Annotated in this window: 31 protein-coding genes, 2 rRNA genes and 1 pseudogene (2 of these 34 running past the window's edge); 8 read left to right on the forward strand and 26 right to left on the reverse strand. The window is 73.0% G+C overall.

Features of this window, described 5'->3' with window-relative positions; translation table 11 throughout:
* Positions 1 to 192 carry the 3' portion of an ArsR/SmtB family transcription factor gene (locus tag DDQ41_RS05190; protein WP_109293413.1) on the forward strand. It extends 111 nt beyond the left edge of the window, so the window shows 192 of its 303 coding nt (coding positions 112–303); its start codon lies off the left edge, out of view; it ends in the stop codon at positions 190 to 192.
* The gene (locus tag DDQ41_RS05195; RefSeq protein ID WP_109293414.1) at positions 189 to 581 is read left to right on the forward strand and encodes a VOC family protein; all 393 of its coding nucleotides are present in this window, start codon (positions 189 to 191) and stop codon (positions 579 to 581) included. The genes DDQ41_RS05190 and DDQ41_RS05195 overlap by 4 nt, the downstream gene beginning before the upstream one ends.
* 59 nt (positions 582 to 640) lie before the next feature.
* On the opposite strand, the gene DDQ41_RS05200 is transcribed toward DDQ41_RS05195, so the two are convergent.
* Positions 641 to 1,594, reverse strand: coding sequence for a PhzF family phenazine biosynthesis protein (locus DDQ41_RS05200; protein WP_262508361.1), 954 nt, complete (start codon positions 1,592 to 1,594; stop codon positions 641 to 643).
* Positions 1,595 to 1,688: 94 nt separating this feature from the next.
* Between DDQ41_RS05200 and DDQ41_RS05205 the strand changes: the two genes are divergently transcribed.
* On the forward strand, positions 1,689 to 2,597 hold the full coding sequence (locus tag DDQ41_RS05205; protein WP_109297549.1) for a LysR family transcriptional regulator: 909 nt from the start codon (positions 1,689 to 1,691) through the stop codon (positions 2,595 to 2,597).
* Between the two features lie 591 nt (positions 2,598 to 3,188).
* Here the strand turns inward: DDQ41_RS05205 and DDQ41_RS05215 are convergent.
* From DDQ41_RS05215 to DDQ41_RS05270, 12 genes and pseudogenes are all read right to left on the reverse strand, one after another.
* The gene (locus tag DDQ41_RS05215; protein ID WP_109293415.1) at positions 3,189 to 4,229 is read right to left on the reverse strand and encodes an ADP-ribosylglycohydrolase family protein; all 1,041 of its coding nucleotides are present in this window, start codon (positions 4,227 to 4,229) and stop codon (positions 3,189 to 3,191) included.
* Positions 4,226 to 4,954, reverse strand: a complete 729-nt coding sequence (locus tag DDQ41_RS05220; protein ID WP_109293416.1) for an NUDIX hydrolase — start codon at positions 4,952 to 4,954, stop codon at positions 4,226 to 4,228. The genes DDQ41_RS05215 and DDQ41_RS05220 overlap by 4 nt, the downstream gene beginning before the upstream one ends.
* Before the next feature lie 554 nt (positions 4,955 to 5,508).
* Positions 5,509 to 5,976, reverse strand: a pseudogene (locus DDQ41_RS05225) (nicotinamide mononucleotide transporter); the annotation flags it as partial.
* Between the two features lie 316 nt (positions 5,977 to 6,292).
* A complete protein-coding gene (locus DDQ41_RS05230) occupies positions 6,293 to 7,375 on the reverse strand; it encodes a pseudouridine synthase (protein WP_109293417.1) in 1,083 nt (360 codons plus the stop codon).
* The gene (gene scpB, locus DDQ41_RS05235; RefSeq protein WP_394342175.1) at positions 7,375 to 8,010 is read right to left on the reverse strand and encodes an SMC-Scp complex subunit ScpB; all 636 of its coding nucleotides are present in this window, start codon (positions 8,008 to 8,010) and stop codon (positions 7,375 to 7,377) included. The genes DDQ41_RS05230 and scpB overlap by 1 nt, the downstream gene beginning before the upstream one ends.
* A 254-nt stretch (positions 8,011 to 8,264) precedes the next feature.
* Positions 8,265 to 9,593, reverse strand: a complete 1,329-nt coding sequence (locus tag DDQ41_RS05240; protein ID WP_394342176.1) for a segregation and condensation protein A — start codon at positions 9,591 to 9,593, stop codon at positions 8,265 to 8,267.
* Positions 9,594 to 9,949: 356 nt separating this feature from the next.
* On the reverse strand, positions 9,950 to 10,540 hold the full coding sequence (locus DDQ41_RS05245; RefSeq protein WP_245991323.1) for a hypothetical protein: 591 nt from the start codon (positions 10,538 to 10,540) through the stop codon (positions 9,950 to 9,952).
* Positions 10,525 to 11,688: a ParA family protein gene (locus DDQ41_RS05250; protein WP_109293421.1), complete on the reverse strand. Its 1,164-nt coding sequence runs from the start codon at positions 11,686 to 11,688 to the stop codon at positions 10,525 to 10,527. Before DDQ41_RS05250 ends, DDQ41_RS05245 begins: the two co-directional genes overlap by 16 nt.
* Positions 11,689 to 12,075: 387 nt before the next feature.
* A complete protein-coding gene (gene ald / locus DDQ41_RS05255; RefSeq protein ID WP_109297550.1) occupies positions 12,076 to 13,191 on the reverse strand; it encodes an alanine dehydrogenase in 1,116 nt (371 codons plus the stop codon).
* A gap of 161 nt (positions 13,192 to 13,352) precedes the next feature.
* Positions 13,353 to 15,491 carry a tetratricopeptide repeat protein gene (locus DDQ41_RS05260; RefSeq protein WP_109293422.1) on the reverse strand — a complete coding sequence of 713 codons (2,139 nt, stop codon included), beginning with the start codon at positions 15,489 to 15,491 and terminating at the stop codon, positions 13,353 to 13,355.
* Positions 15,492 to 15,841: 350 nt separating this feature from the next.
* Positions 15,842 to 16,468 (reverse strand): NUDIX domain-containing protein, encoded by a 627-nt coding sequence (locus DDQ41_RS05265; RefSeq protein WP_109293423.1) that lies wholly within the window; start codon positions 16,466 to 16,468, stop codon positions 15,842 to 15,844.
* A gap of 77 nt (positions 16,469 to 16,545) precedes the next feature.
* On the reverse strand, positions 16,546 to 18,231 hold the full coding sequence (locus DDQ41_RS05270; protein WP_109293424.1) for a CTP synthase: 1,686 nt from the start codon (positions 18,229 to 18,231) through the stop codon (positions 16,546 to 16,548).
* 482 nt (positions 18,232 to 18,713) lie between these two features.
* Here DDQ41_RS05270 and DDQ41_RS05275 point away from each other — a divergent pair, with 482 nt between their 5' ends.
* The 3 genes from DDQ41_RS05275 to DDQ41_RS05285 all read left to right on the forward strand — a co-directional run bounded on the left by DDQ41_RS05275 (position 18,714) and on the right by DDQ41_RS05285 (position 23,731).
* Positions 18,714 to 20,516, forward strand: coding sequence for a glycoside hydrolase family 15 protein (locus DDQ41_RS05275; protein WP_109293425.1), 1,803 nt, complete (start codon positions 18,714 to 18,716; stop codon positions 20,514 to 20,516).
* A 154-nt stretch (positions 20,517 to 20,670) separates the two neighbouring features.
* Positions 20,671 to 22,053, forward strand: a complete 1,383-nt coding sequence (locus DDQ41_RS05280; protein ID WP_109293426.1) for an FAD-binding oxidoreductase — start codon at positions 20,671 to 20,673, stop codon at positions 22,051 to 22,053.
* A gap of 40 nt (positions 22,054 to 22,093) precedes the next feature.
* Entirely contained in the window at positions 22,094 to 23,731 is a 1,638-nt protein-coding gene (locus tag DDQ41_RS05285) for a PucR family transcriptional regulator (protein WP_109293427.1), read from the forward strand.
* Between the two features lie 301 nt (positions 23,732 to 24,032).
* Here DDQ41_RS05285 and DDQ41_RS05290 read toward each other — a convergent pair whose 3' ends face one another.
* The 5 genes from DDQ41_RS05290 to DDQ41_RS32980 form a co-directional block, all read right to left on the reverse strand.
* On the reverse strand, positions 24,033 to 25,121 hold the full coding sequence (locus DDQ41_RS05290; RefSeq protein WP_167450239.1) for a glycosyltransferase family 4 protein: 1,089 nt from the start codon (positions 25,119 to 25,121) through the stop codon (positions 24,033 to 24,035).
* Between the two features lie 599 nt (positions 25,122 to 25,720).
* Positions 25,721 to 27,439, reverse strand: a complete 1,719-nt coding sequence (gene recN, locus DDQ41_RS05295; protein WP_109293428.1) for a DNA repair protein RecN — start codon at positions 27,437 to 27,439, stop codon at positions 25,721 to 25,723.
* Between the two features lie 465 nt (positions 27,440 to 27,904).
* On the reverse strand, positions 27,905 to 28,846 hold the full coding sequence (locus DDQ41_RS05300; RefSeq protein WP_109293429.1) for an NAD kinase: 942 nt from the start codon (positions 28,844 to 28,846) through the stop codon (positions 27,905 to 27,907).
* A complete protein-coding gene (locus DDQ41_RS05305) occupies positions 28,843 to 29,658 on the reverse strand; it encodes a TlyA family RNA methyltransferase (protein WP_109293430.1) in 816 nt (271 codons plus the stop codon). The genes DDQ41_RS05300 and DDQ41_RS05305 overlap by 4 nt, the downstream gene beginning before the upstream one ends.
* A 7-nt stretch (positions 29,659 to 29,665) precedes the next feature.
* The gene (locus DDQ41_RS32980; protein WP_109293431.1) at positions 29,666 to 30,145 is read right to left on the reverse strand and encodes a hypothetical protein; all 480 of its coding nucleotides are present in this window, start codon (positions 30,143 to 30,145) and stop codon (positions 29,666 to 29,668) included.
* A 42-nt stretch (positions 30,146 to 30,187) separates the two neighbouring features.
* Between DDQ41_RS32980 and DDQ41_RS05315 the strand changes: the two genes are divergently transcribed.
* On the forward strand, positions 30,188 to 30,535 hold the full coding sequence (locus tag DDQ41_RS05315) for an SCP2 sterol-binding domain-containing protein (protein WP_109293432.1): 348 nt from the start codon (positions 30,188 to 30,190) through the stop codon (positions 30,533 to 30,535).
* A gap of 330 nt (positions 30,536 to 30,865) precedes the next feature.
* Here the strand turns inward: DDQ41_RS05315 and DDQ41_RS05320 are convergent, their stop codons facing one another.
* The 4 genes from DDQ41_RS05320 to DDQ41_RS05335 all read right to left on the reverse strand — a co-directional run bounded on the left by DDQ41_RS05320 (position 30,866) and on the right by DDQ41_RS05335 (position 35,160).
* Positions 30,866 to 31,720 carry an ABC transporter ATP-binding protein gene (locus DDQ41_RS05320; RefSeq protein WP_109293433.1) on the reverse strand — a complete coding sequence of 285 codons (855 nt, stop codon included), beginning with the start codon at positions 31,718 to 31,720 and terminating at the stop codon, positions 30,866 to 30,868.
* A 68-nt stretch (positions 31,721 to 31,788) separates the two neighbouring features.
* Entirely contained in the window at positions 31,789 to 32,826 is a 1,038-nt protein-coding gene (locus DDQ41_RS05325; RefSeq protein WP_109293434.1) for a FecCD family ABC transporter permease, read from the reverse strand.
* Positions 32,823 to 33,884: a FecCD family ABC transporter permease gene (locus DDQ41_RS05330; protein ID WP_109293435.1), complete on the reverse strand. Its 1,062-nt coding sequence runs from the start codon at positions 33,882 to 33,884 to the stop codon at positions 32,823 to 32,825. Before DDQ41_RS05330 ends, DDQ41_RS05325 begins: the two co-directional genes overlap by 4 nt.
* A gap of 241 nt (positions 33,885 to 34,125) precedes the next feature.
* Positions 34,126 to 35,160: an HAD-IIA family hydrolase gene (locus DDQ41_RS05335; RefSeq protein ID WP_109293436.1), complete on the reverse strand. Its 1,035-nt coding sequence runs from the start codon at positions 35,158 to 35,160 to the stop codon at positions 34,126 to 34,128.
* A 123-nt stretch (positions 35,161 to 35,283) separates the two neighbouring features.
* Between DDQ41_RS05335 and DDQ41_RS05340 the strand changes: the two genes are divergently transcribed.
* The gene (locus tag DDQ41_RS05340; RefSeq protein ID WP_245991325.1) at positions 35,284 to 36,564 is read left to right on the forward strand and encodes a DUF1015 domain-containing protein; all 1,281 of its coding nucleotides are present in this window, start codon (positions 35,284 to 35,286) and stop codon (positions 36,562 to 36,564) included.
* 141 nt (positions 36,565 to 36,705) lie between these two features.
* Here the strand turns inward: DDQ41_RS05340 and DDQ41_RS05345 are convergent, their stop codons facing one another.
* The 4 genes from DDQ41_RS05345 to DDQ41_RS05360 form a co-directional block, all read right to left on the reverse strand.
* Positions 36,706 to 37,518 (reverse strand): tetratricopeptide repeat protein, encoded by an 813-nt coding sequence (locus tag DDQ41_RS05345; protein WP_109293438.1) that lies wholly within the window; start codon positions 37,516 to 37,518, stop codon positions 36,706 to 36,708.
* Positions 37,503 to 38,633, reverse strand: a complete 1,131-nt coding sequence (locus DDQ41_RS32255) for a hypothetical protein (RefSeq protein WP_162602617.1) — start codon at positions 38,631 to 38,633, stop codon at positions 37,503 to 37,505. The genes DDQ41_RS05345 and DDQ41_RS32255 overlap by 16 nt, the downstream gene beginning before the upstream one ends.
* Positions 38,634 to 38,869: 236 nt before the next feature.
* Positions 38,870 to 38,986 (reverse strand): 5S ribosomal RNA (rrf, locus tag DDQ41_RS05355).
* Positions 38,987 to 39,090: 104 nt separating this feature from the next.
* Positions 39,091 to 40,824 (reverse strand): 23S ribosomal RNA (locus DDQ41_RS05360); it runs 1,386 nt beyond the window's last position.

The raw sequence follows: 40,824 nt of genomic DNA on the forward strand, positions 1-40,824 counted from the left end.
ACACGGCACGGGCTCGGCATCTCGCGCCAGGCGGTCTCCCAGCACCTGACCGTGCTGGAGGCCGCCGGTCTGGTGGAGACCAGGCGGGAGGGCCGCTGCAAGTTCCACGACCTCAACACGGCTCCGTTGCGGCGGATCACCGAGCGATGGCCCACACCCCCCGTACCGAACCCGGAGGACGGCACCCGATGAAGATCCGTCTGACCAGCGTCCTCGTCGACGACCAGGCCGCGGCGCTGCACTTCTACACCGAGGTCCTCGGCTTCCTGAAGAAGCACGACGTCCCCCTCGGCGAGCAGGACCGGTGGCTGACGGTCGTCTCTCCCGAAGAGCCCGGCGGCACCGAACTCCTCCTGGAGCCCGCCCGCCACCCCGCCGCCAGGACCTACCGCGACGCACTCGCCGAGGACGGCATCCCGCTCGCCCAGTTCGCCGTCGACGACGTGGCGGCGGAGTACGAGCGCCTGAGCGCCCTCGGCGTCCGGTTCACCCAGAAGCCCCTGGAGACGGGCCCGGTCACCACCGCCGTCCTCGACGACACCTGCGGCAACCTCATCCAGATCGCCTCGCGGCCGCGGTAGGCGGCCGGCCGCGAACGGCGCCCTCCCGGACCGTCCGCCGCTCCACCGCGCCGGTTCCCTCAGGCCCCCCGACCACCGGTGCCGGTGCCGGTGCCCACGTCCGCATCCACGTCCACGTCCACGTCCAGGTCCACGTCCGCATCCGCATCCGCATCGGCGATCGCCACCGCCTGCCCGCTCACCCGCACACGCGGTTCGGCGGTGGAGGCTTCCACCCGAAGCACGCTGGGCCGGCCGAGGTCCTCCCCCTGGCGGATGGTGAAGGCGCCGGACGGCGGGAGGGCCCCGAGGGCGCGCAGATAGCCGCCGAGAGCCGCGGCCGCGGCACCGGTGGCCGGATCCTCGACGACACCGCCGACCGGAAAGGGGTCGCGGGCGTGGAAGAGCTCTCCGGCCTCACGCCAGACCAGCTGGAGCGTGGTCCAGCCGTGACGGTGCATCACCTCGGACAGGGCATCGAAGTCGTAGTCGAGGGCCGCGAGACGCTCGCGGGTGGCCGCGGCGAGGACCAGGTGCTCGTTTCCGCCGAAGGCGACGTGCGGGGGAAGTGCGGGGTCGAGGTCTTCCGGGGACCAGTGCAGGGCCGTGAGGGAGGCGTGCAGTTCCTGGTCGCTCGCCGGCCGCGAGCGGGTGGGGACGCTGGTGAGCGTCGCCGTCACGGAGCCGTCCGGCTCCGCCGATGTGTCCAGGGCGATCTCACCCACCGGCGTGTCGAAGGCGAGCGGGCCGGTGCCGATCCGCTCGGCCAGCGCCACCGCGGTGGCGACGGTCGCGTGGCCGCAGAAGGCGACCTCGGCCAGCGGGCTGAAGTAGCGCAGCCCGAACCGGCGCGCCGCAGGGTCGGCGGCCGTGACGAACGCCGTCTCCGAGTAACCGACCTCGGCTGCGGTGGCGCGCATGGCGGCATCGTCCAGTGCGGCCGCGTCGAGCACGACGCCGGCCGGGTTGCCACCGGCGGGGTCGGTGGTGAAGGCGGTGTAGCGAAGGGTCTCGGGGTGTGTCCTCGGGCTCATGCCCTTACCGTCACACCGTGCAGCCATTTCTACAAACGATGGAAAACGATCGAAGCCATCGATTTGTTCGATGGCGACGGCTATCGTCGGCAGCATGGACACACGACTGCTGCGCACCTTCGCCACGGTCGCCCGGACCGGGAACCTGACGGCCGCCGCGGAGCGCCTGCACCTCGTCCAGTCCACCGTCACCGCCCAGGTGAAGGCACTGGAGAAGGACCTCGACCTGCGCCTGTTCGACCGGCTGCCGCGCGGGGTGGTGCTGACCGGTGCCGGACGCGAGGTGCTGGCACAGGCCGAGGCCGTGCTGGAGGCGGAGTCCCGGTTGCGGACGGTTGCCGCCTCGGCCGGTGGCGCGGGCGACCGGGTGACCGGACGCGTGGTGCGCTCGGCCGGCGAGACGCTGGTGTCCGCGCGGCTGCCGGGGGTCATCACCGCGCTCCGGCGCAGCCACCCCGGGATCGAGGTGGACCTGCACACGATGGGCACCGCGACCGCCGTGGCCGCGCTCCGCGCCGGCGAGCTGGACCTCGCCCTGCTCCTGGAGGACGAGGCGGACTTCCGCGACATCGAGTGCACGCCGCTGGCCCACGAGCCGCTCGTGCTCGTCTGCTCCCCCGAGCACCCCGTCGCCCGCGGCGCCACCGACTCGCCCGCCCGCTGGGCAGAGCTGGCCCGCCAGGACTACTTCCTGTACGAGCAGGGCTGCTCGTACAGCGACCACTTCATCGGCCGGCTGCTCACCGCCGCCGAAGGCACGCAGCCCCGGATCACACGCTTCGGCAGCCTGGAGGCCGCCAGGTCCTGCGTCGCCGCGGGCCTCGGCCTCAGTCTGCTGGCCCGCGCCAATGTCGCGGACGCGCTCGAGACGGGCCGCCTGACGCAGGTGCCCGGGCCGCGGTTCCCCGACGTCACCGTCCAGCTGGCCCGCCACCAGCGGCGCTGGCTCTCCCCCGCGGCGGCCGCGCTCACCAGGGAGCTACCGCACCACTTCCCGCGCTGAACGCGGCCGCCCCGCGGACCGGGGAACGGGAGCGAGGACGTTCCCGTTCCCGTGCAGCCGCAGACACCCGCCCTCGGGCCGCACGGTGAGCCCGAACGCCCCGGCCGCCGGCGAGCCGAGGTCGGCGTAGTCGCGGTGCGCCCGCTCGATCTCCGCCCACAACGCGCGGGCCGGCGGACGCGGTGCGGCGGGCCCCGCCGGCACGGTCCGCGCCGCAGTCCGGCGGACGGGGTGTCTCAGCGGCCGCGCCGCTCGCCCTTGCGGACGACGTGGAGGCAGACGACCGCGCCGGCGGCCGACGGGGAGTGGATGTCACGCTTCACGAACGGACGGGGACGGTCCGCCGTTGCTGAGGCCGTAGTCAGGTCTCAGCATTCTCAGCATTCTCAACATTCCGGGTATTCGGGGTATTCGGGGTATTCCGGCCCGGAAGGTCCGTCACATCACCAGAGCGTGAGGGCTCCGGCTTGAGTACGGTCCCTCGTTCCCTGCTGCCGCCGGTGCGGCAGGACCACGCCGCCTGCCTGTGGCCTTACGCTGCTCCGCGGCCACGGGGGCGAGTTCGGCGAGGTGAAGGGCCGGTGTCATGGCTCAAGCATCCCAAAGGGCACCCAGGGTCAGCAGTTCGCTGCGGTACTCGATGCGCTCCTCCCACTCCTTGGGCCAGGCCCGGGCCCCGAGGTGGGCCCCGGCGAAGGCGCCCGCCAGGCAGGCGATCGAGTCGGAGTCCCCCCGGGTGCAGGCGGCGCGGCGCAGGGCGGTCAGCGGCTCCTCGGGGAACAGCAGGAAGCAGTGGAGCGCGGTGGCGAGGGCCTCCTCCGCGATCCAGCCGTCACCGGTGGCGAGGCAGGGGTCGGTCTCCGGGTCGGCGTCGCGCAGGGCGTCCGCCAGGCGTTCCAGCGCCGCGAGGCAGTCGTCCCAGCCGCGCTCGATGAAGTCCTCCGGCGTGCCGTCGTGGGCGTAGGTCCAGAGGTCGCCGAGCCAGCCGTGGTGGTAGCGGGAGCGGTTCTCGTACGCGTACGACCGCAGCCGCCCGACCAGTCCGGCCGGTTCCGTGCCGCGCGCCAGCAGGTACACGGCCCGTGCCGTGAGGTCGGAGGCGGCCAGCCCGGCCGGGTGGCCGTGGGTCAGCGCGGCCTGGAGCTGGGAGGCTCCGGCTCGCTGCCCGTCGCTGAGGCGGGGGACCAGCCCGACGGGCGCGGCGCGCATGTTCGCCCCGCAGCCCTTGGACGCGATCTGGCTGGCCTCCTGCCACGGCATGTCGCTGTCGAGTTTGCGGCAGGCGGCCAGGCAGGTGCGGCCGGGGGCGCGGTTGTTGTCGGGCGAGTGGTACCAGTCCACGAACTCCTCGCGCAGCGGTCGGACCAGCCGCAGCGGGGCGAGCAGTCCCCGGTCCGTGGCCGTGCGGATGGCGCGGGCCAGCGCGAGCGTCATCTGGGTGTCGTCGGTGACGAGGGCGGGCCTCGGCAGGTCCATCTCCCGCCAGGGGCCGTACGAGGCGAGGATCGACGGCACGTCCTTGAACTCGGTCGGGAGGCCGAGCGCGTCGCCGAGCGCCAGCCCGACGAGTGTGCCGGTGGCTGCCTGCTTGGTGGCGGTCCTCGCCGCCGCCAGGCCGGTCATGTCCTTCATGTCGGATGCCGTCCTTCCGGTCGCAGTAGCGGAGGGTGCAGGGCGTTCGCCGGCCCCGCGCGGTAGAGCGCGGCCGGCTTCCCCCGGCCGCCGGTCAGGCGCGCGCGTCCTTCGACGGCTTCCACGAAGCCCGGGGTGGTGAGGACCTTGCGCCGGAAGTTGGGGCGGTCGAGTTCGACGCCCCAGACGGTCTCGTACACCTGCCGCAGCTCGCCGAGGGTGAACTCGGCGGGGCAGAAGGCGGTGGCGAGTCCGGTGTACTCGAGTTTGGCGCCGACGCGTTCTCGGGCGTCGGCGAGGATGTGCTCGTGGTCGAAGGCGAGGAGTGCCCGGCTGCCGTGGGCCTCCCAGCGGGCGTGGGCGGCGTCGCCCCCGCCGCGCGGTTCGGGCAGGTCGGGCAGGAGGGCGGTGTAGGCGACCGACACGACCCGCATCCGGGGGTCGCGGCCGGGGTCGCTGTAGGTGCGCAGTTGCTCCAGGTGGAGGCCGGCGACGGTGGCCTCCGACAGGCCGGTCTCCTCGGCGAGTTCACGGCGGGCTGCCTGCTCGGCGGACTCCCGCGGGAGGATGAAGCCGCCGGGCAGCGCCCAGGCGCCCTTGTACGGTTCGGTCCCGCGTTCGATCAGCAGGACGTGCAGCCGGCCGGCGCGGATCGTGAAGACGGCGAGGTCCACGGTGACGGCGAAGGGCGGGAACGCCCTCGGGTCGTATCCCTCGACGCTCACCGGGACTCCCGCGCGGGTGCGTCCCCGCACCGGGCGGGGAGGGGGTCGACGAAGTGCCGTCCCACGGCGGGTGGTTCGTCCCCGGCGGTGAGGGCGGTGGCCTGCCGCTGGTGGTGCGGTCCGCCGGCGGTGACGAACCGCCGGCCGCCGCGGCTGGGTTCCCCGGCGAACCGGGCCGCCGTCCTGGGGCAGGGATGCCCGCCGTCGCGCAGGCCGTCGCCCTCGAAGGGCACTCCCTCGCGGCCGGTGAGCGGCCAGAGGCCGTCCCGGCCGGCCGCGGCGATCCGGGCGGGCTCCTCGCGCCGGCCGCCCCGGTAGCGCTCGCCGCCCGGGCAGCGCAAGGAGCCCGGGCAGCGCTCGTGCCGGACGGTGGTGGTGAAGGCGTCGGTGTCGCAGACCGGGACCGGGGAGCCGGTCCGGGCGGCGGCGTTCCCCGGTTCGGCCCGGCGGCGGGCGATCAGCGGGAGGTCGTCGCCGACGAAGCGGACGCCGGACCGGACCGCGCCCGGCTGTTCGGCCCGCAGGGGTGCGGGTTTCGGCCCGCCGTACTCCGTGCCGTACTCGGGTACGGCCGCGGTGCGCGAGGTCGGCGTGTCCCGGGACGGGACGTCCGAGTCGGTGGCCCGGTCCGGGAGCAGCGTCGGCCCCGCTGTCCCCACCACCCCCGCCGCGAGCAGCCACGTGCCCTCGGTGCGCGTGGTGCGGCGCACCGGGGGGACGCCGGAGCCTGGTCCACCCCCGTGGGTCCAGGTCCACCAGCCGTACCCGGCGAGGGTGGTGAGGACGACCTGCGGCCCCGCGTCGGCGTACGGGCCGGCCTGGGTGAGGAGCAGGACGAAGAGGACGCCGCCGGCGATACCGACGGGCCGGTCGGCGGTGTGCCGCCGGGCCGCGATCCGGACGCACCGGGCCCCGGCGCCCGAGTCGAGCACCTCGGTCCGGCCGGCCGGCGTGCCGGGCGGAGTGCCGGGCGGCGTGGACAGCGGCTGCCGCAACGGCGCGAGTACGTCCGCGAGGTTCACATCCACCCCCCCTTTAGAGTCACTATGACTATAAAGGCGCGAGGGGCGGTGCGGCAAGCACGAGGACGGAAGAACGACGACGGAAGAACGACGACGAAGAACGGTGACGAAGAACGGCGGAAGAGCAGGAGCGCGGCGGAAGGCGCGGACATCCGGTGCCCGGGGCAGTGGACGGGGCGCCCGGAGGATCAGGGCAGAGGGCACGCCGACCGGCGACCGGGGCGGAGGACGGGAGCCCGGCCGGCCCGGCGCTCACCGCCCGCGGGAGAGCGCCGGCAGGCGTTCGGACCGCTCCCCCGCCGCAGCACGGCAGGCGTCAGAGCCCGACTTCCTTCATCAGCATGCCGACCTCGGTGTTGCTCAGCCGGCGCAGCCAGCCGGACTTCTGGTCGCCGAGCGCGATCGGCCCGAACGCCGTCCGCACGAGCCTGTCGACCGGAAAACCCGCCTCGGCCAGCATGCGCCGGACGATGTGCTTGCGGCCCTCGTGCAGTACGACCTCGACAAGGTAGTTCTTGCCGGTCTGCTCCACGACCCGGAAGTGGTCGGCGCGGGCGTACCCGTCCTCCAGCTGGATGCCCTCCCTCAGGCGCTTGCCGACCTCGCGCGGGAGGGGGCCCTGGATCGCGGCGAGGTAGGTCTTCTGCACCCCGTACCTGGGGTGGGTCAGCCGGTGCGCCAGCTCGCCATGATTGGTGAGCAGGATGATGCCCTCGGTCTCGGTGTCGAGCCGGCCGACATGGAACAGCCGGGTCTCGCGGTTGGTGACGTAGTCCCCGAGGCACTGGCGGCCGTCCGGGTCCTCCATCGTGGAGACGACTCCGGCCGGCTTGTTGAGCGCGAAGAACTGGTACGACTGCGTGGCGACCGTCAGGCCGTCCACCTTGATCACGTCCTTGGCCGGGTCGACGCGCAGGCCCTGCTCGGTCACGATCTCGCCGTTGACCTCGACGCGTGCCTGGTCGACCAGTTCCTCGCAGGCCCGCCGTGAGCCGTAGCCGGCGCGTGCGAGGACCTTCTGCAACCGCTCGCCCTCCTGCTCGGCACCCGGAACCGCCCTGGGCGTACCCGTGCGGGGCTTGTTCGCGTGGCGCTCGCGGTTGCGCTCCTCGGCACGGGCCTCGTACTCGCGGGAGCGGGCGGGAGCGGTACGCCCGCCGCCGCGCTGCGGGGACTGCTTCGGGCCTCCCTTGGCCCCGCCCCGGGCGGTCGCGCCGCGGCCCTTCTTCGGGCCGTCGGGCGCCGAGCCCCCCGCGTCGTAGCGGCGCTCCTCGGGACGGGGCTTGCCCGCGCGCTTCTGCCTGTCGTCGCGCTGCCCCCCGCTCCTCGACCGGGCGGCGCCCCCACCGGCACCCCGGTAGTCGCCGCGTCCGCTGCTGTTCCTGCCGCTGCTTCGCATCAAAGTTCCGTCGTCGTCGTGTCGTCTGCGTCTGTATCCGGTACATCCGGCGCGTCCAGCACACCCGGTGCATCCGGTGCATCCGGTGCGTCTGGTCCATCCGGTACGTCCGGATCGAACGACGGAACACCCTCCTGGGTCTCTGCCTCGATCGCCTCCGCCTCGGGGAGGAACGGCGCGAGTTCGGGGAGTTCGTCCAGACCGCGCAGGCCCATCCGCTCCAGGAAGTAGTTCGTCGTCCCGTACAGGATCGCACCTGTCTCGGGTTCCGTGCCCACCTCCTCGACCAGACCGCGCTGGAGCAGGGTGCGCATCACGCCGTCGCAGTTCACTCCGCGCACGGCCGAGACCCGGGAGCGGCTGACGGGCTGGCGGTACGCGACCACGGCGAGCGTCTCCAGGGCGGCCTGGGTGAGCCGGGCCTGCTGGCCGTCGAGGACGAACCGCTCCACGGCGGCGGCGTGCTCGGGACGCGTGTAGTAGCGCCAGCCTCCGGCGACGAGCCGCAGCTCGAAGCCGCGGCCCTGGACCGTGTACTCGTCCGCGAGCCGGCGCAGGGCGTCGGCGACGGCACGGCGGGGCTGCTCGAGGACCTTGGCGAGGTGCTCCTCGGTGACCGGTTCGTCGACAACCATCAGAACCGCCTCGAGCGCGGGCTCGAGGGCGGGCTCGAGCGCGGACCGCGCCCCGGCGGCGTCCCCGGCCCCGGAAGCCCCGGCCCCGGGCTCGTGCGGTACCCCGGAGGCGTCCTCCGGCACGGAGCCGTCCCCGGCACCGGGCGCGGCTGCGGTACGGGTCCCGGGCGCGGCGGCCTGACCGGGCGCGTCCTGAGCACCGGCCACCGCTGCGGTACGGGTCCCGGGCACCGCGGCCTCCGCGAGGTCGTCGCTCACGCCTTGTCCTCCATGCTCTCGGGAATCCGGTCGAACTCGTCGGTGACGTGTGCCTCGGCCTCACCGCCGGTCCAGGTGACCACGAGTTCCCCCAGGGCGTCCTCCTGGTCCAGGAGCACCGCCTTCTCACGATAGAGCTCCAGCAGGGCCAGGAACCGGGCGACCACGGTGAGGGTGTCCGCCACGCCGTGGGTCAGTTCCCGGAAGCTCGCCCTGCCGCGCTCGCGCAGCATGGCCACGACGACCTCGGCCTGCTCTCGCACGCTCACCAGCGGCGCATGGATGTGGTCGACGTACACCTGCGGCTTGGGCTTGGGCTGCATCGCCTTGACCGCGAGCCTCGCGAAGCCCTCCGCGCCGATGCCGATGACGACGTCGGGAAGCAGTTCGGCGTGGTGGTCCTCCAGGCCGACGGTGCGGGGGTGGCGCCGGGCCTCCTCGTCGAGCCTGCCGCTGAAGACCTCCGCGACCTGCTTGTACGCGCGGTACTGGAGCAGCCGGGCGAACAGCAGGTCCCGCGCCTCCAGCAGCGCGAGGTCCGCCTCGTCCTCCACCTCGGCGGCCGGCAGCAGCCGGGCGGCCTTCAGGTCCAGCAGGGTCGCCGCGACGACGAGGAACCCGGTGGTCTGGTCGAGGTCCCAGTCGGGCCCCATGGCGCGGATATGGGCCATGAACTCGTCGGTGACCTCGGACAGCGCCACCTCGGTGACATCGAGCTTGTGCTTCGAGATGAGCTGCAGCAGCAGGTCGAACGGCCCCTCGAAGTTCGCCAGCCGAACCGTGAACCGCCCCTCGCCGGCCGGCTCCGCGGCCTCCGCCGCCGACGCCTCCGCCGCGGGGGCCGCTCGGGGAACCGGCCCCGGGGCCTGTGCCTCGCCGCCGGGAGCGGCCGCGGGCCGCCGGACTCCGCTCAACGGGGCCGCCGCGGGGGGTCCGGCCACCGAGGGCGCGGGGGCGTCGCTACCGGAGGCCCCCCACCCGGGCGGCCCGGATGCCTCCGCCGTGCCCTCGGGCGCTCCCGCGGTACCCCCGGTCCCTGCCTGGGTGTCCTGGGCTACCGGCCTCGCCGCGCTGTCCTGCGGTACCAGCCCTGCCCGGGAGTCCTGCGGTACCGGCCCCGGAACGGCGTCTTCCCCGGACGCCGCCGGCGCGTCCGCGGGCCGCGCGACCTGGCCGGGGAACGGACCCCGCGCGGCAACCGGATCGGGAACCGGTGCCGGAGCGACGCCCGGGTCAGGGTCCGCAGCCGGAACCGGAACGGCGACCGGACCAGGGACCGCAGCCGGGACCGGGACCGGTGCCACCTCCCCGGTGAGGGGTGCCACCTCCCCGGTGGGGGCGGCAGCGGGGCCGTCGGTCTCCGGGGCGGACTGCCGCTCCCGGCCGTGCCCCGCGGCCGGCCGGCTGCCGGCAGCCGTCTCCGCACGGGCGTCGCCCTGGCCGGGGGAGCCGCCGGGTGCCCCGGCCGCGGCGTCCCGCGGCACCGGCTCGGGAGCGGCGTCCTCGCCGGACGCCGGGGGAGCCTCGCGGGCGGCTGCCGGAGCCGCCGGCGGCTCGGGTGCCACCCCCGGGCCGCGGCCCAGGGTGCGGCGGGGCGGGCGGGCCGGAGGGCGGGTGGCGTGGTCGTTCGGCGGCATCGTGGTCCAGGGAGCGGAAGGAGCGTCGCGCGCAGGCTATCCGGTCAGCGGCCGCGCAGACGGCGCACCAGGATGCTCGCGTCGCCCCGGGACTCCAGGTCGGCGAGGACGACCGCCACCGCCTCGCGGACGATGCGCCCGCGGTCCACGGCCAGTCCGTGCTCGCCGCGCAGCACCAGCCGCGCATGCTCGAGGTCCATCAGTTCCTCGGCCGAGACATAGACCGTGATCTTCTCGTCGTGCCGTTCCCGGCCGCTGGGCCTGCGGCCCGACGCGCGTCCCCGGCGGCGCGGGGCGGCGGCCTCCTGCGGTCTGCGGCTCTTCGGCGCGGCCTGCGCAGCGGGGGTCGGCTGGTCGCCGTCGGCGCCTCGGCTCCGCGGCACGGACGCCTCCGTGTCGCCGGCCGGGGAGTGCTCCTCGGAGGCCGCCGGGGCTCCTGGTCCGGAGGCCGCGGGCGGGCTCTGCGGCGCGGCCTGAGGCGAGTCCGCCGGGTCGCTCTCACCGGCGGGGGCCGGAACCCGCGCCTCGACGTTCACCCCCGCCGGACCCCGCCTCGGGGACGAGGACTGCAACCCCGTGCCGCCGGTGGTACGGAACAGTTCGTCGGCTCCGGGCAGACTCACTCGGCGTGACACCGGGCGAGCACCTCCCTGGCGAGCTGGCGGTAGGCGGCGGCACCGACGGAGTTGGACGCGTACGTCGTGATGGGCTCGCCGGCGACCGTCGTCTCCGGGAAGCGCACCGTGCGGCCGATGACGGTGTGGTAGACGTGGTCGTCGAACGCCTCGACCACGCGCGCCAGCACCTCGCGGCTGTGCACCGTGCGCGAGTCGTACATCGTGGCGAGGATCCCGTCGAGCTCCAGGTCCGGGTTGAGCCGCTCCTGGACCTTCTCGATGGTCTCGGTGAGCAGGGCGACGCCGCGCAGTGCGAAGAACTCGCACTCCAGCGGGACGATGACCTTGTGGGCCGCCGTCAGGGCGTTCACCGTCAGCAGGCCGAGCGACGGCTGGCAGTCGATCACGATGTAGTCGTAGTCCGGCAGCAGCGGCTTCAGGGCGCGCTGCAGCGTCGACTCGCGCGCGACCTCGCTCACGAGCTGGACCTCGGCCGCCGAGAGGTCGATGTTGCTCGGCAGCAGGTCCATGTTGGGCACGGCGGTCTTCAGCAGGACCTCGTCCGCGGACATGCCCCGCTCCATGAGCAGGTTGTAGACGGTGAGGTCGAGTTCCATCGGGTTCACGCCGAGGCCGACCGACAGGGCCCCCTGCGGGTCGAAGTCGACGAGCAGCACCCGGCGGCCGTACTCGGCGAGCGCGGCGCCCAGATTGATGGTCGACGTCGTCTTGCCGACGCCGCCCTTCTGGTTGCACATTGCGATGATCTTCGCGGGGCCGTGGTCGGTGAGCGGGCCGGGGATCGGGAAGTACGGCAGCGGGCGCCCGGTCGGGCCGATGCGCTCGCGGCGCTGGCGGGCCGCGTCGGGGGCGAGTGTGGCCGCGTACTCCGGATCGGGCTCGTACTCGGCGTCGGGGTCGTAGAAGTGCCCCTCGGGCACCTCGTCGTAGTCGGCGAAGTGGGTGGACTCTCGGCCACTCCCGTTGCCGGCCATGGCGTTCACGTGTTGGCCGTCCGTCATCTTCATCGTGTGGACTGTCGTCGTCATGTGCTGGTGCGTCGCGAAGGTACGGACAGCGACGGAGCCGACAGCTTCGGGCCCGGACGAGGGCGCCCGGCCCGGTGCCGGGGGTACCTCCACGCCCAGGGGGCGCGCCGTGAGCATTCCTGGCTGTCCGCCCCCGGGAGAAAATGTCGACTCATTCACAAGTCGTCTTACCTCCTTGGACGTGACCAGGCAACTTATCGATAGGTCAGCGTGGCACCATGCCGACGGTTGGCGACTCTATGGCGTGTCACCGGTCCGCAGCAACACAATCCGCCGGACCCGGCCCGATGTGTCGGCAACCGAACACCCCGCTGTCAAGGGTGCACAGCAGCCGTTCCGCGCTTTTCACGGAGGTGCGAATCGGTTGAAGGGTTACGTTCAAGGCGAGTTGAACGTACGGGCCGCGTCGGCCGGACACGCTTCCGGCCGGACCTCGCTCCCCAAGGTCCGGCCGGATAAGTGATGTTGACTACCCCGGTTGACAGAGCGGTCGGCTGCCGGGCGTCAGCCGAGCAGCGTGTTCAGCTCGACGCCGGCCAGGCCGTGCGCCTCGGCGACCTCCTGGTAGACGACCTGGCCCTCATGGACGTTGAGGCCCTTGGCCAGCGCGGGGTCACGGCGGAGCGCCTCGACCCAGCCGTTGCCGGCCAGCGACACGACGTACGGGAGCGTGGCGTTGGTGAGGGCGTTGGTGGAGGTGTTCGGCACGGCGCCGGGCATGTTGGCGACGCAGTAGAAGACCGACTCGTGGACGCGGAAGGTCGGCTCGGCGTGCGTGGTCGGACGGGAGTCCTCGAAGCAGCCGCCCTGGTCGATCGCGATGTCGACAAGGACACTTCCCGGCTTCATCCGGGAGACGAGTTCGTTGGTGACCAGCTTCGGGGCCTTGGCGCCGGGGATGAGTACCGCACCGATGACGAGGTCGGCGTCGAGGACGGCCTTCTCCAGCTCGAAGGAGTTGGACATGACGGCCTTTACCTTGGTGCCGAAGATCCTGTCGGCCTCACGCAGCTTGTTGATGTCGCGGTCCAGCAGCGTCACCTCGAAGCCCATGCCCACGGCGATCTGCGTGGCGTTCCAGCCGGAGACCCCGCCGCCGATGACGACCGCCTTGGCCGGGGTCACTCCCGGGACGCCGCCCGGCAGGACGCCGCGGCCGCCGGCCGGGCGCATCAGGTGGTAGGCGCCGACCTGCGGCGCCAGCCGGCCCGCGACCTCGGACATCGGGGCGAGGAGCGGCAGGGAGCGGTTGGGGAGCTCGACCGTCTCGTAGGCGATGGCGGTGGTACCGGACTCGATCAGCGCGTCCGTGCACTCCCTGGACGCGGCGAGGTGGAGATAGGTGAAGAGCACCTGGTCCTTGCGCATGCGGTGGTACTCCTCCGCAACGGGCTCCTTGACCTTCAGCACCATGTCGGCGGTGGCCCACACCTCGTCGGCGGTGGGCAGGATCCGCCCGCCCGCGGCGACGAACTCCTCGTCCGTGATCGACGAGCCGACACCGGCGTTCGCCTCGACGAACACCCGGTGGCCGTTGCGCACCAGCTCCTGCACGCCGGCGGGGGTGATGGCCACCCGGAACTCGTTGTTCTTGACCTCGCGGGGGATACCGACCTTCACGTCGATCACGGTCCTTGGCTCAGGGGGATTCTGGTGCAGTTCCATAGTTACCCGGATACGCCGGGCGTATCGGATGAACCGGGGCGACACCCGGCAGAGCCAGTTTAATGAAGGACTTCCAGCTGTCTAGCCTTGCAAAGTAACTTTCTCCGACGGCAACACTACGGATTTCGTAGGCCGGAAACATCGTCTCCGAGCAGCCGCGCGGCGGCGGCGCGATGCAGTCCGGCCGCCGCCGCGTCACCGAGACGCTCCAGCGTGTCGGCCAGCCGCAGCTGAAGCGCGGCCTGGAGCCTCAGGTCCCCGGCCCGGCGCGCCCAGGCCACGGCCTCCTCGCAGGTACGCAGCGACTCCTCCGGGCGTCCGGCGTACTCCTGGACCCGGGCCGCCTCGCTCAACGCCCGCGCATGACCGGGCAGATCACCGAGGCGCCGGTATCCGGCCGCGGCCGCCCGCCAGCTGCGCAGCGCCTCCCCGTACCGCCCGGCGTAGGTGTGCACACCCCCCAGCCGGCCGTAGAGCCGTGCCTCGTCGGCTCGCTCCCCCCGGGAGAGGCGCTGGGAGAGAGCGCGCCCGTACCAGTCCGCCGCCCGCTCCCAGTCCCCTAGTTCCTGGTGGGCACCGCCTACGGATTCCATCGCCCGGGCCACGGCGTACGGGTCGTTTCCGCACCGGCCGGCGTCCAGCGCGGCCCGGTACCGTGCCAGGGCGTCCTCCGTCCGGCCCGTCCGCGCGTCCAGGTCGGCCAGGTTCAGCAGCGCGGCGGCCTGCTCCCGGTGCAGTCCACGGCGTACGGCCACGTCCAGGACGAGCTGGTGCAGACCGTAGAGCTCGGGCGCGGCCGGCTCCGTGCCGCGGTGCGCGACCAGGGCCCGGACGAGCGCGGAGATCAGCCGCCGGGCCAGGGTGTCCAGTTCCCCGTCGGCCACCGCGATCCGCGCGGCGGCGACCAGCACGGACCGGCGCCCCTCCAGCCAGGCCCCGGCGGCCTCGGCACCGGGGAACCGCAGGGCACGCGGCAGCCCGGCGATCCTCCTGCGGGCCGCGGAGCCCTCGGGTTCGGTGACGGCGCGGCAGGACTGCAGCAGCCGTACGGTCCGCTCCAGCATCCGGGCCCGGGCGAGCTGCACCTCCGCGGGACGCTCCTCCTCGGTCACCAGTGCCCGCAGCAGCGGGGCGAGGCAGCCGGGCACCTCGTACAGCTCACCGCCCGTCGGCTCACCGCCCGTCGGCTCGCCGGCCGCGCCCTCGTCGCCCTCGTCGCCCTCCGCCGCGCCACCGGCGGTGTGCAGCAGCCCGAGGGCGGCGAACTCCGCCAGGGCCGAGCGGGCCGCCGAGACCGAGCAGCCGGCCAGGGCGGACGCGATATGGGCGTCCACCCGCCCGGCGGGGGCGAGTGCGAGCAGCCGCAGCAGCCGCGCCGCGGACTGCGGAAGCGAGTCGTGGACGAGCCGGAAGGCCCGGGCCAGCGGCCGGGCGCCGACGGGTGCCTCCGGGTCGTCGGACCGCGCGTGCAGTTGCCTGGTCGCGTCGGCGACGGAGGTCTGGGGGCGGGCCGCCAGCCAGCCGCCGACCAGCATCATCGCGGCGGGCTGCCCGCCGCACTGCTCGACCAGCGACTCGGCTGCCTGCGGGTCCACCGTGACCCGCACCGAGCCGGTGAAGCGGCTCAGCAGCTCGATCGCCGACTTGGCGTCCATGCCGCCGATCGTGCAAGGCCGCACATCGGGGATCCCGGTGAGCGGCCCCTGGGAGACGGCGACGACCAGGCACTCCGGGTTGTCCGGCAGCAGGGGGTCCACCTGCTCCGCGTCGGCCGCGTCGTCCAGCACGAGCAGGCACCGCCGCACGGCGAGCGCCTCGCGGACCATCTCGGTGAGCACGTCCTCGTCGGCGCCGGCCGGTGCGGTGGCACCGAGCGCCTCCAGGAGTCCGCGCGCGGTGCGGTCGACGGGGACGGGTTCGCCGCCCGGCTCGGCGAGCCCGGCCCACAGCACCCCGTCCGGGTACCCGTCCGCCAGTCGCCGGGTCAGTTCCGCGGCGAGCGCCGTCCTGCCCGAGCCGGGCCGCCCGGCGACGAGCAGCACCCGGGCGCGAGGTGCCTTGCGTCCGGAGATCGTGTCCAGACCGGCCCGCTCGATGTCGGCCCGCAGCGCCTGCAACTCCCGCTGGCGCCCGATGAATCGCCCACCCACGGCGCCAACGATCCCATGGCCGGTCCGCTCCTCGGGCACGGGCCCTGCCTGCGACGGGCGGTTCTCGGACGAGGGCTCCTCGAAGTCCACCGCCTGATCCGTCACGGGCCACGCTCCCCAGTCCGTCACCGCACGAGCCGAGCCCGCACCGGGTGCCCGGGCGGGCGCTCCGAGCGTAGTTCAGGCACCACACCGAACCGGGGAGAGCGCGGCGGCGCGCGGCGGGGGTATCCCTCGATCGGATGAGCGGATGGTCACACCAGCCCTGGCGCGGGCCGTGGCGGTGCTCCTGCCCCGGGGTCCCGGACGAGCGCGGTGGCGCCGGTGGCCCCGCCGGCGCCACCGCGGCGGGCGCGGGCCGCGCCGTCGCCACCGGGAGAACCGGGAGGAGCCAGGAGGAGCCAGGAGGAGCCAGGAGGAACCGGGAGGAGCCGGGACGCGGCTGCCCCGTCGCTTCAGGCCTCGAACGGGCGGGCCGGCCACGGCGCCTCGGCCGGACGGAGGGAGTCCGGTCCGTCGCCCGCGAGCGCCGCGGTGAGCGAGAGCACGCCGACCACCAGGCAGGTGTTGTGGAGGTCGCCAGCGAGCACGCCGCGCGCGAGATCCCCGAGCGGGACGCGGGCCTGCTCCATGTCCGCCTCCTCCTCGGAGACCTGGAAGCGCTCGCCCTCCACCTCGGAGAGATCGCGGGCCAGGAAGATCCGCACCGCCTCGTCGCAGCCGCCCGGTGTGGTGTACACGTCCGCGAGAACGCGCCAGTCGACGGCCTTGACGTGGGCCTCCTCGTACAGCTCGCGCTGGGCGGCGGCCAGCGGGTTCTCGCCGGGGACGTCGAGGAGACCCGCCGGGATCTCCCAGAGCCTCTGCCGCACGGGGTGCCGGTACTGGCGCAGCACCAGGACCCGGCCCTCCTCGTCGAGCGCGACCACCGCCACCGACCCCGGGTGCACCTGGTAGTCGCGGCGCGCGACCGAGCCGTCGGGCATGACCACGTCATCGGTGCGGACACTCGTCTTGTTGCCACTGAACGGCGTAGCGGTGGCCGTGACCCGCCATTCCTCGGGGGTGTCCTTGATGGTCATGCGCGTCCTCCCATAACGCCGGAACCGGGACGCGGAACGTGTTCCGTCCCCGCCCCGGCCACCGTAACGCCCCCGGCCTACCCGCCCGTCCCGCGGCCCGCGGCCGGCTCCGCGGTCTTCCGCTCCACGGCCGCCTTCACCAGGCCCGCGAAGAGCGGGTGCGGACGGGTCGGGCGGGAGCGGAGCTCCGGGTGGGCCTGGGTCGCGACCAGGTACGGATGCACCTCGCGCGGGTACTCGACGTACTCCACGAGCTTGTTGTCCGGGGATGTTCCGGAGAAGACGATGCCCGCCTTCTTCTCCAGCTCCGCGCGGTAGGCGTTGTTCACCTCGTAGCGGTGCCGGTGCCGCTCCTCCACGTACGGTTCGTCCCCGTAGGCCTCGCGGACGACGGAGCCCTCCGCGAGCTTGGCCGGGTAGAGCCCGAGGCGCATCGTCCCGCCCAGGTCGCCCGCGCCCTCCACGTACGCGAGCTGCTCCTCCATGGTGGAGACGACGGGGTGGGAGGTGCCCGCGTCGAACTCCGTGGAGTTGGCGTCGGGGATCTCGGCCAGGTTGCGGGCCGCCTCGATCACGATGCACTGAAGGCCGAGGCAGAGTCCGAGCAGCGGGATCCGGTTCTCCCGGGCGTACCGGATCGCGCCGACCTTGCCGTCGACACCGCGCTCGCCGAAGCCGCCCGGGATCAGGACCGCGTCGACGTCGCCGAGCTGCCTGTGCGCACCCGCGGGGGTGCGGCAGTCGTCGGAGGTGACCCACTTCACCTTGACCCGGGCCTTGTTGGCGAAGCCGCCGGCGCGCATCGCCTCGGTCACCGACAGATAGGCGTCCGGCAGGTCGATGTACTTCCCGACGAGCGCGACACTGACCTCGTGGTCGGGGTTGTGGACCCGGTCCAGCAGGTCGTCCCAGGTCGTCCAGTCGACGTCGCGGAACGGGAGGTCGAGCTTGCGCACGACATAGGCGTCCAGGCCCTCGGTGTGCAGCACCTTCGGGATGTCGTAGATCGACTTGGCGTCGATGGCCGCGACCACCGCCGCCTCGTCGACGTCGCACATCAGCGAGATCTTGCGCTTGATGGCGGTGGGCACCTCGCGGTCGGCGCGGAGCACGATCGCGTCCGGCTGGATGCCGATGTTCCGCAGCGCCGCGACCGAGTGCTGGGTCGGCTTGGTCTTCAGCTCCCCGGACGGCCCGATGTACGGCAGCAGCGAGATGTGCACGACGAAGACGTTGTCCCGGCCGACCTCGTGGCGGACCTGGCGGACGGTCTCCAGGAACGGCAGCGACTCGATGTCGCCGACCGTGCCGCCCACCTCGGTGATCACCACGTCGACGTCGTCCGTGGCCATCCGGCGGATGCGGTGCTTGATCTCGTTGGTGATGTGCGGGATCACCTGGACCGTGTCGCCGAGGTACTCGCCCCGCCGCTCCTTGGCGATCACGGTCGAGTAGACCTGGCCGGTGGTGACGTTGGCGGAGCCGTCGAGGTCCACGTCGAGGAAGCGCTCGTAGTGGCCGATGTCCAGGTCGGTCTCGGCACCGTCGTTGGTGACGAACACCTCACCGTGCTGGAACGGGTTCATCGTCCCGGGGTCGACGTTCAGATAGGGGTCGAGCTTCTGCATGGTGACCCGCAGGCCCCGCGCCTTCAGGAGCGCGCCCAGGCTGGAGGCGGTCAGGCCCTTGCCGAGGGAGGAGGCGACACCCCCGGTGACGAAGATGTGCTTGGTCGTCGTGGATGTCGAGGAACGAGCCGGCATGGCCAAGAGGGGGCTCCCGTGGTCGCGAGGTGTTTCGTGCGCGAAAGCGCCCCACGGGGAGAATCCGGGGATCACCAGGGGTGCCGTCGCTGCGGTTCGGGGGCCGCCGTCCCTAGCGGGGGCACCACCGGTCCACGGGCTACCAGGGTATCAGCGCCCCGGGGAGACTGCTCCCGGCCACACGGGGCATGATGGCCTCCGGCGGGCTCCACCGGGGTCCGGCGGGCGCTCACCCGTTCGGACGTGATGCATTGTCGAGAGCGTCGCGCGGATCACCTGGGTGCGTCGTATCCTGCTCGGACACTTGATTCGGATTATCGCTGCCGAGCCAGGCCGGTGAACGGCACCACCCCCGCCTTTACCTCACACTTTCGCCCGGGTGGGACACCCTTCCCGGAGCGAACTCGTCATCGACCGAATGACACCCCTTGACCGCAGTAAGTGCCACGCTGGGCGACGTGGCTGTTCGACTGGAGATCCACGTGGCCGGGCGCATCGAGGACTACGCACTCATCGGAGACATGCAGACCGCTGCCCTGGTCTGCCGGGACGGCACGGTCGACTGGCTATGCCTTCCCCGCTTCGACTCACATGCCGTCTTCGCAGGTCTCCTCGGCACCGAGGAGCACGGATTCTGGCGCCTGGGGCCGGCGCACCAGACGGACGCGGAGCCTCCGGCGGCCAGCCGCCGGCGCTACCGGGGCGACTCCCTCGTCCTGGAGTCCGAGTGGGACACCCCCCGCGGCACGGTACGTGTGACGGATTTCATGCCGCCCCGGGACGGCGCACCCCAGCTCATCCGGATCGTGGAGGGGGTCAGCGGCCGGGTGCCCATGCGGTCGGCCCTGCGGATGCGGTTCAGCTACGGCCGGGTCGTGCCCTGGGTGCACAAGGTGGACAACCGCACGGTCGCCGTCGCGGGCCCCGACTCCGTGTGGCTGGACACCCCCGCCGACACCTACGGCAAGGACCTGACCACCTACTCCGACTTCACGGTCTCCCCCGGCGAACGGCTCGCGTTCACCATCAGCTGGCAGCCGTCCCACCACCAGCCGCCCGCGCTGCCCGACCCCGAGGGTTCGCTGGAGGCCACCGAGGAGTTCTGGCGCGAGTGGGTCGAGCACTGCACCTACCACGGCCCCTACCGGGAGTCGGTGGTCCGCTCGCTGATCACGCTGAAGGCCCTCACCTACGCGCCGACCGGCGGCATCGTCGCCGCGCCCACCACCTCGCTGCCCGAGGAGATCGGCGGCGTCCGGAACTGGGACTACCGCTACACCTGGCTGCGGGACGCCGCCATCACCCTCTCCTCGCTGCTGCGCACCGGCTACCGGGAGGAGGCCCGGGCCTGGCGGGAGTGGCTGCTGCGAGCCGTCGCCGGCGACCCGGAGAACCTCCAGATCATGTACGGCATCGCCGGTGAGCGGGAACTCGGCGAGGCGGAACTGGACTGGCTGCCCGGCTACGAGGGCTCCGCGCCGGTGCGGGTCGGCAACGGCGCGGCGAACCAGCTCCAGCTGGACGTCTACGGCGAGGTCACCGAGGCCCTGCACCTGGCCCATATGACGGGCCTGTCCCGCAACGACTACGCCTCGGTGCTCCAGCTGAAGCTGATCCGGTACCTGGAGGACCACTGGGACCAGCCCGACGAGGGCATCTGGGAGGTCCGCGGTCCCCGCCGGCACTTCGTCCACTCCAAGGTGATGGCGTGGGTCGCCGTCGACCGCACGATCAAGCTGATCGAGTCGGGCGACGCGGACGGCCCGCTGGAGCGCTGGCGGGAGCTGCGCGACGAGATCCACCGGGACGTCTGCGAGAAGGGCTACGACAAGGAGCGCAACACCTTCACCCAGTCCTACGGGTCCAAGGAACTCGACGCCTCGCTGCTGCTCATCCCGCAGATGGGCTTCCTGCCACCGGACGACAAGCGCGTCATCGGCACCATCGAGGCGATCCAGCGGGAGCTGTCCACGCCGGACGGCTTCGTGCTGCGCTACCCGACGGCGGGCGACGAGGCCGGAGTCGACGGACTCGAGGGCGACGAGGGGGCCTTCCTCGCCTGCTCGTTCTGGCTCGCGGACGACCTGGCGATGATCGGGCGCGTGGACGAGGCCCGCCGGCTCTTCGAGAAGCTGCTGTCGCTGCGGAACGACCTCGGGCTGCTCGCCGAGGAGTGGGACCCGCGGCTGCAGCGCCAGGTGGGCAACTTCCCGCAGGCGTTCAGCCATGTGCCGCTGATCGACACCGCGCTGCGGCTCACCGCGTCCGGCGCGTACGGCGGCTGAGGGCCGTCGCACCGGTGCGGACCGAGGGGGCCCGTCCCCCCGGTCCGCGGATGTGCGAGGCCCGCGGATGTGCGAGGCCCGTCGCGGATATGCGCGGCGGGACCGCCCGTACCTACGATGAGAAGGTCCTGTCCGCGCCCCGGAAGGGGGCACCATGACGCCCCAGCCGTTCGCGGAGCCGGCCCTGGCGGGACTCCGCGACTCCCTGGCCGGTGAGGCCGTCACTCCGGACGACGCAGGCTACGACGAGGCCCGGGCGCTCTTCAACGCGATGATCGACCGGCGGCCCTCCGTGATCGTCCAGTGCGAGTCGGCCGCCGACGTCGCCGCGGCGGTCGGGTTCGCCCGGCAGCACGGCCTCGAACTCGCCGTCCGCGGCGGCGGCCACGGCGTCGCCGGGCCGGCGGCCACCGACGGCGGCCTCGTGGTCGACCTGCGGCGGATGCACGCCGTCACGGTCGACCCGGACGCCCGAACCGCCCGCGTCGGCGGCGGAGCCACCATGAGCGACCTGGACCGGGCCACCCAGCCGTACGCGCTGGCGACCACGGGCGGACGGGCCTCCACCACCGGGCTGGGCGGCTTCGTCCTGGGCGGTGGATCGGGCTGGCTGGAGCGGAAGTTCGGCCTCGCCTGCGACAACCTGGTGGCCGTGGACCTGGTGACGGCCGACGGCACCGAGGTGCGTGCGAGCGAGGAGGAGAACCCGGAGCTGTTCTGGGCGCTGCACGGCGGCGGAGGGAACTTCGGCGTGGCCACGTCCCTGACGCTGCGGCTGCATCCGCTGCCCGCCATGTCCGTCGCGTTCCTGTTCTTCCCGGCGGAGCGCGGGGCCGAGGTGCTCCCCGTGTACCGGGAGGTGCTGGAGTCCGCGCCCGACGAGACGGGCGGCGGCTTCATCTACCTCACCGGCCCGCCCGAGGACTTCATGCCCGGGCACCTGGTGGGGCGGGCCGTGGCCCTGGTGCTGGTGACCCACGCCGGCCCGGAGCCGGAGCTGCGCGAGGCCGCGGCGCCGCTGCTCGGCCTCGGGCACGAGGCCGAGATCCTGAGGGAGCTTCCGTACGCCGAACTCCAGTGCATGATCGACGACCCGCCCGGCCTGCGGAACTACTGGTCGGCGGAGTACCTCCGGGCCCTGCCCGACCCGGCCGTGGACGCCTTCTGCGCCCGCGCCGACAGCATGATCGTACCGTCGAACACCCAGCACATCCTGTTCCCGATGGGCGGGGCACTGCGCCGGGGCGACTCCGGGTGGCCGCTGCCGTGGCGCACCGCGCGGTGGGTGCTGCACCCCTTCGCCATCTGGGAGGACCCTGACGACGACGAGCGCGGCCGGCAGTGGGTCCGCGACGCCCGGACCGACATGGCCCCCTGGTCCGCCGGCCAGGTGTACCTGAACTTCATCGGCGACGAGGGCCGGGAGCGGGTGGTGGCCGGGTTCGGCGCCGAGAACTACCGGCGGCTCGCCGGCGTGAAGGCGGCCTACGACCCCGGCAACGTGTTCCGGCTGAACCACAACATCAAGCCGGGCTGACAGTTGTCCTTCGAAGTTTCGCCCAGGTAGCGTCCCCGCCATGGAAACACAGGGCGGGATCACCGTGCAGCGGGCACTCGAACTGCCCGCGCTGCGCGGCGGGCTGCCGGAGGTCGTCGCCGGAGCCGACCGGCTGAGCCGCGCGGTGCGCTGGGTGCACGCCGGTGAGGTGCCCAACATCGCCTCCCTGCTCAAGGGCGGCGAACTGCTGCTGACCACGGGACTCGGGCTGGGCACCCGGCCCGCGGAGCAGCGGGCCTTCGTGCAGCGGCTGGCGGACCGCGGAATCGCGGCACTGGTCGTGGAACTCGGCCCGCGCTTCACCCGGCTGCCCGCCGGCATCGTCGAGGCCGCCAGGGCGGCCGGACTGCCGCTGATCCAGCTCCACCGGGAGGTCCCCTTCGTCTCGGTCACCGAGGAGGTCCACACCGAGATCGTCAACGGGCACTACACGCTGCTCCGGCGGGCGGAAGAGGTGTACCGGCAGTGCACCGGGGCCCTCCTCGAAGGCGGCGGTGTCCCCCAGGTGCTGCGCGTCCTGGCCGACTTCACCGCCAACCCGGTGTTCCTGGAGACCGCCGACGGACGGCTGCTGTACGCGGCGGGCACCGGGACGGGCCCGGCCGCGGCCGATCCGCTCCAGGTGTGGGAGGGGCTGCGCGGCCGGCGGTCGGCAAGGGACGCGGGGCCGCCGTCCGGATCGGTCCTCGTGGACGTGCCGGGCGGCGGGCACGGCGCCGGGGCGGTACGGGCGCGGCTCGTGCTGCTCGCCGTGTCCGGGCAGCTCCTCCCGGTGCACCGGATGGCGGCCGAACGCGCGGCGGGGGTGCTCGCGGTCGTGCTGATGCAGGCCCGGCAGGAGGAGGAGCTGGCGGCACGCGGCCGCGGTGACTTCCTCACCGACCTCGCCGAGGGCCGCATCGCCGCGGACGACGCACCCGCGCAGGCGAGGGTCCTGGGCTTCCGGCCCGGTGACGGCCCGCTGCTGCCGGTGGTGATGCGGCTCGCCCCCGAACCGTCCCCGTCCGGCAACTGGGCAGTGCTGGCGAGGGCGGTGCCGGAGGAGCTGGCGTCCGTCGGTGTGCCGGTGCTGCTCGGGGTGCGCCCCGTGGAGGGGCGGGTGCCGCTGCTGCTCGGGCTGCGCTCGGAGCCGGAGCGTACGGCGGTGGCCGACCGGGTCGCGGAGGCGCTGCGGGCCGGCCTGGAGCGGGCCGGTATGGCCGGTCCCGCACGGGCCGGTGCCCATCCGCCGGTGATCGTCGTCGGTGTGCCGGGCGGCTGGGCGGCGGCCTCGGCGGGCCTGCGGCATGCCGCGGAGACCGCGGCGGCGGCGCAGGGACTGCCCGACCGTCCGTGGTACGACGCCCGCCGGCTCGACATCGACCTGCTGCTGTGGCGACTGCGGGACCACCCCGATCTCGCGGCGTTCGTGGACCGTGCGGTCGGCCCGCTCCTGGAGCACGACCGCACGTCCCGGCCGCCGCTGCTGCCCACCCTGGCGACGTTCCTCGCCCATGCGGGACGCAAGGCGGAGACGGCCCGGGAACTCCATCTCAACCGCCAGACCCTCTACAACCGGCTGGCCCGCATCTCCGACCTGCTCGGCACGGACCTGGACGACCCCCAGACGGTCCTCGCCCTCTCCCTCGCCCTGCGCGCCCGCCGCCACACCCGGTGAGAGGCCCGCGGGGGAGGCCGCGCGGGCCTCTCACCGGGTGTGCGCGTCCGCCGGTCCGGCCGGGCGGCCGTGCCGGGCGGCCGTGCCGGGCGGCCGTGCGCGTGCGCCGGACCGGGCGGCCGGAGCGGCCGGGTGATGCGGACCGAGGGCACCGCGGCCCGGTGGCCTGCCCGAGCCGGGAGACCGGGGAAGCCGGGGAAGCCGGGGAAGCAGGGGAAGCCGGGAGACCGGGGAAGCAGGGGACATCAGGGCAGCGGGGGAGACCGCGGAAGCAGGGCGGCACCGGTACGGCCGGCCGCCGTCAGGCCGTAAACGGGCGCGACGGCCGGGTGAGTTCGTCATAGACGCTCAGGATCTGGGCGACGGTCTCGTCCTCCGTCGGCCAGGTCGCCGCCTGGGCCGGGCCCGCCGCCGAGAGCCGGCGGCGGCGATCGGGGTCCGCCAGCAGGCGGCTGACCGCGGCGGCCAGCGCCACGGCGTCCCCGTAGGGCACGAACTCGGCTGCCGCGCCGACGAGTTCGGGTGTGCCGCCGACCCGGGTCGCCACCAGCGGCACCCCCAGCCGGAGGGCTTCCTGGGCGAGCACCGAGCGGGCCTCCCAACTGCTCGGGAGCAGCGCCAGATCCGACACCGCCAGCAGCTCTCCGATGTCGTCGCGGCGACCGAGGAGCCGTACCGGCAGGCCCTCCCCGTCGATGCGCCGCTGCAGCCGGGCGCGTTCCCGCCCCTCCCCCGCGACCGCGACCAGCGGAACGGGGTCGAGCCCGAGCCACCGGTGGGACGCGTCGAGCAGGGTGCCGTGGCCGCGGCCGCGTTCGAGTCTGCCGACGGCCGTCAGCAACGGCCGGTCGACCGCGCCCAGTTCGGCCCGCACCTTGCTCTCCGGACGGTCCGGGCGCGGAGGTGGTACGGCGACGGGGGCGAGGCGGGCGTCGCGCGCGCCCCGGCTCCGGGCCCGGTCCACCAGCTCGGAGGACGTCCCGAGCACGACCGTGGCCGCCCTCGCCGCCCTCCGCTCCAGCATCCGCGTCACCCTCCCGCGCGCTCCCACGGCCCGGGGCCGGGTGTGCAGGGTGACCACCAGCGGCAGACGCCGTCCGCTGATCGCCAGGGCGGTCCGCACCGCGGCGTCGAGGCCGTGGGCGTGGACGACGTCCGCTTCCGCGCACACCGCCCGGAGCGATCCGACCGTTGCCGGGTCGCCGCGGCGCGGCACGGGCACGAACCGCGCCCCCGTGCCGGGGAAGTCGTATTCGAGCTCCAGGGGTGCGGGCGCGCACACGGTCACCCCCACTCCCCTCGCCACCAGGCCCCCGGCCAGTGACCTGACGTGAGCGCTGCCGCCCGCATTGCCGCCGCCCAGTACCTGGACCGTACGCAGCTGTGTCACGCGCCAAGGATGCCAGTCCGCACGCACGTTCCGGCACCGCTATCGTGTCGTTCCCGTGTCCGCGGCCTCAACGGCCTCACGCGTATCACCCACACGGGTGAGCGCACACCGGCGGACACGGGCTCGTCCGAAACGGTTCCGCGACCTGGATTGCGGGTGGGAGGCGTTGGCGCCCGGCGTCCTTCCGTACGTCAGGCGTCATTGGGGCGCTCCGACGGCGCACGGCGCGCCGCGTGCGCCGGTTTCACGCCGTACACCACCCGGGCGACCGCCACGGCCCCCGCCGCTCGGCCCCGGCTCCATGCCTCGCACGGGCTCTCACGGCCTCGCACGGGCTCCCTCCCGGCCCGGCCCGCGCGAACGCCCCAGGGCGTTTCGGGTAGCCCCGCGCGGCGGTGTGGAACGGCGCCCCCAACCGGCGGCGGGCCGGTAAGCGCATCGCACAGCTGGGTCCACCGAACCCGGCGGCCCGCACCGCCTAGCGGGTCCACCGAACCCGGCGGCCCGCACCGCCCACCGGGTCCACGGCCGGCACGGCCGGTCCACGCCTCCCGGCGGCCCGGCGGGTCCACCCCCGGCATCCGGCGCCGGCCGTGTGCTCAGACCTCCGCGCGCGCCGTCGCCAGCAGTTCCTCCGCGTGCGCCCGCGCCGTCTCCGAGTCCTCCTGGCCGGCGAGCATCCGGGACAACTCGCGCACCCGGTCCTCCCCCTGGAGGACCGTGACCCCGGACCGGGTCACCGATCCGTCGTCGGTCTTCTCCACCAGCAGCTGCCGGTCGGCGAACGCCGCCACCTGCGGCAGATGGGTCACCACGACCACCTGCGCGGACTTGGCGAGCTTGGCGAGGCGCCGGCCGATCTCCACCGCCGCCTTGCCGCCGACCCCCGCGTCAACCTCGTCGAAGAGGTACGTCGGCACCGGGTCGGTCCCCGCGAAGACGACCTCCACCGCCAGCATCACACGCGAGAGCTCGCCACCGGAGGCCCCCTTGGCGATCGGCCGCGGCTGCGCGCCCGGGTGCGGGGCCAGCAGCAGCTCGACCTCGTCGGCACCCGACGGCGCGTACGCGACGGTGCGCCCGTTGACGTCGACCCCGTCGGGGTCGTCGGTCTGCCGGACGGCGATCGTGACGCGCGCGTGCGGCATCGCGAGATGCGCCAGCTCCGCCGTCACCGCCTCCGCGAACCGGGCCGCCGCCGCCGTACGGGCGTCCGTCAGCGCCTGGGCGAGGCCCGACAGTTCGGTGCGCAGCGCGTCGCGTTCCGCCGTCAGCTCGCCGATCCGGTCGTCGTCGCCCTCGAGTTCGGTCAGCCGGCCGGCGCCCTCCTCGGCCCAGGCCAGGACGGCGGTGACGTCCTGGCCGTACTTGCGGGTGAGCGCGCCGAGCGCGGCCCGCCGCTCCTCGACCGCCGCGAGCCTCAGCGGATCGGCGTCGAGGTCGTCCGCGTAGCCGGCGAGTTCGCCCGCGACGTCGGCGAGCAGGATGGAGATCTCGCCCATCCGGTCGGCGAGCGCGGCCAGCGCCGGATCGTGGGCGCGCACGGCGTCCAGGGCGCGCCCGGCGCCGGCGACGAGCGTGGCCGCGTCGACGCCCTCGGGATCCTCGGGGTTCCCCGCGAGCGCCGTGTGCGCCGCGGACGCGGCGGCGGCGAGGGCCTCGGCATGGCCCAGCCGCTCGGCCTCGGCGGCCAGCTCCCTGTCCTCACCGGCCCGCGGTTCCACGGCCGCGACCTCGTTCAGCCCAAAACGCAGCAGGTCGGCTTCCTGGGCGCGGTCACGGGCACGGGTGGTCAGGTCGGCCAGCTCGGTGGAGACGGCCCTCAGCCGCCGGTACGCGGCCGCGTACTTCGCGTGCGGCCCGGCGACCGCGTCCCCCGCGTACCGGTCCAGGGCCTGCCGCTGGCGGGCTGGCTTCAGCAGCCCCTGCTGGTCCGTCTGCCCGTGTACGGCCACCAGTTCGTCGGCCAGCTCGGCCAGCATGCCGACCGGAACCGAGCGCCCGCCGAGGTGCGCCCGGGAACGGCCCTCCGCGGAGACCGTCCGGCTGATCAGCAGCGCCCCGTCGTCGAGTTCGGCGCCCGCCTCCTCGGCCCGTACCGCCACCGGGGCGCCCGCGGGCACACTGACCCGCCCCTCCACGACGGCAGACCTGGCGCCGATCCGTACGAGGGCGGGGTCGGCTCGCCCGCCGAGCAGCAGCCCGAGGCTGGTGACGACCATGGTCTTGCCCGCACCGGTCTCACCCGTGACCGCCGTGAACCCCGGCGACAGCTCGACGACGGCGTCGTCGATGACCCCGAGCGACCGTATCCGCATCTCCTCCAACACGGGGAAGACCTTACGAGGTCCGGGGCCGCGCGTGCGACGGCCCCCGCCTCACGGGTACGCATCCGCAGGTCGGCGCGCCCCTCATCACCCGTGGGAGTGGTGGCCGGCGCGAGCGCCGGCGGTCGGGCGCAGGACCCGCGCACCCCGACGCGACGGACCCGGTCCGGTCGACGGCCGGCGGCCGCGAGCCGCCGGGGAAGGCACGCTCGGGACCGCCGGGCACCGGACGGCGGCCATCCACGAGACCATGAGCGAAACCGCCCACGACGCCCCGCGCGAGACCGCCCGCCACGGCGGCAGCCGCACACGGAGGCGGCGAGCCGGAGCCCGGGGACGGCGAACCGAAGCCCGGGGACGGCGAGCCGGAGCCCGGAGGCGGCGAACCGGAGCCCGGGGACGGCCCGCTCGCCACCACGCCGGCAGCGCCTCCGGCGCGCGGCCGCACGGCCGCTGTCAGGTGTCGCCGTGCGGGGCGCCCCGCCAGCCCGAGACGGGCAGCGCGAACTTCGCCACCAGCCGGTCCGTGAACGACGCGTGATGCAGCCGGGCCAGCCGTACGGGAACCTCGCCGCGCCGCACCTCCACCCGCGCCGCGGCCGGCAGCTCGACGGCGCGGCGCCCGTCGCACCACAGCACACCGTGCGGGGTGTCGGGCTGCACCTCGACCGCGAGGACCGACGACGGCGAGGTGACCAGGGGCTTCGCGAACAGGGCATGGGCGCTGATCGGCACCATCAGCAGCGCCTCGACCTCGGGCCAGACCACCGGCCCGCCCGCCGAGAAGGCGTACGCGGTCGACCCCGTCGGAGTGGCGCACACGATTCCGTCGCAGCCGAAGCCGCTCACCGGCCGCCCGTCGACCTCCAGGACGACCTCGAGCATCCGCTCCGGGGAGACCTTCTGCACGGCGGCCTCGTTCAGCGCCCAGTCGCGGTGCACGATGTCGCCGTTGCGGCGGACGGCCACATCGATCGTCATCCGCTCCTCGACCTCGTACTCCCGGGTCACGACCCGGTCCACGACCCGGTCCAGGTCGTCCCGCTCCGCCTCGGCGAGGAACCCGACCCGCCCCAGGTTGACCCCGAGCATCGGGACCCCGGAGGCCCGGGCGAACTCGGCCCCGCGCAGCAGCGTGCCGTCCCCGCCGAGCACGATGAGCAGCTCGCACCCGTCGAGCACCTCCGGCGTCGCCTCGGGCACCGTCTCCACGGACCGCGGCAGCGGCAGGTCGGCGGCCTCGAAGGCGAGCACCCGCACCCCGATTCCCGCGCGCAGCAGCCCCTGGACGACGAGTTCCGCGCTGCGGATCGCCGCGGGCCGGCCGGTATGGGCCAGCAGGAACACGGTGCGGGTCCGGGCCCGCGCCTCCAGGGTGGTCACACTCGTATCGGTCAACGCGGCCCCTCCGCAACTGCGCGCTCGACGTCCGCCGGGTCGAGCTCCGGTGCCCCGGCCCGGAGCCAGAGAAAGTACTCGACATTGCCCGAGGGGCCCGGCAGCGGACTCGCGGTCACGCCGAGCACGCCGAGCCCCAGCTCGCCCGCCTGCCGCGCCACCGTCCGCACCGCCTCGGCACGCAGCTCCGGGCTGCGGACCACACCGCCGCTGCCGAGGCGCTCCCTGCCGACCTCGAACTGCGGCTTGACCATCAGGACGAGATCGGCGCCGGGCGCCGCGCAGCGCACCAGCGCGGGCAGCACCAGACCCAGCGGGATGAAGGAAAGGTCCCCGACGATCAGGTCCACCGCCTCCCCGCCGATCGCCTCCACGGTCAACTCACGGACATTCGTACGGTCCTTGACCGCCACGCGTTCATCACTGCGCAGCGACCAGGCCAGCTGTCCGTACCCGACGTCGACGGCGACGACACGGGAGGCACCGGCCCGCAGCAGCACATCGGTGAACCCGCCCGTGGAGGCGCCCGCGTCCAGCGCCCTTCGCCCCCGCGTCCGCAGGCCCCTCGGCACGAACGCCGCGAAGGCGCCGGCGAGCTTGTGACCGCCGCGGGAGACGTACTCGGGTTCGCCGTCGTCCCGGGCGACGACGATGGGGGCACTGGTCTCCACCTGCGTGGCGGGCTTGGCGGCGGTGCTGCCGCCGACGGTCACCCGTCCCGCCGCGATCAACCGGCTCGCGTGCTCGCGCGAGCGCGCCAGCTTGCGGCGTACCAGCTCGGCGTCGAGACGGCGGCGTGCCACTCCTGCCACGTTCGGTTCAGCTCCTGGGGTCGTACGGGTCGTCCGGCCGGGTGTCCAGCGCGGTCAGCGTGTCGCGCAGCCCCCGGTGTACATCCTCGTACACCGCCAGGTGGCCGTCCGCCGTGAGGTGGTCGGCGTCGCCCAGCCGCTCGAGGTGCGCGTCGACGCCGGCGTGGCCGGTGGGGACGCGCCCGACGCCCAGGGGCGCGGGCGCGGGAGCGGGGGCGGGGGCGGCGGCTGGATCGTGTGCCGGCTCCTCGGCCACGGGGCCGGCTCCGGTGGCGTCCCGGGCGACGGTGGACCGGGTGGCGTCCCGGGCGACGCCGCCTCCCGCGCCGTCCCGGGCGGCCACCGAGCCGCCACCGGGCGCGGGGGCAGGCCGCACGCCCGGGAGACCCGCCACGGGGTCCGGCGCCGGGAACGGCTCCCCCGTACCGACCTGCGCCGCCCCGGACGCCTCGTGCGCCGCCGGGGGCGTGTGGATCGAGTCGCTCATGCCCAGACGCTACCGCGAAGCGCTGGGGTACCGTCGATCACAATGGCGACGACAGAGGAGTGCCGCGGCGCACTCGACAGACTTTCGGGCACTCTCGCGAAGGCGGACGGCGACGTGCGCGGCGCGGCCACCCTCGACCGCTCCCTGAGCTGCCACATCAGGGACCTGGACCTCACCTTCACCGGTCGCCTCGCGGCCGGGCGGATCGCGGTGCTCGACACGCTCGACGGACCGCCCCCGGAGAGGGCCGACATCCGGCTGGAGATGACCGGTGACGACCTGGTGGCGATGGTCGACGGACGGCTGGACTTCGCGAAGGCCTGGGCCTCCGGCCGGGTCAGGCTCGAGGCGGGCTTCCGCGATCTGCTGCGCCTCAGGGCACTGCTCTAGGACGGCGTCAGGCGGCGTTCGCCCCGTCGCCTCCGTCGCCCCCCGTCGCGGTGCCCGGCACTGGCGGCCCGGCGAACCACTGCGCTGTCCAGCCGACCGGGCAGGCCCACCGCGAGGCCGATCCGGCGCGCTGCGGCGCACCGCACCGGACGCCGCTCCCCGACGGTCAGGCCCCGCCCGACGGGGCACCAGGGCCGTATCGCCCGGGACCGGTGCCGGGGCCCCGCCGAGGCCACCGCGTCGGCGACGTCCGGGCGCCGTGGCGCCGTGGCGCCGTGGCGCCCACCGCACGGGCGGGGCCGGGTGCGCCGCCGTCGCGGCCGCCGTGTCTCAGGAGACCGGCGCGGCCGCTCCGGCCGCCGCGCCGGGAAGGGACGCCTCAGGGGTCTGTGAGGACGTCCTGCCGCGCCGTGCCAGCGGCACCACCAGCGGCGTACCGGTCTCCGGGTCGTCGATGACCTGGGCGCGGACCCCGAAGACCCGCTCGACGAGCCCGGCGGTGACCACCTCCCCCGGCGGCCCCTCGGCGGCGATCCTCCCGTCCCGCATCGCGATCAGGTGCGTGGCGTAGCGCGCTGCCTGGTTGAGGTCGTGCAGCACCGCGACGAGCGTGCGGCCCTGGGTCTCGTGCAGTTCGGCGCAGAGGTCGAGGATCTCCAGCTGGTGCTGGATGTCGAGGAAGGTGGTCGGCTCGTCGAGCAGCAGCAGCGGCGTCTGCTGGGCGAGCGCCATCGCGATCCACACCCGCTGGCGCTGTCCGCCGGACAGCTCGTCGACATAGCGGTCGGCGAGCCCGGCGACCCCGGTCGCGGCCATCGACTCCCCCACGATCCGCTCGTCCTCCCGCGACCACTGGCGCAGCGGGCCCTGGTGCGGGTACCGGCCCCGGGCCACCAGGTCCCCGACGGTGATCCCGTCGGGGGCCGCCGACGACTGGGGCAGCAGCCCGAGCGTCCGCGCGACCTTCCTCGCGGGCATGGACTGGATCGTCTGCCCGTCCAGCAGCACCCGCCCCTCGCTCGGCTTCAGCATCCGTGAGAGCGCCCTCAGCAGGGTGGACTTGCCGCAGGCGTTCGGGCCGACGACGATCGTGAACGAGTTGTCGGGTATCGCGACCGAGAGGTCCTCGGCGATCACCCGCCGGTCGTAGGCGAGGGTGACCGACTCCGCGGTGAGGCGCTGCATGGGGGTACTCCTGGGGTTCTTCTCTGTCCGGTGCGGCGGGTCTGCGCTCGTGTGCCCGGCGCGGGCCGTCATATCCGGCCCGCCTTGCGTTCGGTGACGAGCAGCCAGAGCAGGTAGACGCCGCCGAGCACACCGGTGACGACGCCGACCGGCAGCCGCCGGTCCCCGAACGCCGAGGTGGCGACCAAGTCGGCGACGACCAGCAGGACGGCGCCCATCACGGCGCTCGCGGCCACGTTCGGGCCGGGCGAGCGGGTGAGCCGGCGGGCGAGTTGCGGGGCGCTGAGCGCCACGAAGACGATCGGACCCGCCGCGGCCGTCGCGACGGCCGTCAGCAGCACCGCGGAGCCCATCAGCACGGCGCGTGTCCGTTCGACGCCGATCCCCAGCGCGTACGCGGCGTCGTCGCCCATCTCCAGCATCCGCAGGGGCCGCCCGTAGAGCAGGGACAGCGGGATGAGCACCGCGCAGACGGCGAGCAGCGGCCAGAAGTGACTCCAGTCCCGGCCGTCGAGCGAGCCCGTCATCCACACGACGGCCCGGGTGGCGTCGACGAGATCGGCCTTGGTGACGAGGTAGTGGATGGCGCCCGCGAGCATGGCGGCGATGCCGATGCCCACCAGCACCAGCCGGTAGCCGTGCACACCGCGCTTCCAGGCGAGGAGGTAGACGGCCGCGCCGGTCGCCAGTCCGCCGGCCATCGCGCCGCCCGCGGTGGCGAGGGAGTCACCGCGGAACAGCACGATCACCACCAGCGCGCCGACGCTGGAGCCCTGCGCGAATCCGAGCACGTCCGGGCTGCCCAGCGGATTGCGCGAGATGGACTGGAAGAGCGCCCCGCCGACCGCGAGCGCCGCACCGACCAGCAGCGCCACCAGAACCCGCGGCAGCCGTACGTCACGGACGATGAACTCCTGGGCTGCCGTGCCGTCGCCGAGCAGCGTGGCGACGACCTCGCCCGGCGCCATCGGGAAGTCACCGCTGCCGACGAGCACGACGGCGACGGCCAGCGCCGCCGCCAGGAGCAGCAGGACGACGAGGGCCGCCCTCGGGTCCACCCGCACCGACAGCCCGCCGGGGGTGCGTATCGCCTTCACGGCCTTCACAGCTGCGCCATCCTCTTGCGCCGTACGAGATGGATGAACACGGGTCCGCCGATGAACGCGGTGACCACGCCGACCTGCAACTCCGAGGGACGGGCGACCATCCGGCCGACGACGTCCGACCCGAGCAGCAGCACGGGCGACAGCACGGCGGCGTACGGCAGGATCCACCGCATGTCGGGGCCGGTCACGGCCCGTACGAGATGCGGGACCATCAGCCCGATGAACACGATCGGCCCGCAGGCGGCGGTCGCCGCACCGCACAGCAGGGTGACCGCGGCCATGGCCAGCGCTCGGGTCCGGTTGATGTGGGCGCCCAGCGCGCGGGCGGTGTCGTCGCCCATCTCCATCGCGTTGAGCGGCCGGGCGATCAGCAGGGCCAGCACCACCCCGGCTGCGATGAAGGGCGCCACCTTGCCGATCGTCGCGGGATCGGCCGAGGCGAGCGAGCCGACGGTCCAGAAGCGCAGCCGGTCCAGGGCGGCCGAGTCCAGCAGTTGTACGGCGTTGACATAGCCGAACAGCGCGGCCGTGGCGGCGGTGCCGGCGAGCGCGAGCCGTACCGGTGTGGCACCGCGGCTGCCGCCCAGCAGGTACACGCCCACCGAGACCACGCCCGCGCCGAGGAAGGCGAACCACACGTACTCGGAGATCGAGGTGACCCCGAAGAAGCTGATGGCCGTCACGACCGCCGCGGACGCGCCGGCGTTGACCCCGAGCAGACCGGGTTCGGCGAGCGGGTTGCGGGTCAGTGCCTGCATCACCGCACCGGAGAGGCCCAGGGCGACACCCGCCAGGAGGCCGAGCACCGTCCTCGGCACCCGGAGGTCGCGGATCACCACGTCGTTGCCGGTACCGGAGTTCTGGAAGAGCCCGTGCCACACGTCGTCGACCGGTACCGGCTTGGCACCGATGGCGATGCTCGCGACGCAGACCAGCGCCAGGACACCGACGGCGAGCAGCAGGCCGGCCGCGCGCAGCGCATGGCGCCTGACCGGCTCGGGGGCGGATACCGCGGCCTTCGGGTCCGCGCTCTGTTCGGGAGGACTGTCGACCAACACGTGGTTAGGTTAGCCTACCCTCCCAACTGGCCCTGATGAGGGGGAGGAGGGCGTGCCCGGCCCATCCGCCCCGGCCCATCCGCCCCGGCCCATCCGCCCCGGCCCATCCGCCCCGCCCCGCGCACCCGTTCAACCGTCCGACACCCGCCCCGCATCCGACACCCGCCCCGCCTCCGGCTCGCTCCCCCGCCTCCGGCGACCGGACTCCGTCCCCCGCGTGCGTCCACTCCGCCGCACACGTTCACCAGCCCAGCCGGGCCAGCGCCCTCCCCGCCTCCGGCGACCGGACCCCGTCCCCCGCGTGCGTCCACGCCGCCGCACACAGCGCCCGCAGCCCGTCGAGCCGCCGGCCGTCCCCCTCGATCACGAGTGCGTCCCCCCGCACGGAGGCCGTCCAGCCGCCGACGGCGAACCCCTCCCCGGAACCGGCGGACCCCACCTCGGGTTGTCCGGTGAGCAGCCCCCTCAGGTCCTCGTCCACGTAGGTCGGCCGGTGCCTCGGTTCCGCCCGCAGCAGTTGCGCCGGGTCCGTCACCCCGGTCAGCACGAGCAGCGAGTCCACCCCTCCGTTGAACGCCCCCTCGATGTCGGTGTCGAGCCGGTCCCCGACCACCAGCGGCCGTTCCGCCCCGGTCCGCAGGATCGTCTCCCGGTGCATCGGCGGCAGCGGCTTCCCCGCGACCTGCGGCTCGCGGCCGGTCGCGATCCGCACGGCCTCGACCGCAGCCCCGTTCCCCGGCGCGATCCCCCGTGCGCCCGGGATCGTCAGGTCCGTGTTCGACGCGAACCACGGCACGCCGCGCGCCACCGCGTACGACGCCTCCGCGAGCCGCCCCCACGCCAGCTCCGGGCCGCCGTACCCCTGGACCACGGCCGCCGGGTCGTCGTCCGCCGAGTCCACCGGCTCGAGACCGCGCTCGCGCAACGCCACCCGCAAGCCCTCACCGCCGATGACGAGCACCCGCGAACCCGGGGGGACCTGCTCGGCGATCAGCCGGGCCGCGGCCTGAGCCGAGGTGATCACATCGTGCGCCTCCGCGGGCACGCCCAGCTCGGTGAGGTGCGCCGCCACCGCCTCCGGTGTCCGCAGGGCGTTGTTCGTGACGTACGCCAGATGCATCCCGCCGTCGCGAGCGGTCCCCAGGGACGCCACCGCGTGCGGCACGGGCTCCCCGCCGGCGTACACCACCCCGTCGAGGTCCAGCAGAGCCGTGTCGTACACCTCGCTGAGTGCCCTCGCACTGCCACCCGGGCTGGTTCTGCCCTGCTCACCCATGCCGTTCCGCTCCTCATCTCCCGGTACCCGGTCCCTGCGGCCGGGGCGCCCGACGCGTGGCGCGTCACCGTCACGCGCTCCCCCAGATCATCGCTCATCACTCCGGCCACATACGATGCACCAATGAGCGCGCGAGGTGACAGGGCAGCCGAGGGTCTGCGCATGGTCCCGTTCCGTGGACTCCGCTACGTTCCCGAGCGGGTCGGCAGTCTTGCCGCCGTCACCTCGCCCCCCTACGACGTCGTCGTACGGCCCGACGGACTGCACCACCTCGAGTCCGCGGACCCCTACAACATCGTCCGGCTGATCCTCCCTCAGGCGGCGACCGCCAGCGCGCGCCACGAGCAGGCCGCCGAGACCCTCGACCGCTGGGTCGCCGAAGGCGTCCTCGCCCCCGACCCGGAGCCCGCGCTGTACGTCTACGAGCAGTGCAGAGGCGTCCTCCTGCAACGCGGCATCATCGGGGCGCTGGCCCTTTCCTCCCCCGAGGAGGGCGTCGTCCTTCCGCACGAGGACGTCATGCCGCACGTGGTGGCCGACCGCACCGACCTGATGCGCACCACCGGCGCCAATCTCGAACCCCTGCTGCTGACCTACCGCAGCGAGGGACCGGCGAACGGGGCGAGCGCCGTCATCGAGCGCGTCATCCACGAGAAACCGCTGCTGTCGACGACCACCGAAGACGGGTTCGACCACCGCCTCTGGTCGGTCACCGACGCCGGGGACCTGGCGGACATCGCCGCCGACCTGGCCCGGCAGCAGGCCCTGATCGCCGACGGCCACCACCGCTGGGCCACCTACCTCCGGCTCCGCGACGAGCAACGCGCGCCCGGCGCCTGGAACTACGGGCTGGTCCTGCTCATCGACACCGCCCGCTACCCCCTCCAGGTCCGCGCCATCCACCGGCTGCTGAACCGGCTGCCGGTCACCGACGCGCTCGCCGCGGTGGACGGGCTGTTCCGCGTCCGCCGGATCGACGGACCGCTGTCCCACGCCCTCGGCGCCCTGGCGGAGGCCGTCGGCGAAGGCAACGCCTACATCCTCGCCGGGGACGGCCGATTCCATCTCATCGACCGGCCCGACCCCGCACTCCTGGAACGGACGGTCCAGGCCGACCGTCCGGACGCCTGGCGCCGGCTCGACGCCACCGTGCTCCACGCCACCCTGCTGGAGCGGATCTGGAACATCCCGGACTCGCCCGAGCAGATCACCTACATCCACGACACGGAGGCAGCGGTGATCCAGGCGGAGCGCCGGGGCGGCACGGCCGTGCTGATGCACCCCGTACGCGAGGAGGTCGTGCGGGACCTGGCCCGGCAGGGCGTCACCATGCCGCGCAAATCGACGTCCTTCGGCCCGAAGCCTGCGACGGGACTGGTCCTGCGCAGCCTGCACCTGGACTGACGGACCGAGCACGGCGGACCGAGCACGACGGACCGAGAACCGCGAGGGCGGGAGCACGGGGAAGGCCCGGCCCCTTGAGCTGTTGCGCCCAGGAGCCGGGCCCTCCAACACCCGGTCTGCCCGTCCGTCCGGGCAGCGGGATCAGGCGTTTCCGCCGCCGATCTGATCATCGCCCGGGGAACTGTCGGGCGCAGCCTCGGAAACGTCGTCCGCCGGGGGACGCACGCCGGACCCGCCGGCATCCTCGGCACCGCCGTCGGCCCTCGCGCCGCCGGCCTCGACGTCGGTGTCAACATCGGCCTCGGTGTCGGCCTCGACGTCGGTGTCAACATCGGCCTCGGTGTCGGCCTCGACGTCGGTGTCCGTGTCGGTGTCCGTGTCGTCCACCAGCGCATCGACGAACTCCACGCCGTCCAACTCCGCAAGCCGGTCGGAGGCGTCGGTCGAACCGTCCTTGTCCGCCTCGACGGCCTTGGCGAACCACTCCCGCGCCTCGGACTCCCGTTCTGCGGCCAGAAGCGCGTCAGCATACGCATACCGCAGACGTGCGGTCCACGGCTGCACCGCGTTCGACGCCAGCTCGGGGCTCTGCAACGTCACGATGGCAGCTTCGAGTTGCTCCATGTCCCGGCGGGCGCCCGCGGCGACGAGCCGCATCTCGACCTGGCCGGCCTTGTCGAGCTTCTGCACCTCGGCCTCACCGGCCATCGCCAGCGCCCGCTCGGGCCGGCCCATTCCGCGCTCGCAGTCGGCCATCACGGGCCAGAGCTCGACACCGCCGGTCATCCGCCGCGCGGCGCGGAACTCCGCCAGAGCCTCCTGGTACCGCTGAGTCGCGTACGCGGCAAAACCCGCCGCCTCCCGCACCGCGGCCACCCGGGACGCGAGCCGTAGCGCCACGCGCGAATACCCGTACGCCTGCTCCGGGTCCTCGTCGATCAGCCGCGCGACCATGACGAGGTTCCTCGCGACATCCTCGGCGAGCGTCCTGGGCAGGCTCTGAAGCTCCTGGCGTACGTCCTTGTCGATCTCCTCGCCGGTGACGTCCTCGGGAATCGGCAGCCGCTTGATCGGCTCCCGGTCCCGATCCCGATCCCGCCCGCGATCGTCGCGCCGCTCGTCCCGGCGGCCGTAGCCTCCACGGTCGTCACCTGCGCGGTGACCCCCGCGAGGCCGCCCATAGCCTCCGCGGTCGTCATCACGACGCGGACCACGCGGCCTCTCGTCACGACGTCCGAAACCACCGCGATCGTCACGGCGATCGCCATCGCGACGGAAACCACCGCGATCGTCGTCCCGACGCGGACCACGGTCATCCCTGCGCTCGGCGTCGCGTCGAGGACCGCCGTAACCGCCACGGCTCCCATCGCGACGGAATCCACCGCGGTCGTCGTCCCGACGCGGACCACGCTCATCACGGCGATCGTCACGACGCCCATAGGCGCGCTCGTCGCGAGGGAAGCGACCGTCACGGCTGTCGTCGCGACGTCCGTAACCACGCTCGTCGCGAGGGAAGGAGCCCCCACGGTCTCGATCGCGGTCGTCACGGCGCGGCCCGCCCCGGTCGTCACGGCGGTAGCCGCCGCCACGGTTATCGTCACGACGTCCGAAACCACCGCGATCGTCACGGCGATCGCCATCGCGACGGAAACCGCCGCGATCGTCGTCCCGACGCGGACCACGGTCATCCCTGCGCTCGGCGTCGCGTCGAGGACCGCCGTAACCGCCACGGCTCCCATCCCGACGGAAACCACCACGGTCGTCGTCCCGACGCGGACCACGCTCATCCCGACGGAAACCACCGCGGTCGTCGTCCCGACGCGGACCACGCTCATCCCGACGGAAACCACCGCGATCGTCGTCCCGACGCGGACCACGCTCATCACGGCGATCGTCACGACGCCCATAGGCGCGCTCGTCGCGAGGGAAGCGACCGTCACGGCTGTCGTCGCGACGTCCGTAACCACGCTCGTCGCGAGGGAAGGAGCCCCCACGGTCTCGATCGCGGTCGTCACGGCGCGGCCCGCCCCGGTCGTCACGGCGGTAGCCGCCGCCACGGTTATCGTCACGACGCGGGCCACCGCGATAGCCGCCCCGGTCGCCGCCACCGTCTCGGTGGCGCGGCTCGCGCTCAGGACGATCGTCGGCTGAGTTGGTGGGCATCGTTGGGGCTCCTGTCTTCGGGTACCGCAGTCAATTCTCGCGCAGCCGGCGGACCGGCGCGCTCCGGAAAATATCCAAACACGCAAAACAAAAAGGACCCGTGGTCCCAGCTGAACGCTGGGACCACGGGTCCTGAAAGATTGTTCGGCGGCGTCCTACTCTCCCACAGGGTCCCCCCTGCAGTACCATCGGCGCTGAAAGGCTTAGCTTCCGGGTTCGAAATGTAACCGGGCGTCTCCCTAACGCTATGACCACCGAAACCCTATGAAAAAATCGAACCAGCCGACCAGCACCCCACCACCGGCGGTATACGGTCTCGGCATGTTCGTTACTTCAGAACTAACACAGTGGACGCGAGCAACTGAGGACAAGCCCTCGGCCTATTAGTACCGGTCAACTCCACCAGTCACCTGGCTTCCATATCCGGCCTATCAACCCAGTCGTCTACTGGGAGCCTTACCCCATCAAGTGGGTGGGAGCCCTCATCTCGAAGCAGGCTTCCCGCTTAGATGCTTTCAGCGGTTATCCCTCCCGAACGTAGCCAACCAGCCATGCCCTTGGCAGGACAACTGGCACACCAGAGGTTCGTCCGTCCCGGTCCTCTCGTACTAGGGACAGCCCTTCTCAAGACTCCTACGCGCACAGCGGATAGGGACCGAACTGTCTCACGACGTTCTAAACCCAGCTCGCGTACCGCTTTAATGGGCGAACAGCCCAACCCTTGGGACCGACTCCAGCCCCAGGATGCGACGAGCCGACATCGAGGTGCCAAACCATCCCGTCGATATGGACTCTTGGGGAAGATCAGCCTGTTATCCCCGGGGTACCTTTTATCCGTTGAGCGACGGCGCTTCCACAAGCCACCGCCGGATCACTAGTCCCGACTTTCGTCCCTGCTCGACCCGTCGGTCTCACAGTCAAGCTCCCTTGTGCACTTACACTCAACACCTGATTACCAACCAGGCTGAGGGAACCTTTGGGCGCCTCCGTTACCCTTTAGGAGGCAACCGCCCCAGTTAAACTACCCATCAGACACTGTCCCTGATCCGGATCACGGACCCAGGTTAGACATCCAGCACGACCAGAGTGGTATTTCAACGACGACTCCACCTGAACTGGCGTCCAAGCATCACAGTCTCCCACCTATCCTACACAAGCCGAACCGAACACCAATATCAAACTGTAGTAAAGGTCCCGGGGTCTTTCCGTCCTGCTGCGCGAAACGAGCATCTTTACTCGTAGTGCAATTTCACCGGGCCTATGGTTGAGACAGTCGAGAAGTCGTTACGCCATTCGTGCAGGTCGGAACTTACCCGACAAGGAATTTCGCTACCTTAGGATGGTTATAGTTACCACCGCCGTTTACTGGCGCTTAAGTTCTCAGCTTCGCCCCACCGAAATGGAGCTAACCGGTCCCCTTAACGTTCCAGCACCGGGCAGGCGTCAGTCCGTATACATCGCCTTACGGCTTCGCACGGACCTGTGTTTTTAGTAAACAGTCGCTTCTCGCTGGTCTCTGCGGCCACCCCCAGCTCACCGAGTAAATCGGATCACCAGGCGTGGCCCCCCTTCTCCCGAAGTTACGGGGGCATTTTGCCGAGTTCCTTAACCATAGTTCACCCGAACGCCTCGGTATTCTCTACCTGACCACCTGAGTCGGTTTAGGGTACGGGCCGCCATGAAACTCGCTAGAGGCTTTTCTCGACAGCATAGGATCATCCACTTCACCACAATCGGCTCGGCATCAGGTCTCACCCACATGAGAGACGGATTTACCTATCTCTCGGGCTACACCCTTACCCCGGGACAACCACCGCCCGGGCTGGACTACCTTCCTGCGTCACCCCATCGCTTACCTACTACCACCTCGGGTCAGCGGCTCCACCACTCCGACCTCGTCCGAAGACTCAGCCGACGGCTTCACGGCCTTAGCATAAATGGGCTCGATACTGGGCGTTTCAAAGCGGGTACCGGAATATCAACCGGTTGTCCATCGACTACGCCTGTCGGCCTCGCCTTAGGTCCCGACTTACCCTGGGCAGATCAGCTTGACCCAGGAACCCTTAGTCAATCGGCGCACACGTTTCCCACGTGTGT

This window comes from Streptomyces spongiicola, from assembly GCF_003122365.1.
GTDB lineage: Bacteria > Actinomycetota > Actinomycetes > Streptomycetales > Streptomycetaceae > Streptomyces > Streptomyces spongiicola.

Bases quoted from the DNA above. Each gene is read 5' to 3' on its own strand.
- DDQ41_RS05280 (WP_109293426.1), top strand. From the start codon at position 20,671: ATGACGCCCCAGCCGTTCGCGGAGCCGGCCCTGGCGGGACTCCGCGAC.
- DDQ41_RS05315 (WP_109293432.1), top strand. From the start codon at position 30,188: ATGGCGACGACAGAGGAGTGCCGCGGCGCACTCGACAGACTTTCGGGC.
- DDQ41_RS05335 (WP_109293436.1), bottom strand. From the start codon at position 35,160: ATGGGTGAGCAGGGCAGAACCAGCCCGGGTGGCAGTGCGAGGGCACTC.
- DDQ41_RS05195 (WP_109293414.1), top strand. From the start codon at position 189: ATGAAGATCCGTCTGACCAGCGTCCTCGTCGACGACCAGGCCGCGGCG.
- DDQ41_RS05215 (WP_109293415.1), bottom strand. From the start codon at position 4,229: ATGAAGGACATGACCGGCCTGGCGGCGGCGAGGACCGCCACCAAGCAG.
- DDQ41_RS05230 (WP_109293417.1), bottom strand. From the start codon at position 7,375: ATGCGAAGCAGCGGCAGGAACAGCAGCGGACGCGGCGACTACCGGGGT.
- DDQ41_RS05345 (WP_109293438.1), bottom strand. From the start codon at position 37,518: ATGGTCGCGCGGCTGATCGACGAGGACCCGGAGCAGGCGTACGGGTAT.
- scpB (WP_394342175.1), bottom strand. From the start codon at position 8,010: ATGGTTGTCGACGAACCGGTCACCGAGGAGCACCTCGCCAAGGTCCTC.
- DDQ41_RS05285 (WP_109293427.1), top strand. From the start codon at position 22,094: ATGGAAACACAGGGCGGGATCACCGTGCAGCGGGCACTCGAACTGCCC.
- DDQ41_RS05250 (WP_109293421.1), bottom strand. From the start codon at position 11,688: ATGCTCACGGCGCGCCCCCTGGGCGTGGAGGTACCCCCGGCACCGGGC.
- DDQ41_RS32980 (WP_109293431.1), bottom strand. From the start codon at position 30,145: ATGAGCGACTCGATCCACACGCCCCCGGCGGCGCACGAGGCGTCCGGG.
- DDQ41_RS05205 (WP_109297549.1), top strand. From the start codon at position 1,689: ATGGACACACGACTGCTGCGCACCTTCGCCACGGTCGCCCGGACCGGG.
- DDQ41_RS05200 (WP_262508361.1), bottom strand. From the start codon at position 1,594: ATGAGCCCGAGGACACACCCCGAGACCCTTCGCTACACCGCCTTCACC.
- DDQ41_RS05265 (WP_109293423.1), bottom strand. From the start codon at position 16,468: ATGACCATCAAGGACACCCCCGAGGAATGGCGGGTCACGGCCACCGCT.
- DDQ41_RS05320 (WP_109293433.1), bottom strand. From the start codon at position 31,720: ATGCAGCGCCTCACCGCGGAGTCGGTCACCCTCGCCTACGACCGGCGG.
- DDQ41_RS05270 (WP_109293424.1), bottom strand. From the start codon at position 18,231: ATGCCGGCTCGTTCCTCGACATCCACGACGACCAAGCACATCTTCGTC.
- recN (WP_109293428.1), bottom strand. From the start codon at position 27,439: ATGCGGATACGGTCGCTCGGGGTCATCGACGACGCCGTCGTCGAGCTG.
- DDQ41_RS05340 (WP_245991325.1), top strand. From the start codon at position 35,284: ATGAGCGCGCGAGGTGACAGGGCAGCCGAGGGTCTGCGCATGGTCCCG.